The following is a 57,671-nucleotide window of genomic DNA, read 5'->3' as shown; positions in this document are numbered from 1 at the left end:
CTGCAAGCCAGATATGCAAAAGCCCCGAGTGTTGGCTCGGGGCTTTCTCTTTTCAGCACCAGTGTCAGATCAGCTGGTGCAACACGCTGGTAGCGGCAATCTGGGCGATCAGCAGGCCACACAGGGAGGTAGAGACCACCACAGGCGCGGTATCACGCTGCAAGTAGAGTGGGCTGAACCAGAGCAGCAGAGAGGCCACCAGCAGCGCTGCCTGGGTCACCACCGCCGGGATCAGGGCATCGAGATTGGCCTCACCCCCTTGCCAGCCCACCAGCACTGCCAGCCAGACAAGGCTGGCCATCGCCCCCACCAGACCGGCCAGCGGCAACAGGGTATTGAATGCCTTGAGACGATGACGGGCCCGCAGCAGCATCAGGTGGGCAAAGGCCGCTCCCAGCATCGCCATCTGCAGCAGACCGCTCACCCAGCCCTGCAGTTGCAGCAGCCCGAAGCCATAGAGAGCGAGCGGCAACGCCGGTAGCCAGAGCAGTGTCGAGGGGACTGAACGCTTGCCCTCCAGCCGTGACTGGGCCAGCGACAAGCCAACCCCGAGCACCAGTGCAGCCCCACCACTCCAGATGAGCCAGCTGGCCGCCTTGGCCTCTACCGCCAGCATCAGGGAGAGCGCGGTAATGACCCAGATGGAGAAGAGCTGCTGACTGATGCGCGAGCGCTGGCCAGGGCAGATATCACCGCGCCACAGCACGATGCCGAGGGCGATCAGGGCGCCAAGCGCCATCAATCCGGTGAGAGGAAAGAGCCAAAAAGGGAGTTGGACGAACACGACGCCTCCAGCAGTAAAGATTCGAGGTGCGCCACCGGGGCGCCAGAGAGGGGCGAGTATACCCAAACCGGCGGCTATCCCCAATCGCGACAAACAATCGTGGGCAAACAATCCGGGGCAATTTGCCGCCAGCAGGGCCCACCTTGAAGGGCGCCCTGCTGGCAGCCATGCCCATAGTGACGGGATGCGGTGGTGGCGTTAGCCCTGACCGCGGGCCAGCGCCACCACCCGGGCAAACATCTGGCGGATCACCGGCGGAATATGCTCGGCGCCGAGCCGCTCCGCCTCTTCCACCACCGCCAGCGCCATTCCCGGCTTGCTGCGGTGATGAATAGCCTTATTGATAATGTGACTGGCGCTCCACATGGCGCGCCCGCCCACCCCAGCCTCGCGGCGAAACACAGCTTCAAAACCGTTGTGATAGAGGTAGTGCTCGATGTCGGCGGCAGGGAGCTGGGTCAGTCGGTCCCGCTCCCGCTCTCCCTTGAGCTGGCCCCGGGCCGAGGTGGCATACTTGAGCCCCGCCTCGTCGCCATCGGTCAGCAGGTGCCACTCGATGCCAAAGTCCCGCGCTACCTTGATGAGCGGCGACTGACCGCACTGGGCAAACTCGATGATCCGCACCCCCTCGGCCCGCAGACTGTAACCGCAGATCTGCGCCAACTCGGAGAGCAGCCAGATCTCGGTCTCCCCCTCCACCAGCAGCCAACAACGGGCAAACAGCGACATGGGGCGGTTGATCCGCACATGGAAGGCGATCTTGCGCAGATCGTCGCTGCTGTAACGCTCGCCCCCCAGCTGGTGACAGAGGATATCCTGCTGACGGCGCACCAGCCGCCGCACCTGATTGAGCGGCAGGGAAGAGAGCAAGTCCCCCGAGTTGGTGGTGAGCAGCTTCTGGCCCGGCAGTTGTTCCAGCAGCCCCCACGCCAGCGCCAGCATGGTTGGGTGCAGCCGGCTCTCCGGGTCCTCCAGGATCATGATGGGACGGGCCCCCTCCTCCAGCTCGCGGTTGCCCCGCGCTTGCAGCAGGGTAGCCGCCATCCCCGCCATCGCCAGCTGCAGCGCGCGGTTATCGGCGCGGCGCAGCAGGGTATGCAGGTTGCCAGGATTGCGCAATGTCATGGGGCGATTGATGATGTCGCGCTGACTGCGCGGCTTGTTCTTGATGGGGGCCAGGGCGTTGAAGTAGTGATCCATCAGCTGGCGCACCGCCTGCAACGCCTCTTTGAGCTCCGGTTCGCCGATCCGCTGGGGTTCGTCGATCAGCTTGTCCGCCAGCTCGCTCAGGCGATGCTCGGAGAGATCTCCCCACTGCAATGTCTCCACCCCGTTGCGAGCGGTACGGGCGTCCCGCAACCGGAACACCGGGTTCATGGTGATGAGCATGCAGACCAGCTCGTGGGTGTTGGCGATGGGCAGGCTCTTGCCTACCCCGTCGAGAAAGTCGTGAATGGTGAGCACAGAGCCATCCGCCTGCAGCTCGGCGCTGGCGCGATAGTGAATGCGGTGGAATTTGTCCTTGTGCAGCACCCAGGAGGGGCAAAGACGGGCCAGCCGACGGGAGTGCTGACACATCTGGGGTCTGTGCTCACTGAAGGTGAGCACCAGTTGCAGGTGGCGCGCCGGGGCCAATTCGGGATCTTCCGGTTGGTGAAAATCCTCGGCGGTGAACTGATAGGGCTCGGCATCCTGCCCCAACAGACACCAGAGGGCGCGCAGCAGGCTCGATTTACCCCAGGTATTCTCGCCGATCAATACTGTGGTCTGATCCAGCCCGAGCGACAGGCGATTTATACCGCGAAAACCTTTGACTTCAATACGTTCCAGAAACATCCAGCCATGTCCACATCATTGTGATGGGGCAATAGTGGCAAAGTTACCGGAAAAATCCTATCGCAGGCGGGGCTTTTTCAACGTGAACTGTGAGGCACTGCAGGTTCGGGAGGGGTAACAACAGCTGTGCGATCTTGCGGGGCATTCCAGTGGCTGAACCAGAGATGACGGGTACGGATTTGACGTTTGCGATAATTCAATGGGCATTCCTTTCAATGGATAAGTGGTAGAGAGTACACCTCTTTTGTCCAAAGTCTCAGGGTTATCTGTGACGAGAAGATGACAATTGCGCCCGCCACTGCCCCGGCGTCAAACCAAACGCCTCGCGAAAACGATTGCCGAAATGGGCCTGGGAAGAGAAGCCACACTGACTGGCGATACTGGCCAGCGGCTCGGGGCCGGCCAACAGCTGCTTGGCCCGTTTGAGCCGCAGCCCCAGCAGATAGCGGTGGGGCGGGCAGCCGAGACTCTGGCCGAACATGCGGGCAAAGTGATACTCGCTCAGCCCCGCCTGCTGGGCCAGCTCTGCCAGCGTGACCGAATCGGCCAGATGGGCCTGCAGATACTCCTGCACCCGCTTGATCACCACCGGCGCCAGCCCGCCGCGCAGAGGCGGCAGACCGGGAGCCTCCTCGGTGTGGTGGCGATAGGCGTGGAGGATCAACATCCAGGCGCCGTGGGAAAGTGCCAGCCGATCGACCCCGTGCTGCCACTGAAGCTGCATCAGTTGGCGCTGCACCAGCGAAGCCGCCTGCGGATCGTCTATAAAGGTCTTGTCCACCAGTTGCAGGTTGCGCCCCTCCTTGTCACACACCTCCTCGGCGATACGGGTGAGGTGAGCCGGGGTGAAGTAGAGATGAAAGAAGCGAAACTCTTCGCGCACCAGCCACTCGGATCTATGGTGATCCGGCATGATGCACACCTTGCCGGTGCCGCCGTGGCCACCCGGCCCATCGAGTCGCTCGGTCTGCTCGCCTCCTTGCAGATAGACGCTCAGGGTGTGGTGGCCCGGCTTGTGATAGCGGGTCTGGTCATAGCAGTTGCGCCAACTGGCGACGCCAAGCCCGGGTTCGAGCCAGCAAGCGTCCTCCAGCCGGGCGCCGGTGCTGACCAGAGCATCAAATACCCCTGCTGTTTTCATTCGCCCCTGCCACCTGTTCCGGTTAAGTGTACGGGTTATCCCGCTGCCATCCATCTTACCGACCGCGCCCGCAGATGACAGCGCAGGGCGATGAAAAACCGCAAGATGGTGCAATCCAGCCATCAGGGCTCGCCCCATAGTGGTTCATCTCTCCCTGACTCACCGGAACTGTGATGAATCTGATGCTCTATCTTGCCACCGTGCTTATCTGGGGCAGCACCTGGATTGCCATCGCCTGGCAACTTGGCCCCATCCCCATCGAGGTGTCGGTGCTCTACCGCTTCCTGCTGGCAGCAGTTGCGCTGTTTGCACTGCTCGCCGCCAGCGGCCGCTTTCCACGCCTCCCCTGGCACGGCCAGCGTTACGCAGCACTGCTCGGTGCCCTGCTCTTTTCCACCAACTTTCTCTGCTTCTACCACGCCACCCGTTATATCCCGAGCGGCATGTCGGCAGTGATCTTCGCCAGTGCCAGCATCTTCAACGGCCTCAACCTCTGGCTGTTCGAGCGCAAGCGCCCCACCCTGCGCTGGTTGCAAGGCTCCTTGCTGGGGCTCTTTGGCACCCTGTTACTGTTCTGGCCGGTGCTAGCGGATGCGCAACTGGGTGCAAACGGCTGGAAGGGGCTGCTGCTCGCCTGCGGCGGCACCCTCTGCTTTTCGCTGGGCAATCTGGTCTCGGCCCGGGGCCAGCGCCATGGCTACCACGTACTGCAACTGGTGCCCTGGGGCATGGTTTACGGCGTGGTGCTGTTGCTGGGCTGGGTCACATTGCTCGGGCAGCAACTGGTGGTGCCGACCGATGGCCACTATCTGGCGGCCATGGTCTACCTCGCCCTGTTTGGCTCGGTGATCGCCTTTACCGCCTACCTGACCCTGGTTGGGCGCATCGGTGCCAGCAAGGCCTCCTACGCCACCGTGCTCTTTCCGTTGGTGGCGCTTACCCTCTCCACCTTCTATGAAGGCTTTGTCTGGCAGCCGGTCTCGGTAGCCGGAGTGGTGATCAGCCTCATCGGCAATCTGGTGATCTTCGCACCGCCCCTCAGCGAATGGCGCATTCGACCGGCCAAGGCAGCAAACGACCCTTGCTCCTGAGCCAGTCAGCCCCTAAGGTAGCGCTGATCAATCTGTGACGATCCTGATGGCGATACACAAGGGGGCGAGATGTTACTGGAAGGGCTGGAGACGCTGAGCCTGCTGGCGAGCGAAGGGACCATGGCCAAGGTGGCCAGTCGCCTCTATATCAGCCAGTCGGCGGTGAGCAAGCGGATTGCCCAGCTGGAGCTGCGCCTTGGCAAGAAGTTGATCGAGCCGGAGGGGCGCCAGATCCGCCTCACCCCGCAGGCAAAGGAGCTGCTTGAGCGAGTGGCCCCGAGTCTGGCCGAAATGAAGGGGGTGCTGGCCGATAGTCAGGATCTGGCGGATCAGAGCCCCCTCCCCATCGCCTGCTCTGAAACCCTGCTGGCGGGTTATCTCGCCCACTTTATGCGCGACTATCTGGAGCGCGATCCCCATCTTGCCCTCTCTACCCACCACACTCCGGTCATTCTGGCTCGGGTGCGCAGCGGTGATGCCCTGCTCGGCATCTGCGCCGGTCGGCTCCCACCCGGCCATGGCCTCGGCGCCGATCTGCTGCTTGAGGAGCCCTTCTATCTGGTGGGCGAAACGCAGCAGAGCCTGCCGCCAGCCAGCGCAGAAAGCAGGCGCAAGATCCTCACCATGGATCTGGAGAACCCCTCCAACCGTTACCTGCGCGAACCGCTGGCTTATTTGGGGCTGGAGCCCGCCATGGAGCTCGACTCCTATCTGGCGCTCATCGAACTCGCCAAGGCAGGCATTGGCCCTGTACTGCTCCCCGCTGGCCTGCTGGGGCTGGTGGGCGAACAGGGGGAAATGGCCCGCCCACTGCCCGGGCTAGGCCGTCCCCTGCATCTGGTCTACCGACCAAACAGCCTAAAGCGAGAGCGGATCGCTAGGCTGGTGAGCGCCCTGCACCAACACTTTCGCCACCGCAGCGACACGCCGCGCTAGCCGTGTAAAACACCTGATATGACAACGGGGCCCAAGGGCCCCGTTAACAATTGCGATGCGGCAAGCAAGGCGCACATCAGATCCAGGCAAACAGCTCCGGATACTGGCTCCACACCAGCTTGGCAGACATCAGCAAGGAGACGGTCACCAGCAGCGGCTTGATCAGCTTCACCCCTTTTTTCAGCACCATTCTGGAGCCAAAACGGGCGCCGATGAACTGCCCCAGCGCCATGCAAAAACCGACACTCCACACCACCTTGCCACCGAGCGCAAAGAACAGCAGGGAGGCGATATTCGAGGTGAAGTTGAGCAGCTTGGTGTGGGCGGTGGCGCGCGCCATGCCAAAGCCTGCCAGCGCCACGAAACCGATGGCAAAGAATGAACCGGTCCCCGGCCCGAAGAAGCCGTCATAGAAGCCGACCCCGCCCCCCACCAGCAACGCAAACAGCATGGGAGTCAGACGGCGGGAGCTCTCGGCATCGCTTACCCGCGGCGAGAAGTAGAAGTAGCAGGCAAAGGCCATCAGCAGGAAAGGGAGCAGGCGCTCGAGAATGGCGGCGTCTATGGTCTGTACCGCCAGCGTGCCGATGGCTGCACCGATAAAGGTGCAGATCACCGCAGGCCAGATCATCGCCCACTCCAGCAGCCCCTTGCGAGCATAGAACCAGGTGGCGGAGAAGGAGCCAAAACTGCTCTGCAGCTTGTTGGTACCGAGCACCAGCGCGGGCGGCATGCCGGTGGCAAGCAACGCTGGCACCGTCAGCAGGCCGCCGCCACCGGCGATGGCATCGATAAAGCCGGCGACAAGCGCCACACCGAACAGGGCAAACAGGGTAACCAGTTCCAATTCCATCCATAGACCTCACGAGAGTGGGTTGCCCGAAGGGGTCGAGCAACCGGAGAACACCAAAACGACGTTGTGCGGGGGCACAGGCTGTGCCGCTATCCTAGCGAGCCACTGACCATGAATCTAACGAAACAGTGGCAGCCAATTGATTCCTAATTTTCATTAATTTGAGCGGCCATGCCCCTGGTCCCCCCCTCAGAAGGCCAGTTAGCAAGCCGTTGAAGCGACGTTCGCTTCCTTGATCGCCGCCAGCGCCTCACACAGATGATCCTCATCGGCACCGGGGAAACGGCTGACCCGACCGGCCATGTAGCGGCTGCTGAACAGATTGAACCAGTGCTGCAATGCCTGCCCCGCCTTGAGCTCCCCCGCCACTTCCAGCACGCAGGCCGCACCTCGGCGGTACAGAGGTGCTCATCGCAGTTGGCCACCCGCATACCGTAGGTGGAGAGCGTATCGGGTTTGATGGCCAGCACCGGAAAACCGTCGAGATAGGGGCTCTTGTTGAACATCTTGCGCGCCTCCGGCCAGGTGCCGTCAAGCAGGATAAAGAGCGGTTTTTTACCCGGTGCCAGCGTCACCTCGCCGGTCAGGCGGGCAGGCTCCTTCTCGCAAGCGGGAAAGACTACATAGGGCTGCCAGGCGGGATCGGCCAGCAGGGCCAGCAGCTCGGGATGGGGCTGGGTACGCGACCAGAGAAACGCCCAGGTGGTATCCGGCAACACATCGGCGATGAGGCGACCGGTGTTGGAGGGTTTCATCGGCTCGCTGTCATACATCAGGAGGCAGAAACCGGCCTCCGCTTTGAGCTCGGGGCGCCACTCGCAGGCACACCAATCCTCGCGCAGCTGACAGGCTGGACAGCGGGCCAAGGTGCCGCCACGGGCAAGAAACGGTCGGGTAGAGATACTCTTGCGCCAGGCCCGCAGGCGGTTGACGGCGTGATCAGGAACAGGCTTCATCTAGGTTCACAACTGGAGTCAAAACAGGAACGGCAGCGGTGCCAACATGTCATGGCGCCACAGGGCGCGATAACAGGGGGTCTGCCGCAAAAGCGCAAGATTGTACCGAGTTACGCGCTGGCGGAACAGCAATCCCTGCCCCTTTCGCCAGACGCAGTGCCAACTCCTCTTGTCTTACGACTCCTGACAGCTGCGCAGCAGCTCCAGCAACAGGCTGCCATCGCGCAGTGCCTTGTGCACCTGCACCGAAGTGGGCTTGGTGGGATCTTCGTAGAAGTGGGTGGATTCAATCTGCAGCCGCACCAGATATTCGGCGGGCAACTGGCTGGCCAGCGACTGGTGCAGCATGGGGAACAGCAGCCGATCGGCACGGGTGATTTCCCCCCCAGCAGCAGCTTGCCCGGATTGAGCAGGCAGATGAGATTGGAGAGCACCTTGGAGAGGCGACCCGCCGCCTGATGGAGAATATCCTGACAGAGGCCGTTGCCCGCCAGCGCCAGCTCGCACAGCTCGCGGATGGTGACGCTCTCGGGCAAGTCGTGCTCCTGCATCCGCTCGCGCAGATCCCGGTATTGCGCCTCCAGCGCCTGATTGGTCACCAGGGTGCAGGCGCAGCCAAAACCGCCGCAGTAGCAGCGCTGGCCATAGGGCTCGAGCTGCAGGTGGCTGAGATCCCCGAGCAGCGCATTCTCGCTCTCGATGAGCTGACCATTGACCACCATGCCGACCCCGATGTCGTTGTGGACAAACACCAGCACCGCATCAGCGCAATTCTTGGCGGCTCCCCACTCGCGCTCTGCCTGGATCCAGGTGCGCACGTCACCGCTCACCAGCACAGGTACCGAGAACTCCTGTTGCAGAGTCGGGCCAAGGGGCCAGTTGCGCAGATCGTAGAAAGGGAAGTGCTTGACCATGCCGGAGTGGCGCTCTACCTGACCCGGCAGACAGAGGGCGATGCAGGCCAGACTGAGGGACTTTCTCGGCAAAAACACCTTGATGGCGTGCACCAGACTGCCCAGCAGATCGGCGCGCTCCTCCTCGGTAAAGAGGTGGCGCTGGCGGGCCAGCGAACGGCCGGAAAAGTCAAACAGCGCCATATCCACGTAGCCACGGCCAAGACGCATGGAGAGAAACTGGAAGCGGCGCTCGTTAATGCGCAGCAAGGTCTGACGACGGCCGCGCCCCACCGAACTTTCACCACAGGTGACCACCAGACCCCCATCGAGCAGTTCCCGGGTGATCTTGGTGATACTGGCAGGCGAGAGGCCGGTCAGGCGGGAGAGATCGGTGCGCGACAGCTCCTTGTGCTCTTCCAGGCTGGCATAGACCAGGCCGTAGTTGAGCTGCCGGATCAAATCGATACTACCTTTCACGATCTCATTCATAGGGTATGGGGCAAAGGCTGAAAAAAAGAGGCTGGCAATTTTCACACATTATTGGTCAATCCCCAAATAAAGTGCGGCCTGAACCGGAGGTCAGGCCGCATCTTGTGGTTGCCGTCACGGACCATTGCAAGATCAATAGCGGAATTGCGAGACCAGTTTGCGCAATTTGTCGCCGGTACTGGCCAGATCGCGAGTGGTGCTGTTGGATTCCACCGCCGCGCTGGTCAGCTCGCTGACAATCTGCTGAATGGCCACCAGGTTCTTGTTGATCTCCTCGGAGACTGCGTGCTGCTCCTCGGCGGCGGTGGCGATCTGGATGTTCATGTCGTTGATGGTACTGACCGCCATCACCATGCTGTCGAGGGAGCTGGCGATATGGCTCGCCTCCTGCACCGTCTCCTGGCTGCGATCCTCGCTCGCCTGCATCACCTCCACCGCCTGCTTCACCCCGCCCTGCAGACGTTGCAGCATCTCGTTGATCTCCTTGGTGCTCTGCTGGGTACGACCGGCCAGCGAACGCACTTCGTCCGCCACCACCGCAAAGCCCCGCCCCTGCTCACCGGCGCGGGCCGCCTCAATGGCTGCGTTCAGCGCCAGCAGGTTGGTCTGCTCGGCAATGCCGCGAATGACCTCCACCACCGAGCCAATCTTGGCGGTCTCTTGCGCCAGCTGTTCGATAACGCCGGAGGCGGTATGCACCTCCCCCACCAGCCGGTTGATACTGTTGATGGCCCCGCTCACCACACCTCGGGCGGCGTCCGATTCACGGGCCGCATCGCTGGTTGCCGTCGCGGCATTGGAGGCACTGGCCGCCACCTCCTGCGCGGTGGAGCTCATTTCGGTCACCGCGGTGACCACCTGATCGGTCTCGCGACTGTGACCCTGCATCTGATGGTCATAGTGCTCGCTCAGATGGTGCAACTTGTCGACCGCGCTAAAGAGGTGGTTGCTGGTCTCGCCCACCTGACTCACCACCGACTGGATCCGCTCGACAAAGCGGTTGAAAGCGCTGGCCAGATGGCCAATCTCGTCCTGACTCTGCACCTTGAGGCGCTGGGTCAGATCCCCGTCGCCGTTGGCGATATCGTTCAATGCCAGTACCGCATCCGCCAGCGGCTTGGTGACCCGGTTGCCCACAATAACGGTCGCCGCCAGGGTGATACCGAGGATCAGCAGGATCACCAGCACACTGCTCTGCAACGAGGCATGCATGTTGCTCTCGCGCTCTGCCCGCAAGGCCGCCAGCTCGTTGTCGATATCATCGATATAAAAACCGGTACCAATGGCCCACTGGTATTTGTCCAGCACCAGAGTAAAGGCCAGCTTGGGGGCATCGCGACCGATGGAGGGCTTGGCCGTCCAGTATTCGGTAAAACCATCCCCCTGACGGGCCGACTTGAGGATCTCCTGGATCAGCAACTTGCCCTTGGCATCCTTGTCGTTCCAGCGGTTTTTCCCCTCCAGCTCGGTACGCACCGGCAGCAGTATGGTGTTGCCCTCGAAGTCATAGACAAAGAAGTAGCCATCACTGCTGTAACGCAACGGCCTGAGCAACTCTTTGACCTTTTGACGATTTTCCGGTGAATCTGGCAGGGAATACACGGCATCGACGGCGGTTTTGGCCATCATGATGTAACTGCTGAGCAGCGCTTTACGCTCCTTGATGGCATTTTCCCTCGCCACCACCAGATCAGACTCCAGATCACTCTTGGAAACCATGTAGTTACTGAGATTGACCACCAGGGCCATCAGCAGCACGGGTACTGCACCCAGTAACAGGATCTTCTGCTTTAGCGTCATCTTTCACATCCTTGCAGCTGTTTTTATTGGAGTTCCTTGCTTACTCATCAGTATAGGTGCTGGCAGGGCGAGCCCAGCTTTCGTTACAATTCCCTTAAACAAATCGGCCAGAACGTGAAAATCATGAATCTTTGTCCTTGCGGCTCAACCATTTCTCTCGAATTGTGCTGTGGCTCACGTCACAGTGGCGCAGTGGCTGACACCCCGGAGCAGCTGATGCGCTCTCGCTACAGCGCTTTTGTGCTCGGTCTGGGGGAGTATCTGGTCCATAGCTGGCACCCGGCCCACCTTGGCGGTCTCACCGCCGAAGAGCTTTCACGCATCGACACCCGCTGGGATGGTCTCGAGATCATCGCCAGCCAGGGCGGCCCGGAGGATGAAACCGGGATGGTGGAGTTCAAAGCCTGGTTTCTGGAGGGGGATGAGCGTCACGGCCTCCATGAGCGTTCCCGCTTCGTGCGTTATCAGGGCCGCTGGGTCTACACCGATGGAGAGCAGGATCCGGCGCCCCTCAAGGCGGGGCGCAACGATCCCTGCCCCTGTGGCAGCGGCAAAAAGCACAAGAAGTGCTGCGGCTGACCCATAACACACCCATCAGACTCGTCAAACAGTGACAAGGGGCATCCGATGCCCCTTTTTTGTGTCTGCCATTTGCCACCAGCCCATTAACCGCTGCGATAACAAGCGTGACAAATGTCACATAATGCTCATTAACGCGCGAGCAAATGAGCGTTTGCGAGCGCAAATTTGGCCCATATCAAACATTTCCACTCAGAAGTAGGCCACACTGGCCTCATCTGGAAGAGATGAGACGGGCAACAATGAAAAGAATAACTACACAAGTCGTCATCATAGGCGGCGGTGCCACAGGGGCCGGCATCATGCGCGATTGCGCACTGCGCGGCATCGACTGCATCCTGCTCGAGCGCGATGATATCGCCGCCGGCACCGGCCGCAACCACGGCCTGCTCCACTCCGGTGCCCGCTACGCGGTGACGGATCAGGAGTCCGCCCGCGAATGCATCCAGGAAAACCGCATCCTCAAGCGGATTGCCAGCCACTGTGTCGAGGACACGGGCGGCCTCTTCCTCACCCTGCCGGAAGATGACATCAATTTCCAAACCACTTTTATGGATGCCTGCGCCCTGGCCGGTATCGAAACCCGCCAGCTCGATCCCCGCGAAGCGCTGCTGCTCGAGCCCAATGCCAACCCGGCGATGATCGGCGCCATCCATGTACCGGACGGTACGGTCGACCCGTTCCGCCTTGCTGCTGCCAACGTGCTGGACGCCAAAGAGCACGGCGCGCGCATCTTTACCCACTGCAAGGTGCTGGGACTCTTGCGCACGCAAGATCGGGTGCACGGGGTCAAGGCCATCAACACCCGCACCGGCGAAGCGTTCGAGGTGGAGTGTCAGGAGGTGATCAACGCCGCCGGCATCTGGGGCCAGCAAATTTGCGAATATGCTGATCTCGGCATCCGCATGTTCCCGGCCAAGGGCTCCCTGCTCATCATGGATTACCGGATCAACCAGCTGGTGCTCAACCGCGCTCGCAAGCCGGCGGATGCGGACATTCTGGTGCCGGGCGACACCATCTCCCTCATCGGCACCACCTCGAGTCGCATCGATTACAACAAGATTGACCAGCTCACCGTCGAACCCGAAGAGGTGGAAGTGCTGCTGCGCGAGGGGATCAAGCTCGCCCCCATCATGGCACGCACCCGTCTGCTGCGCGCCTACGCCGGGGTGCGACCGCTGGTGGCGGTGGACGGTGACGACACCGGCCGCAACATCAGCCGCGGTATCGTGCTGCTCGATCACGCCGAGCGGGACGGCCTCAAGGGGTTCAACACCATCACCGGCGGCAAGCTGATGACCTACCGCCTGATGGCGGAGTGGGCCACCGATCTGCTGGCCAAGAAGCTCGGTAACAGCAAACCCTGCCAGACCGCCGAGCTGAGCCTGCCCGGCTCGCGGGATCCGGAAAAGGTCTCCGCTCCCGGTCTCTCGGTGCCGGTCGAAGGGTCGGCCCAGTACCGCCACGGCGAGCGGGTCATCGCCTTCTTCCGTGATAATCCCAAAGCCAACGCCCTGATCTGCGAGTGCGAAATGGTCACCGCGGGCGAAATCGAATACGCCCTGCGCGAGCTGGATGTGGACAACCTCATCGATCTGCGCCGCCGCACCCGTCTGGGGATGGGGCCCTGTCAGGGCGAGCTGTGCGCCTACCGCGCCGCCGGTCTGATGCAGGAGTACGGCAAGGCCGATGGCCGTCAGGCCTGCGTCATGCTGCGCCAGTTCCTTGAGGAGCGTTACAAGGGAACCCGCCCCGTTCTGTGGGGCGATGCCCTGCGCGAGGCCGAGTTCACCTACTGGATCTACGAAGGGCTGTTTGGCCTGGGGGAATGGACGGCGCCACAACTGGTTGCCGATACCCCACGCGGCTCAACCAGCGCGACCACTCACAAGGAGAGCCGTCATGAAGTTTGACAATATCGTTATCGGCGGTGGCATGGCGGGGCTCTCGGCTGCCCTGCGGCTGGTGGAGGCAGGCCAGAAGACCCTGCTGATGGCATCCGGCCAGAGTGCCCTGCACTTCTCCTCCGGCTCGGTCGATCTGCTCGAAAGCGAGGGAGATCCCCGCGCCGCCCTGCCCGCCTTTATGGCTGCCCATCCGGATCACCCCTACAGCAAAGTAGGAATGCAAAATATCGAAGCGAGTCTGGCCGATCTGCAGCGCCACTGCGCCGAGCAGGGATTGCCGCTGGTGCGCCACGAAACCAATCACCAGCGCCTGACTCCCATCGGTACCCTCAAGCGCACCTGGCTCTCCCCCGATACCTGTGCTTGCGTCACCGATGCGCCGATCCCGGACGTGCTGCTGCTGGCCACCCTCGAGGGCTTTCGCGACTTTCATCCGGCACTGGCGGCCGCCAATCTGGCGACCCATCCGCGCTTTGCCCACTGCCGCATTCTGACCGGCGAAATCCGCCTGCCCCAGCTGGCGGAATTTAGCCGCAACCCCCACGAGTTTCGCTCAGCCGACATCGCGCGCCTGTGTGACAAGCATCATCTGGTGGCCGATCTGGCCCGCGAGATCAGCCGCATGGTGCAGGAGAGCGGTGTACCCGGCTGCCGCCATATCGTGCTGCCCGCCTGCCTTTCGCTGGGGCTGGTTGGCCCGCGTCTGGCGGAGCTGGAACAGCGCACCGGCTGCACCATCAAGGAAGTGGCCACCATGCCGCCGTCTCTGATAGGTATGCGGATGCAGGAGGCGCTCAAGCGCCGCTTTATGGCCCTTGGCGGCACCTTCCTCACCAGCGAGCGGGTGCTGGGCGCCCGTTACGAAGGTGACCGGGTGGTCGGCGTACATACCCAGAATGGCGATGATCAGCTGTTCGAGGCGGACAACTTCGTGCTTGCCTCCGGCAGCTTCTTCAGCCGCGGGCTGGAATCCCGTCTGCGTGGCATTCGCGAGCCCATCTTCGATGCCGATGTGCTGAGTCTGGAGGAGCGTGACGCTTGGGCCGGTCGCCGCCTGTTCGATCACCACCCTTTCATGGGCTTCGGGGTCAAGACCGACGACAAGCTCAGAGTGCTGCGTGGCGGCAAGCCGCTCACCAACCTCTATGGCGCGGGCAGTGTCTTGGCCCATTACGACCCAATTCGTGAAGGTTCCGGCTCCGGCGTTGCCGTTGCCACCGGCTGGCAGGCTGCCGGCCATATTCTGGGCGCGGCCCAATGATTACTACGTCCCATATCCCGTGTCTTCATCATCGCCGGGAGGAGAACTGACATGCTACTGGATCACGCCAACCAAACTTTCGATCAGTGCATCAAATGCACCGTCTGTACCGCCTACTGCCCGGTGGCCAAGGCCAACCCCGCCTACCCCGGCCCGAAACAGGCGGGCCCGGATGGGGAGCGGCTGCGCATCAAAAGCCCCGAGCTCTTTGACAGCGCCCTCAAGCACTGCACCAACTGCAAACGCTGCGAAGTAGCCTGCCCGAGCGGGGTGCGCATCGGCGACATCATTGCCAAGGCCAAGCATCAGTACAGCGGTTTCAAACCGGGGATCCGCGAGTTCGTGCTCTCCCACACCGATCTGATGGGCAGCATGTCTACCCTGATGGCGCCGGTGGTCAACTTCACCACCGGCCTCAAGCCGATGAAACTGGTGCTGGACAAGGCGCTGGGGGTCTCATCCCACCGCGACCTGCCCAAATACTCTCAGGGCACCTTCCGCGGCTGGTACAAGAAGCAAAAAGAAGCTCAGGCCCGTTATGAGCGCCAAATCGCCTACTTCCACGGCTGCTACGTCAACTACAACCATCCTCAGCTTGGCAAGGAGCTGGTGCAGGTGCTCAACGCCATGAACATCGGCGTGCAGTTGCTGGAGCGGGAGAAGTGCTGTGGCGTGCCGCTCATTGCCAACGGCTTCATGGACAAGGCCAAGCAGCAGGCGGCCTTCAACATCAAGCAGATGGAGAACTCCCTGCTGGGCAACGAGATGCCGCTGCTGGCCACCTCCTCCACCTGCGGCTTTACCCTGCGCGATGAATATCCCCACCTGCTGGAGCAGGACAACCACAAGGTACGGGATCGCATCTCGCTGGTGACCCGCTTCCTGTGGAACGAGTTCTACAAGGGCAACAAACCGGCGATGAAGCCGCTCAATCTGCACATCGCCTACCACACCCCCTGCCACATGGAAAAAATGGGGGGCGTCATCTACACCCTCGAATTGCTGCGCGCCATTCCCGGGGTCAAGGTGACGGTGCTGGAGTCCCAGTGCTGCGGTATCGCTGGCACCTACGGCTTCAAGTCGGAGAACTACCAGACCAGCCAGACCATCGGCGAGGGGCTGTTTGATCAAATCAACCGCCTCTCCCCCGATCTGGTGATCACCGACTGCGAAACCTGCAAATGGCAGATCGAGATGAGCACCAGCTTCCGCTGTGAACATCCGATCCACCTGCTGGCCCAGGCGTTGGCCTGAATCCCCGGCCCTTGCGGCCGCATAAAAACAATCCACGCAGAGATAAACAAAGAGCCGGCAATTGCCGGCTCTTCTTTTTTACGCTTCACGCCCGCTATCAGGGGTGCTGGATGATCAGGCTATGTTGATCTTCCAGCATGCTCTGCAGGATATCGTGGGACGAGGTGCTGGTGAGATTCCAACTGGTCAGGTCCACATCCTTCAGGGTGATCTGTTGGGTTATCTGGCCATCACCCGCGGGGGAAACCGAGAGATTCACATCGCTCAGGCCATTGCTCCCTGTGGTCACCGAGGCGGAGAGATGCTTGAGCAGATCATCGACACCATTGCCAGTGACCCCTTGCAGCATATCAGCCAGATCGATCTTGTCCCCTTGCTCCGGATGGAAGTCGGTGATGGTATCGATGGCGGGCTGCCCCTGACTCCCCTCATCCCCGTGCTGCCAGACGAAGAGATCGCTGCCAGCCCCGCCGGTGAGGATGTCGTTGCCATGCCCCCCCAATAGACGGTCATCGCCGGAGGAACCAAACAGCCAATCCCCCTGATCGGAACCGACCAGCTCATGACCACTCTGGCCGTGCACCGTGATGGTCTCAAGGGGCGTGCTGACGGTTGAACCGCCGACACTCGACTCGGCACTGATCCCCAGCACATGGTCACCGTCGCCAAAACCGCTGAAGTAGAGCGGAACCGAGTGATCGGCCGGGATCAGCCAGTCGCCATTGCCATCGGCATGACCAACGATCTGACCATGCTCGTCCTGCACCTGCGCCCCATCCAGACCGCTGATGCGGATGGAGAGCTCACCGGTTGCCGGATTGACCACGCTGGCATTGATGCCAAGGGGGATAACGGCCCCCTGCAAGGCATGGAACGCATGTTGATCCACCGTCAGACCCGGCATATCCGGCTCGGGAGTGACCGTGATGGTCACCTGATCGGTGTCGCTCAGCGGGCCACCCGCACCAGTGTTGCCCTGATCGGAGGTAGTGACGGTAAGGGTATCCTCTCCCCAGAAATCTTTGGCCGGTTCATAGTGCAAGTTGCTTGCCAGCAACTGGTTGAGATCAGCCAGCGACCCCACCAGGGTGATCTCGCTGGTACCCGCCCCCTGCACCATCACGGCACTGGTTGCACCCAGCAAGGTCAGTACACCATGTTCGACCCGCAGCACCATGGAGACAGGCGCACTGCCTGCATCCACATCCTTCACGCTGACACCGGAGAGCGACAGGGAGCCATCTTCCTTCACCGTCATGCTGCCAGGAAGCTGATTGACCGGGGCATCGTTGACCGGCTGCACCTCGATGGGCAGCACATCGGTATCGCTGAGTGCCCCGCCACTACCCGTGTTCCCCTGATCGTTGGTGACTATGGTCAGGGCGTCATTGCCGTAGAAATCACTGTTGCCCTGATAGGTGACCCCACCAGAGAGCAAGGCATTGAGATCGGTCAGCGTGCCGGTCAGCACCAGCGAACCGGTGCCGTTTCCGACCACCGTCACACCGCTGCCAGCAGGCGGCGTCAGGGTGCCATGTTCCACCGACAGGGTGATCTTGATGGGGCTGTTGCCCGCATCCACATCTTTCACCTGCAAACCGTGGATGACGAAGGGCTGATCTTCCTGCGCGACCTGAGGGGTCGTTGGCAATACGTTGATTGGCGCATCGTTGACCGGGCTTACATCCACATGGATGGTGCCATTGACCTCAGGGCCAAGGGCGCCGTTGTCGAGACTCTGGGCGGTGATCTTGAGATCCAGTGCACCGTTGGCATCATTGGTCACCAGCTCGACAGCGCCCAGCTTGCCGCCCTCGGTGGTGACCTGCCAGCGACCGCCACCCAGATCAACAACCGTCCCCGCCACGCCATTTGGCAAGCGGATCTCGGCGCCATCAGGCACCCCTTCGATGGTGACCCGCACCTGCTCGGGCTTGTTCTCATGCACATTACCCGCACTGCCGCCGGTTGGCTGGGTATCCCGGGTCTCCAGCCCCAGATCCAGCGTGATCACATCCCCTTCGGTACCGCTCGCCTGACCCTGAATGTCGGCGATGAGGGCATCCCCCACCGGATTGACGGTAACGGTAAAGCTGCCACTGGTTTCGAGCGGAATGGTGAGCCCCTTGTCGAGGGTAAAGGCGCTCAGCGACAGCTCCACGGTGCCGCTGAAATCAGCTGGCGGGATCAGGGTCAGCTTGGAGAAATCGGTCCCCACCGGGATCTGCCAGACGCCGCCACCATTGTTGACCGCCGGAGCCGACAGGGTGAAGCCATCCGGTACCCCCTTGATCTGCAGCGCGACGATCTGCTCCGAGCCATCGTTATCGATTAGGGTTGCGCCAAATCCGGCAAGGTTGACCGTGCCATCCTCGCTCCCCGTGACGCTGTGCACCGAGAGCTGGGCCGGATCGTTGACCGGTCTCACCTCAAAGCCGACCTGGCCGCTCCAGCTGCCGCTGTCAGTCACCTGCTGGCCGCCGACCAGCGCGGTATCGACGATATCGACCTTGATGTCGAGCGGTACCTGACCGCTGAAATGCTCTTTGGGCACAAACACCAAATCCTTAAGTGCCGCCATATCACTCACAACCAGAATGTTGACCGGCTTGCCGCTGCCATCGAGGAAGTAACCATATTTCGCATCCACCGTGATGGTGACCCGCTCAACGGTTTCGAGACCGCCGCCCGCGATGGAGGGGCTGATATCGGCCAGTTTCACCGAGAGATCGAGGTGGATCTCGCTATCTTCCAGATTGTCCGGCTGCCCGTCCTGGTTGGTGTCCTGAACGGTCATAGTCAGTTCCGGATGCTCGCCACGACCACCATTCACATCGACTACGGGGGCCACATCGACCCTAACCGTGCTGCTGTCAACCTTGATATCGCCACTGGCGGTATCGGTATTCACCACCTTCACCTCGATATTGAGCGAACCGGCAAAGTCCTGTGGCAAGCCAAGGGTCAACCCTTCCAGGCCCGCCAGTGACGGCGGCACCTTGATGACGTATTCACCGGTCGAGATGTTGTACTCGGCCCCGCTGATGGTCACGCCCGCAGGCAACCCCTTGAGGACAATGGTCACCTCGTCGCTGACCTGATCGGCGGCGCCGATATGGATCACGCCTTTGAGCTGCTGACCAAAATCAACCCGGATATCCTCCTTGCCCACCAGCACGGCGTTGTCGTCGATATCGACAGTCGCCGCCGGTGTCTTGGGCGTCACTGGCTTGTTCTCAAATTCGGCACTGGTTTCCAGGCTCACTTTGACATGGGCACTGGCATCGCCATCATCGCCCCGGTCGATCACCATGGCATCGATGCGGATCGGTTCGACCTTGCCGACAAACCCGTCCGGCGCATGCAGCTTGAAGCTGCCGAGGTTGCCCGCCGGCACGATCCAGCTGCCGTTACCGTTGTTGATACCGCCAACCACCACGAACTGATCGCCTGCACCACCATTCAACACCGGCAGGTTGATCACCAGATAGTCGATCTCCTCCACACTCGAGGGATCGAGGTCGGTAAAGACGAAGCGTCCAGTCAGGTCTATATCAGCACCGCTCTGCCCCACGAGAGCTCCACCGTTCTGGGTCAGCACGCCATCGGGCTCCACCACGGCCTGGATATCGACATGCAGATTGCCATCGATCACCTTCTCGGCCACCGCGCCCGAATCCACATCATGCTGGGTCACGGTGACGTGGCTCTGGATAGTGGTATCCCGATCGCTATCCTCCGGCGCCTTCACCAGCAGTTGCCCCCCGTTGAGCAGGCTGTCGAGCTGGGCGGCAGTCAGGGTGACCTTGCCACTGACCACGGTCAGCTGGCTCTCGACACCGCCGACTCGCAGCCAGATCTGGTAGCCATCCTCCACCCCGGAGAGACTCAGCGCCGTGACTTTCTCGGCGCCGTCAGTAAGGGTCGGATGCCAGTCCAGCACGGTGAACTGATCTTCCAGGCCATGACTGGTCTTGCTGTAGTTGGTCGCATCGATCTCCGGTTCCACCTTGATATGCAGCGGCACATCGAAGCTCTTGTGATCACCATCGTTCTCGGTCACCACCACCTTGGCGATCAGGTTCAAATCCGCCGTGCTGTTATGGGGCGGCTGAATAAGCAGGTTGCCAAAATCGGAGACATCGACCTGATAGGTCGGCTTGCCATGGGCGTCGAGTCCGGCAAAGGTGAGGGTCAGCTCCTTGCCATTGGCATCAAAGACCCGGGCACCTTCCGGCAGCCCTTGCAGCACCACGTTGAGGCTCTCGGAGGTGTCGTTCGGGGTATCGACCCACTCGCCCGAGGTGAGGCTAAAGTTGAGCGGTGCCCGTCCATCCTCACCCACTGTGGTGGCATAACCTGTCCCCTCTACCTCCCAGCCGGTATTGCCAAGCTCGAAATGGGGCTGATCCACCACCCCCACCAGATCCACATGAATGGTCTGGGAGCCGTCTCCTTTTCGTTCACCACGGTATGGGTCTGGCCGTTCGCATCGGTCAATATCGCCGTGTCTTTCACCACCCCCTTGATGGTCAGATCGAAATCGACGTTGCTGTTTTTCGGCGGTTGCAGCTTGAGTTCGCCAATCCGATCAAAAGGAACCTCATAGTAACCGGCTATGTTCTGTGCAACGGCGGAACCACCCAGCAACAAGGTTGCACCGTCAGGCAGGCCACTGATGCGGACAAACATCTGCTCGGAGCCATCGAGTTTGTCATCCAGATGAGCAAGGACAATCTTGCTGCCCAGATCGAGCAGGGTGTCTTCCTTGCCCTGAATGTCACGCACGGTGAGCTTGGCGTCATCGGCCACCGGATTGACGTTGATCACCAGATCAATTTTGTCTCCCTGCGCCGTATCCTGACCCTGAGCGATCGGGTTCTTCTCGGTGCTGATCGGCGTCACCGACAGCTTGATGTCACCACTGAAATCCTTGCCCGGAACCACAGTCACCTTGTTGATGTTGCCGGCCGAAACGGTGTAGATGCCACTGCTATTTGGCTTGAGCTCGACACCGTTGAGCATCAGGGTTCCCCTGCCCGCTTCCAGCTTGATCTGATAGGTCAACGTCTCGGAGCTGTCGGTGTCAGTCAGGCTCGCCTTGACGTCCAGCTTGATACCTGTGCTGTCTTCATTGGTGTCATAGTGGCGAGTGGTGTTGGCTGTGTCCCACATCGGCTTGTCGGCCACGCCGCGCACTGTCACAGCCAGATCCCCCGTTACGGCCGCAGGTGCCGCCCCTTCGGTGACACCGACCTGCAGTTGCACCTGGAAGTGCAGCGGTTGACCGCCATTGTTCCAGCTCGACCAGTTGCTTGAAGGCACAAAGGTCACCCCCTGAGTGGTGTAGTGAACATTATCACTGGTCACCATGGCCGCTGGCGGCACGATAAACCACTTGCCATCAGCCGTGGTGGTGAGGGCAACACCGTTGTAATAGAAGGTGCCATGGGCATTGGCAGGCGCCTGGATAAGTAACTGCTCCACATGCTCACCGCGATCGAAATCGCCAATATCGAGCTGCATGTTGATAGGGATACCCAGCCTCGGGTCTTGCGCCCCCTGATCTTCGTTACCAATGGCTGCGCTAACGGTAAAACGCACCGCTTCATCCTGCAGATTGAGGGTCAGGGTGCTGTCTGCTCGATCGCCATCGCCATCGACCAGATGGGCTGTCACCACCTGGCTGAGCTGACTTGCATCGTGATTGAAACCGGCCGCAGGATTGAAGGAGTAGGAGCCATCGGCAGAGATGGTCAGGGTTCCCATCACCTGCTTGCCATCGGGGCTCATCACATCTTGTATCAAAGAGCCATTGATGGCGTACGTCTGGCCATTGATGGTAATCGACTCGACGCGGGCACCATCCGCACCTTCATTGGCAGTAGGCAGCAGATCGCCGGTCACGGTACTGCTCCCCTCGCTCAGGGTATGTGCCAGCACAGTGCCGATAGGCATGTCATCCTGTACCGTCACGGTCACGCTGACATTGGGGCTACGATCGCCATCATGATCGGTGACAAACAACGGCACTTCGATGGTCAACTCATCCTTGCCCTGTGCACCGTGATCAAGCTGGCCTACCAGATGGACGCTGTAACTGCCGTTAACATCGAGGTGGACCCAGAAAACGGGTTTGCCCCCCTCGGCCGTAGCCAGATACCAGCCGGTGCTGTGTGCTGCCAGCGTAACCGCTTTGCCACCCGACATGAGGTGATTGGCCTGATTGAATGCAGCCACATCCAGTTCAAGAGAGGCAACCCGATCCGAACCGGCGGTGATGGTCACCTTGCCACTATCGGTTTCTCCACTCCCTGCAGGTGTGGTCCCCGGATGCTGACCGTTCACTGCATCGAGATCAGACTCCTCGACCCGAACCGGTTCAATGGCGGATATGATCGGGTTGATGCCATCAGTCACCGTGACAGTGGCGGTGCCCTGATTTTTGCTGCCGTCGCTGTCGGTGACTTCGACCGGCAGATTCAGTTCCAGCTTGTTGTCTGCCCCGTGATCCAGGTTGGTATGCACCGTTACCTGATAACCTATCTCTGCGCTGGTGTGAGCAGCGATGGTAGCAGGAACGGTGGGGATGGAAACCGTCATCACCACCAGACCACCACTGGTCACCGCCTGGAAGGTGTGACCATCGGTGCCAACCGCTTTCCAGGTCAGGGTTTCGCCGTTATGGGTGATGAGCTTGCCGCTGGCATCCATGACCTGACCGGAGAGGGTCAGTCGCACATCAATCACCGGATCCGAGTCAGCCTTGATGGTGATCTTGCCGCTCGTCTGCTGGTCATCAGTGGCAGAATTGGCGCCATCGAAGCGCCCTTCATTGAGGGTTACATCGGTCAGGGTCAGGGTTGGTTTCTCCCCTTCCCCAATCTGGATATTGAGGGTGCCGCTGGTGCTGTCGTTGTTGCCGCCCGCCTTGTCGTAGTCGTTGACGATCACCTTGATGGGCAGCTCGGTCACGGCGTTGCCGCCCTGATGAAGCCCCTGATAAAGGGTGACCTGATAGTCAAACCCGTTCTTGCCCGCCTGATCGAGGCTTCCAACCAGCTTGACCTCGAACACCTCGACCCGCTGGCCATCCACCATCACATAGCCCTTGAGCAGCTGGCTGCCCGGGATCAGCGGGTCACCATCCACCAGCTCGTACTGCACCGGTTTACCCAATGCGGTCAGCGCAGGCTGTTCGCTGCCATCGGCAAAGGCCACCTCGCCCACCCGATCCGACCCGGCTTGCACATCGAAGTGACCGGTTTGACTCAGGCTGTTGCTGCCGGTGAGGTCCCCCTCATCCAGAGACACGCCTTTGCCCGGAATAAAGCTAGGTGCCTTGCCATCCACGATTGTGAGCGGCAACGTGGTACCGATGCGATCGCCATCCTTGTCGGCCAGGGTGACAGCCAGCGGCAGGTTGAGGGATTCACTCCCCTTGTGATCCAGCTCACCGCTCAGGGTAACCTTGGCGGTGACGCTCCAGTTACCGTTGTTATCGACCAGGCTCAGCTCGGCGCGCAGCACCACCTGGCCACCGGCGGTTCCGACCAGCTGGCCGGTTGCGGGATCAACGGTGAAAGTAACCGGGTTGCCGTGGCTGCTGAGTCCGGTCAGGGTGCTCTGAATTGCGGCGATATCAAAGCCGAGGGAGTTGGGGTCAAGGGCATCGCTGCCGTGCGCGACCGAGAAACTCATGGTGCTGACCGTGGCAGCCTCCCCTTGCGCCATCTCGGTGATGGTGGCGCCGGTCACGGCGGAGATGGTCGGATTGGCACCATCACCCACCGCCACGGTAATGGTGGAGGATACCTTGTCACCATCGCTGTCGAGCAGGGTAAAGTCCGCCTTGAGCAGGCTGTCGGCACTGCCCTGATCCAGCGGTTGATGGAGGGTAAAGCTGTATTTGCCATCGTTGCCAAGGGTCAGCTCAAACACCAGCTTGCCATCTGGGGTACGTCCCTCGATACGATGATCGGCCACCGTGATGGTCACGGCCTGCTTGCCCGAAGTGAACCCTTGCAGCCCCGGCTGATTGGCATCGAAGGTGATGCTGGCCAGCGGATCGCTGCCCGCAGTGATAGTCAGATCACCGTCAAGGGTCTGGCCCTGCTGCCAGTTGCTATCTTCGGTGAGCGTGAGGGAGACAGGATTAACCTGCGGCAAGGCACCGTCGGTAATGGTGATATTGAGGGTGCCGAGATTGCTCTTGTCGCCGTCAAAATCTGAGCCCTGTACCTTCAGGCCAAGGTTGAGGCTGTTGGTCGCTTCCGGCTCGTCAAACACGCCGGTCAGGGAGACATTGTATTTGCCATCCAGCCCGATGGTAACGGTGAGGATCGTCTTGCCCTGCCAATCCTTGACGATCAGCCGGTTGTCCTGAACCTCGTAACTCGTCGCCTTGCCCTGGCTGGTGAGTCCCGCCAGCGCCGGTTGGCTGGCCTCAAAGTTGAGGGAGACCAGACGATCGCTCCCCACCCTCACCGGCAGCTGACCATCGATGCTTTGGTTGTCCCCTTCTTGCAGAGCGACCCCCTTGTCGATCCCCAATGCGGGATCACTGCCATCATTGACGGTCAGGGTCAGGTTGGCGCTGGTGCTGTCGCCATCGATCTCGTTGGCGCTCACCTGCAAATCGAGGGAAAGCATTTCGTTCCCCTGATGATCGAGCGGGCCGGTGAGGGTGACCACCACCCGCCCAGCCAGATCGCTGCCCTGCTGCTCAGCCTTCAATTCGGCGCGCAGCACCTCCACCCGTTGGCCACTGCCATCCAGGTAGTAACCCACCAAGTGGCGATCACCGGCAAATTCAAAGGTCAGCGGATGACCATCGCTGGCAAAACCCGAGCCGTTGAGGGTAGTCAGGGTACTGTTCTGATTACTGAACACCAGCGAATCCACCAACAAAGGATCGACACCGTGTTTGACTACAAAGCGGCTCTCACCCACTACGGCAGCACCGTTGATAAAGGCATCTTCGGTCAGGGTAATGGGCGGGAGATCAACGTCAAAGTTGGGCGGATTGCTATCCACCAGATTGATCACCAGCGGCGCCTTCACCAGATCGCCGTCGCTGTCTCGATACTCGAGGTTGAACGGCAGGCGCAACACGTCCTGACCGTGATCCAGGCTTTGACTCCAGACGATGCGGTAACTGCCATCACTGTTGAGGGTCAGGGTGAAGACAGTCGCCCCACCGGCACTGGCGGTCAGAGTCTGACCGTTGATGATGTAGCCAAGAGGCGCGCCATGGCTGACGAGCCCCAGCCCTTCCAAGGCACTCTGATCAGCGGCGAACTGGACTTGCAGATTGCCATCCTGGCCAGCACCGGTATTTAGACTGCCGGTCGCGGTGATCGGGCCACCGGCCAATCCGGCTTCGGAGAGCGTCAGGGTTTCGCTCTGACCGATCAGCGGCGCCCCATCGCTGGCGCTGTTGCCCGCCAGATCGGTGACACTGGCACGCACTTCAAAGGATTGATTGATACCGGAGAGATCAAGACCTGATACCTGCCAGCGGCCATCGGCCCCGACCTGTGCCGAGGTGGTCAACAGCGGCTGGCCATTGCTGTCAACAAGTGTGATGGTGACACTCTGACCCGCTTCCACATTGCTGGTGGAGCCGCTCAGGGTGGCGCTGCTGTTGCCAAACAGGGCTGTGGTATCGAGATCATCGATATCGATGAAGGCCTGAGTATCGACATTGATAACGAGGGTATCGCTGGCGCGGTTGCCGGCAATATCCACAGAATTGACCTGAAACTGGTACTGGCCATCGGCCAGGGTCTGCGGCAGCTGATATTGCCAGTTACCGGCGGCATCCACCGTCAGGACGGTGAGCACGCTGCCGCCAAGGCTCAGGGTTACGGTGGCGCCGGGCTCCCCCTTCCCTTGCAGCAGCGGGGTATTGTCGCGGGTCAGATCATCGATCTGGCTGGCGCCGGTGTCGCTCTCATCGGCGAGATCGAGGGTAATGGTGGTGATGGTATCAAGCAGAGTCTGTCCGGTGTCGCTGGCATTGTTGCCCGCCTGATCCTGGGTATTGGCTACAATCTGCAACGGGCCATCCACCAGCTTGCCGGTCACATCGCCAAAATTGGCTTCCCACACCAGGCCGGGCAGCACCACGGTCGTCACCGTCAGTGAATTTCCCGCCTGATCGATAAGGGTCACAGTGACTGGCTGGCCTACCTCCACATCATCCACCACACCACGAATGATGACGCCTGCCGCTTCATCGGCGTTGATAATGTTGTCGCTGGTTTGGGGCTCGGTGATGGTGATGGCAGCAAAGAAATCGCGCTCTTCGGAAAACAGCAGCTCATCGCCAACAGGTTGCACCGCATGATCGGTATCAAAACCGGCCTCGGCCAGGGTGGCATCGTTGGTACGATCGACCACCACAAATCCACCCGAGCTGGAACCGGCTACACCACCGATATTACCGGCGGCGGCTGCGTTACCGGCGGCGGTCTCCTGGAACAATTCGGTCGGGTCAATACCCTGACGGATCGCCTCTTGCAATGAGGCCAGTTCCGGATCGGTCGGTTGTCCATCAGCAGCAGGCTTCGTGGGCTCAGGTTTGGCGGCCATATCTTGCTCACCAGCAGGATCACTGCCCGGCTCGGCTAGTTGAAAGTGGCCACCTTGGGCAGCTTGCAGGCGATCCCCCGGCTGCAATGCCATCCCCACCTTTGCTCGTATGACAGATCCATCTGCACTGATGACAAACACGGAGCCCTCGAGTTGGGAGATCACCGTGGACTTTTCAATTTGCAACTCAGCCATACAACCTCCAGCTAAACCTTAACCACCAACATCAGTACCTACAGGGTACTTGTCTGTTCAATAATCATACCGCACCAGACTAAGTGGGTCTTTTCGCTATTTTCGACAATGATTGCCATAAAATGGCCATAACTTACAAGATTGTGCATCTAACAGGCCCTTTTTAATAAAAAGAGATTTGGATGAACCCAATTCCATCACCTTTATTAACAGGTCTATCAGACTCCATGTGACCATTTCTGTCGTTTGACGATAAATCCACTGCAGCTTCAATAAATTGATCATAATCCGAAGGTCAAAGCTCACAGCACAACACCGAGAATTTGAATATTCAGTCAATTATCAGCATAAGTCATTGCCAGAATGTGTTAACAATACGGCAGCAATCAGGATCAGCAGCAAAAAGTGCCAGTACGTAACTGTACCGTTCAAACTCCTGCCATCGAATGCTTGGCAGTTAACAAGAAGTTGAGTTTCCATAAAATTTAATCCAGATCTCATTTCAGCGATCAATCCTGTGCACCAATTGATCTGGCACAACTCTCCCTCCGATAAATCATCATTAAATTTACCTATTTGTTAGGGTAACCCTCGAGCAATCATATATTGCGCGGTTTTATTCACCCGCAAGCGAATGTCTGCCCACCCCGCCCGACGGGGGGAAGATCCACACCAAGATGGAACGGGTCAGACGAGATCAAAACATTTATCTGGGAGTGATAAACGTGGGTTCACAACACAGGCATATCAAACTGGGCCTCGCCACCCTGCTGCTGACTACCAGCCTTGGCACCAGCGGCTGGGCACTGGCTGATGACGCAACCACCAATGGCAAGATAGAGGCGCGCAGCGAGCTGTTCGCCAAGGATCACGCCGATCAGTTCACCAGCTGGCAAGCCACCAGCGAGAGCAAGGAGCGCACCGACGCGCTGGCGGAAGATCCCAATATGGTGGTGCTGTGGGGCGGTTACCCTTTCGCCAAGGATTACAACAAGCCGCGGGGCCACTTCTATGCGCTGACCGACGTGCGGGAAACCCTGCGTACCGGCGCCCCCAAGACAGCCGAAGATGGCCCGCTGCCGATGGCCTGCTGGAGCTGCAAAGGCCCGGATGTGGCCCGCGTCATCGACGAGCAGGGTGAGGATGGCTACTTCAAGGGGATGTGGGCCAAGGGCGGGCCGGAAGTAGTCAACACCATCGGCTGCGCCGACTGCCACGACACTGCCTCGAAGGAGTTCAAGGAGGGCAAACCTGCCCTGCACCTCTCCCGTCCCTATGCCGAGCGGGCCATGACCGCCATCGGCAAGCCGTTCAAGGAGCAGGGGCGCTTTGATCAGCAGTCCCAGGTGTGCGGCCAGTGCCACGTGGAGTATTACTTCAGCGGCCCCACCAAGGCGGTCAAATTCCCCTGGGACAAGGGCACCACTGTGGAGCAGATGGAGGCCTATTACGATGAAATCGGCTTTGCCGACTGGACCCATGCCCTCTCCAAAACCCCCATGCTCAAAGCCCAGCACCCCGAGTACGAAACCTGGCGCGCCGGCATTCACGGCCAGAACAACGTCGCCTGTGTCGATTGCCACATGCCCAAGGTGCAGAACGAGCAGGGCAAGGTCTACACGGATCACAAAGTGGGTAACCCATTCGATCGCTTCGAGCAGACCTGCCGCAACTGCCACACCCAGAGCAAGGAGATGCTGCAAGGGATTGTCAAACAGCGCAAAGAGGCGGTGATCGAAACCAAGCTGAAGGTCGAGAAGCAGCTGGTACACGCCCACTTTGAAGCCAAGGCGGCCTGGGATGCCGGCGCCACCGAGGCAGAGATGAAGGATATTCTGCAGGACATCCGTCACGCCCAGTGGCGCTGGGACTACGCCATCGCCTCCCACGGGGTGCAGATACACGCCCCCGAAGTGGCCCTCAAGGTACTTGGCAGCGCGCTGGATAAAGCCGCTGACGCCCGCACCAAGCTGGCACGCCTGTTGGCCAGCAAGGGGATCAGCCACGAAATCGCCATCCCCGACATCTCCACCAAGGAGAAAGCGCAAGCCGCCCTTGGCATGGATATGAAGCAGTTCAACAGCGACAAGGCCCAGTTCCTCAAGACCACGGTCCCCGCCTGGGATGCCGAGGCCAAAGCGGCCGGACGGCTGGCACAGTAACGGCGCCTGCGGGCCAGGCCAGACCAGGCCCGCAGCGGATGGAGGCTTCCTATGGGTGATTTAACGATGGATTTTTTACGACTGATGCTGATGGCAGCCATGCTGCTCACCAGCCTGCAGGGTCAGGCGGCCGAGCCGGCAGCTGCCCCTGTTCCAGCTACACATGAGGTGGAATTTTTACGCAATCCCGACAAGGCCTGTACCGACTGTCACAAGGAGCAGAGCGAGGGGATGCACGGCAAGCATGGTCAGGCGACCAATCCCAACAACCTGGCACCTGTCACCTGCACCAACTGCCACGGCCAGCCCTCCCCCCAGCACCGGGAAGGGGTCAAGGATGTGATGCGCTTCAGCCACAGCCTGAAGGATAAAGAGAGCATCAAGCTTTATCCCATCAGCGAGCAGAATGGAGTCTGCATGAGCTGCCACGAGCCCAAACCACTGCGCGAGGCGCTCTGGGCCCACGACGTGCACGCCACCAAGCTCACCTGCACCAGCTGTCACCAGTTGCATCCGGCCAAGGAGCCCATGGTGGGGATCCCGGAAAAATCCCGCATCAAGCTCTGCGTCGACTGCCACAGCAAGCAGCATGAGGCCAGCAAGGCCCAGCAGGAGCAGTCCAAACCGGCTACCGGCAAGGAGGCCTCATGAGCTGCTCTCGCCGTAATTTTATGGCGGGCGTGGGTGCGGGGGCCCTTATCATGATGACGGGGCCGACTCGTTCCCTTGCTACCCCCCTCGCCCGCAGCCAGACCATCGATGGGATCCGCTATGGCATGATCCACGATGAGACGGCCTGCATCGGCTGCACCGCCTGCATGGATGCCTGCCGGGAGGTCAACAAGGTGCCGGAAGGGGTCTCGCGCCTCGAGATCATCCGCTCAGGCCCGGTCGGTGAATTTCCCGACGCCGAGTACCGCTTCTTTCGCAAGTCCTGCCAGCACTGCGACAACGCCCCCTGCGTGCATGTCTGCCCCACCGGCGCCTCCCATATCCGCAAGGAGGATGGCATCGTCGATGTCGACGCGGATCTCTGCGTCGGCTGCATGTATTGCCTCGCCGCCTGCCCCTATCAGGTGCGCTTTATCAACCCGGTCACCCGAGTGGCAGACAAGTGCGACTTTTGCCGCAAGACCAACCTGGCGGCGGGCAAGGAGCCAGCCTGCGTGGAGTCCTGCCCCACCAAGGCGCTGGTGTTCGGTAATCTGGATGATCCGGACAGCCCCATCGCCAAACGGCTGGTGAAAGAGACCACCTATCGCTACAAGCAGGCACTCGGCACCTCGCCCAAGATGTACCGCGTGCCCAAAGGGAGATAACGTCATGACCATACAAGCGGCATTTCACTTCCCCTCGCTGGTGTGGGGATTTGCCCCATCGCCATCTACTGCTGTGACAGAGGGAGGAATGGATCATGTTGCATGACGCATTTCACTTCCCTTCACTTGTCTGGGACTGGCCCATCGCTATCTATCTGTTCCTGCTCGGCATCTCCGCCGGGGCCACCACCCTCTCGGTGCTGCTGCGCCGCAAGGGGGCAGGCAGCGAGAGCGGCATCATCAAGGCAACCGCCATTCTAGCGCCAGCGAGCGTGATATTGGGGCTGCTGATCCTTATCTTCCATCTGGCCCGCCCCTGGACCTTCTGGAAGCTGATGTTCCACTACCAGTTCGACTCAGTGATGTCGATGGGGGTCATGCTGTTTCAGCTCTATATGGCGGTGCTGTTCGCCTGGCTGGCGGTGGTGTTTCGCACCGAGATCGAGACAATGCGCAGCCGGTTGCTGAAAGAGAAGTTCGCTTTTGTGGATGGGCTGCTTGGCTGGCTTGCCCGCATCGAGCGGCTGCTGGCCCCGCTGTTGCTGCTGCTCGCCGTGCTGCTGGGGGCCTACACAGGCTTTCTGCTCTCTGCGCTCAAGACCTATCCGCTCTTGAACAACCCGGTGCTGCCGGTGCTGTTTCTGGTCTCGGGCATCAGCTCCGGCATCGCCTCCACCATCTTGCTGGCGGTGACGCTCTTCAAGGAGAACCATCACAGCCAAGGGGTGAGCTTTGTTCACCGCTTCGAGCGGCCGGTGCTGGTGATGGAGGTGTTGCTGCTGGTCTGCTTCTTTACCGGCCTCTACTTCGGTGGCGGCCAGAAAGAGGTGGCCATGTGGGCGGCCATCGGCAGCGGCTTCTGGGCTCAGGTGTTCTGGGTCGGCGTGGTGGGCATCGGCATGCTGCTGCCCCAGCTGCTGGCTCTTCTGACCCCGGCGCCCCTGCGGGAGCGAAGCGGCCATCTGGTGCTGGTCTGCAGCCTGACCCTAGTGGGGATCCTGCTGCTGCGCTACTTCGTGCTCTACGCCGGCCAGATGACGGTAGTTTAAAAACCGGTTCACGCTCCTATTGCAAGGCCGTGATCAAGGCTCATGTGCTGCTCGGAATCCTCATGTATTCACATACACTCCGGTTCCTGCGCTGCTCTTTACCTTGCTGACGACCTCTCACGACGGATCGTGAACCGGTTATTGAAACTGGGGATAAGCGCCAGCCACCCCTGGGTGACTGGCGCTGGCTTGTTGCTGGCCCAATGAATTTCTGGTGATGCCACACCCGTTGCTTGGCAATGTTCTCCGCCAAAGGGAGACGATGCTACGTGTGTGCCATGACATGAATGACATCAAAGATTGAACCGGAGGTTGTGTGCTGGCGGAGCTCGGCTATCTCTCACTGCTACTGGCGGCGGCACTCTCCTTGCTGCAGGGCACACTGCCCTGGCTGGGATTACGGCTCGCCTCCCCGACCCTGCTGCGCAGCGCCACGCCGCTGGCGCTAATCAATGCCATCCTGCTGTTGACCGCCCTGCTGCTGCTCGCCAGCTGCTTTGGCCAGGATGATTTCACCGTCAGCTATGTGGCCCAACACGCCAACAGCGCCCTGCCGCTGGGCTTCAAGCTGGCGGCGGTGTGGGGCGGCCATGAAGGCTCCATGCTCTTTTTTGTTTTTGCGTTGGGGCTGTGGGGCGCTCTGGTGGCCCTTTGCTCCAGGCGGGTCGATCCGCTGATCACAGCCCGGGTATTGGCCATCATGGGGCTGATCGTCGGGCTCTTCGGCCTCTATACCCTGATCTTCTCCAGCCCGTTTGACCGCCAATTCCCGGGGCCGCTGGAGGGGCGCGATCTCAACCCCATGCTGCAGGATATCGGTCTTATCATCCACCCGCCCCTGCTCTACCTCGGTTACGTCGGCTTTGCGGTCAACTTCGCCTTCGCCATGGCAGCGCTCCATTCGGGCAGACTGGATGGCGCCGTGGCTCACTGGAGTCGCCCCTGGGCGCTCGGCTCCTGGGTCTTTCTCACCGCTGGCATCGTGCTGGGCTCCTGGTGGGCCTACTACGAGCTCGGCTGGGGCGGCTGGTGGTTCTGGGATCCGGTAGAAAACGCCTCCCTCTTGCCCTGGCTGCTCGGCACTGCCCTGCTGCACGCCCTGATTGTCTGCGAGAAGCGCGGCGCCTATGGTCACGCCGTGCTGTTGCTCTCCATCTTCACCTTCGCCTTGAGCCTGCTTGGCACCTTCGTGGTGCGCTCCGGGGTACTCACCTCGGTGCACGCCTTTGCGGTGGACCCCAGCCGTGGCCTCACCCTCTTGTTGCTGCTCGGCTTGCTATTGACCAGCGCCCTCACCCTGTTTGCCCTGCGGGCGGACATTCGCGCCCCCTATGCCCGCTTTGGCTTGCTGTCAAAGGAGGGGCTGCTCGGCGCCGCCATCCTGCTGCTCTGCGTGGCCTGCGCCAGCGTGCTACTCGGCACCTTCTACCCCATGGTGTTCCAGTCGCTTCATCTGGGTTCGCTCTCGGTGGGTGCCCCCTATTTCAATACCATCTTCGTGCCGCTGGCCCTCTGCCTGATGGCGCTGATGACCCAACTGCCGCGCCTGCGCTGGCAGGCGCTTGCGCCACATTCCCGACTCAACGCGCTGTTACCGCCGCTGTTTGGCCTGCTTGGCGGCGGGCTCATTAGCCTTGCCTATCTGGAACAGGGAGCGTTTTCCGGTAGCTGGATTGGCATCCTCGCCAATATGGTGAGCCTCTGGCTGATGGCCAGCCTGCTGCTCCCGCTCTTGCAACTGACGTCGCTGCGTGAACTCACCCTCAATCGGTTCGGCAGCCTGCTGGCCCACCTCGGGGTGGCGGTGTGCGCCCTCGGCATCGCGCAAATGAGCCACCACAGTCAGGAAGGAGGCACAGTGCTAAGTGCCAACCAGCCCTACCAGCTCGGTGCGTTCGAATTTCGCTATGAGGGACGCGAGCCGATCATCGGCCCCAACTACACAGCCGAGCGCATCACGCTCAGCGTGCATAAAGAAGATAAAGAGATCGCCAGGCTCACCCCAGAGCGACGTCACTACAGCGTGCGCACCATGAACATGAACGAGCCGGGCATCGCGTGGGGAATGCTCGGCGATCTCTACGTGGTGCTGGGTGAGAAGATGGGGCCAGATGCCTATGGCATGCGGCTGCACTACAAGCCGCTGGTACGCTGGATCTGGTTCGGCGGCCTGTTGATGATGACGGGCGGCGCCCTGCGCCTGCTCGCCCGTCGCCCCTTGCTTGCCTCCCGCCCCGTTGTGGTTAGCGCCTCCCATCCCCGGCTCGAACAGGAGGCGTTATGAGATCCCGCCTGCGCCTCTTTCTTCCACTGCTCCTTACCCTGAGCCTCGGCATCCTGCTCTGGCTCGGCCTTGGCAACAATCCCTACAGCAAGGATGAGGCAACGCTCGGACGTACCCTGCCTGCGTGGCAGAGCGACAATCTGCTGGGTGGGAGTCAGATCCAGACCACAAGCCTCAAGGGCGAGCCCTTTGTCCTTAACGTCTGGGCCAGCTGGTGCGTCAACTGCCGCGCCGAGCATCCGTTGCTCAGCGAGCTCGCGGGCACAGTGCCCCTCTATGGTCTCAACTACCGGGACAAGGGGAATGCGGCCCGCGCCTGGCTTATCCAGGCGGGCAACCCCTATCGCGCCGTACTGGCCGACCCCGACGGCAAACTGGCGCTGGAGCTCGGCGTCTACGGCACGCCAGAGACCTATCTGTTTGATGCCGATGGTGCCCTGCTCGCCCGCCATACCGGCGAGCTTACCAAAGGGATCTGGCAACGTCAGTTTGCCCCCCTGCTCGACCAGGCGCGAGCTGACGCGCAAATGAAGACCGCGACAACGGCACACGCAATTGCGCCATCTATTGCAACATCAGCTCGGGAGACACAGCCATGATGCGCCGTTCTCTTGCCTGCGCCCTGCTGGCCCTCGGCATGCTGCTGAGTGCAACTGCATATTCCAGCGGGGTCGATACCTATCAGTTTCGCCACCCCGAGCTGCAAAATCGGGCGCAAGAGCTGGCCCGCGCCCTGCGCTGCCCCCAGTGCCAGAACCAGAATCTGGTGGAGTCCAACTCCCCCATCGCGCGGGATCTGCGGCTAGAGGTCTACCGCTGGGTGGACGAGGGGCAGTCTGATGAGCAGGTGATCGCCCGCATGACGGAGCGCTTCGGCGATTTCGTCCGCTACGATCCCCCCTTAAAGGCCAGCACGGCGCTGCTGTGGGGCGGTCCCCTGCTGCTGTTGGGGCTGGCGCTGTTGACCCTGTTTCGCCGCCTGACACGCACAAAGGCGCACCCCATCCCTGTCGTTAAGGCCATCGTTGAGGCCCCCCCTCAACCCGCCGCCGATCCGCGCAGCGAACTGAATCTGTTGATCATGCACGGGGAGCAAGCAGGCCTCTCCCCCGACCAACCACTCTACAGGGAGCTGAGCGCCACCCGCCTGGCCAGCGCTATCCCGGCGGCTGAGCTGGCCCTGCGCGCGCAACTGGCCAACCAGCATAACAATCGCGGTCGCAATAACCGGCACGGGCGGGCCTTGTTGCTGCTTGGTATCATGGCATTCGTAGCCGTGGCCGCTGTCTATCTCAGCACCGGCCGTTATCAGGCATGGCAGGATTATGCATCCCGTCCCGATCCGCTGGCGGGGTTGAGCCCGCGGGATCTGCAGGACAAGGAGCTGGGGAGTCTGCATCAGAAGCTTCAACGCAACCCCGCCGATCTCGACAGCTGGGCGGCGCTCGGCCAGCTCTATCTCTATCGGGGCGAATATGACAACTCCCTGCTCGCCTACCAGCGCCTCGCGCTGCTGGAGGGGGGCGCCAGTGCAGCGACCCAGGCCGCGCAGGCCACCGTGCTCTACTATCAGGCGGGCCAGCAGCTGACTCCCGAGGCAACCCGCCTGCTGGAGAGCGCCCTCAAGCAGGACCCGGGGGAAGTGAGCGCCCTGATGCTGCTCGCCTCCGATCACTTCCTGCATGGCCGCTACAGCCAGGCCATTGCCCTGTGGCAGCAACTGCTCGATGGCGAGCGCCCTCGTATCAACCGGGCTGCACTGATCGAGGCGATCCAGACGGCAAGCATAATGGGCGGGTAACCCCTTGATTGAAAGAGGGTAATCGTGGTGATATGGCGCCGCCCACGCAAGTGGTTCAGCACTCTCTTTCAATAGACAAGGATGTCTGGATGCAACTCACCCTGTTAAACGACTCGGGCAAATTCGATGGGCTCGATGACACCATTAGGCACGTTTTTGCCGAGACGGCGCACAAATTGAATGCCTTGTTCGATCTCTCCCAACTGGATGTCACCTTCAGCCCTTTTGCCGAGGGGGATGCTCCCGATTCGGGTATCGGTGGCTGGGCCATCAACATGTATCGGATAGAACTCCAGCTTGATCTGGAACGGCCTGATATCAAAGAGGTGATCATCACCGAATTGCCTGCCGTGCTGGCCCACGAAGTCCACCATATCGTGCAAAAGAAGAATAAGGTGGAAGCAGAAACACTGGCCGAAAACCTGATTTTTGAAGGACTGGCCTGCTACTTTGAGCAGAGGTTCAATGGTGGCACCCTCCCCTCGCTGTTCAAGGAGTCTCATCACCATGACTGGCAATCGCTCCTGGCAGAGATGACGCCCCATCTATCCAGCAAGCAGTTCAACTATTTAGACTTTTTCTACTGCCGTGATAACCGGCCATTTCCCAAATATGCCGGTTACTGGGTGGGGTTCAATCTGGTGACCAACTATCTGGCCAAAAATGGACTGAATGAAATAGAGGTCATGGGCCTACCCGCCGAGGCGTATTTCAATTAACACGCCTTCACACTGTTCGTGGCTATCACAGAGCCCAAACCCGGAGAGAAGATCATGATCCCCATTCGCTGCAAGGCCGTCTCTGGCGTTGCCCTTACCACTGTCGATGGCGAAACCAAATTGCTGGTGATGAAACGGGTCAAGGGGGGCTTCTGGTGTCATGTGGCAGGCACGGTGGAGGCGGGTGAAACCGGCTGGCAGACCATTATTCGGGAGTTTGGCGAAGAGACGGGGATCCGGGTCACCGAACTCTACAACGGCCAGTATCTGGAACAGTTTTACGAGGCGAGCTTGAATACGGTGGAGGTGGTGCCGGTCTTTGTGATCTATTGCCCGCCCAATCAGGCTGTGGCCCTCAACGATGAGCACACAGACTATCGCTGGTGTTCCCTGGCCGAAGCCAAGGCGCTGGTGAGTTTCCCCGGCCAGAAGGCGCTCTACGACCATATCTGGCACCATTTTGTCGACAACGCCCCCTCTCCCCTGATGCGGGTCGATATCCGCTGACCGCACACGGCTTCCCCCTGTAAATGCAACACGCCCCCGGATGGGGGCGTGTTGCATCTAAAGCCAGCCAAGCGCTTTTGTTAGACCAAGCAGATGGCCTACGGCCGCTCGCCAGCGGCCAGACGGCGGTTGATATCGGCGATAACCGGGGCGATGTCGGCAAGGGTATCAATCACATAGTGCGCCCCCGCCGCCCGCAGTTTGGCCTCGGCCGGTGCGCGCCGGGCGGCGATCTCCGCCTCGCTCATGGCGGCAAACTCTTCCCAGGTGGCACCAAATTCGTTGCCGGAAACCGACAATCCCACCGTCCACATGCCCGCGTTCAGCCCTTCACTGATGCCGGGTACGGCGTCATCCACCTTGATGCAGCGATGCACCGCGCTCACTCCCAGCTCAATTACGTTGGCCAGCGCCATCCAGGGGCCGGGGCGACCACCTGCCTTGAGATCGTCAGTGGCGACCCAGTGATCCGGCCGATAGCCGTGATCGGCCGCAGCAGGCACCAGCGCCTCCATCACTGGACGGGGATAACCGGAGCAGGAGCCGATACGCAGCCCCTGACCCCGCAGAGCGTCCAGCAGCGGCAGCACACCGGGGATGGGGGCGGCAAAGCGGGTCACGGCGGCAATCTGCAGCGGCATAAAGGTGTGATAAATGTGGTCCACCTCGGCGTGGCTCATGGGGTGGCCGAAGCGATCCTGCCAGCGCGCATCCACCGAAGGCAGACGGCCCAACGCAGAGATATGATCCCACTTGCCAAGGCCCATGGGCTGGCGTGCTTCGTCCAGGGTCACAGCAAAGTCATAGGCGCGGGCGAAGGCCTCGACGAAGATGGAGGTGGGGGCGAAGGAGCCGAAATCAACGACGGTGCCGGCCCAGTCGAGGATCAGCGCCTCTACGTCGGTGGTCGGGTCTACAGCAATCTGCAAGTCAGTCATGGTGGTGTTCCTGTTTCGGTGAAAGTGCGATCTCGCCCAATGCGCGATCGAGAATGGTGATGGCGCGCACCAGATCGGCGCGGGCGATATTGAGTGGGGGCGAGAGCTGGATGACGTTCCCTTGGGAGACCTTGAAGCTGAGCCCCAGCTCCAGACAGCGGTAGAGCAGGCGCTCGGCGGCCTGGCTGTTGCGGGTGCGACTCTGGTGATCGACCACCAGATCGAGCGCCCAAAGCATACCGATACCGCGCACCTGCCCGATCAGCGGGTGACGTTCGGCCAACTTGCCGAGCTCGGCCGCCATAAAACGGCCATCCTCCTGCGCTTTTGCCAGCAACCCCTCTTCGCGGATGGTACTGATGGTAGCGAGCGCCGCCGCGCAGCCGATAGGGCTCTTCTCGTGGGTGTAGTGACCGAGTGAAATAGCTGCGGCCTGATTGAACCGGTCGCGGGTGATGAGAGCTGCAAACGGCACCACCCCGCCCCCCAGCCCCTTGCCCAGACAGATGATGTCTGGCTCGATGCCGAACTCCTCGAAGCTGAACCAGTGGCCGGTGCGGCCCAGGGCATTGGGGATCTCGTCGACGATCAGCAACACCTTGTGGCGATCGCAGATCTCCCGCACCCGCTGCCAGTAGGCCTTCGAGGGCACCTGCACATCGGTGTTGCGGATAGGTTCGGCGATAAAGGCGCCGATCCCTCCCTCCTTCTCGATGACGTACTCCAGATAATCGGCGTAGTGCAGGTCATCCCCCTCCCCGCGATACCAGACGCCGCGATAACGGGTAGGCGGCGGGATGCGCTCCACTCCGGCCATCAGCGGGCCCATACCGGCGCGAAAACAGGCCTCGCCGCCGACCGAGATGGCATCGAGGGAGGCGCCGTGAAAGGCATCCCACAGGGACACCACCTTGCTGTTGCCGGTGATGAAACGGGCGAGCTTCAGGGCAATCCCCACCACCTCGCTGCCGCCGGGGGCAAACAGCACCCGGTTGAGATCGCCGGGGGCCAGCTCGGCCAGGGTGCGGGCGCAGTCGATGGCAACCTGATGGGTGTAGCGGCGGGGCGCGAACGGCAGATCGGCGAGTTGCTGCTGCACCGCGGCCACCACCCTGGGGTGACCGTGACCCAGCTGATGAACGCTGTTGCCGTGAAAATCGAGGTAACGCGCGCCCGATACACTGGTAAACCAGCTCCCCTGCGCCCCCTCAATCAGATCCAGACAGGGGGTGGAGAGTGCCTGATGGAGAAAGTAGCGGCTATCTTCCGCCAATCCGGCCTGTACATCTTCGCTCTGGCCCGCCCACCAGCGCGCCCGCCCCTCGCCGAGGTTGATATCCCCTTCGCTGTCGGCACGGCCGCTGCCGTGCAGCTTATGGTCATGCAAATCGCGGCCACGCAGATCACGACCCTGAGCCAGCATGCTGGTCATCGCGCGTCCCCTTGCCAGTAGCAGGCGCTGGCCATGGCGGCGAGCAGATCCCGCACCCGCTCAGGGGTCACATCGCCGATATTGCCGATACGGAAGCAATCGGCCTGGGAGACCTTGCCCGGATAGATGACAAAGCCCTGCGCCTTGAGCCGCTGGTAGAAATCGGCGAAGCGGTAGTCAGGGTGGGCCGGAGAGTAGAAGGCGGTGATGATGGGAGATTGCCACTGTTCTGGCAGCAGTGGCGCAAAGCCGAGGGCAGCCATCCCCGCCACCAGGGTGCGCTGATTCTCGCCGTAGCGCTGATGGCGGGCTTCAATGCCCCCCTCCTCGTCCAGCTCGCGCAGCGCCTGGGCAAAGGCAAGCACGGTATGGGTGGGCGAGGTAAAGCGCCACTTGCCCCCTTGCTGCTCCATGGTCTGCCACTGGGCATGCAGGTCGAGGGAGACCGAGCGAGCACGACCGGCGCAGGCCGCCAGCGCGGCGCGGCGAGCGATGACAAAGCCAAAACCCGGCACCCCCTGAATGCACTTGTTGGCCGAGCTGATGAGAAACTCGATGCCAAGGCGCCCCATGTCGATGGGAATACCGCCAAAGCTGCTCATAGCATCGACGATAAGGCGAATGCCACGACGCTGGCAGAGCTCAGCTACCTCATCGAGCGGATTGAGCATGCCGGTGGTGGTCTCGCAGTGCACCATGGCCAGATGGGTGATCTCGGGGTGGCGCGCCAGCATCGCCTCGATGGCGGCGGGCTCCGGGCGGGTGGTCTCGCCGCAGTCCAGCTCGTGGTGGCGCAGGCCAAGGCAGCGGGCCATCTCCCCCATGCGGGCACCGTAGGCGCCGTTGTTGATGATCAGCAGACACTCATCGACGCCGATCGCCGAGCCCAGCACGCTCTCCACCACATAGCTGCCACTCCCCTGCAGCAGCACGGCGCTGTAGTCACTTTGATATTCCGGGCCGGTGGCGAGGCGCACCAGCTCGCGGCGGATGGGCTCCACCACGCCCAGGTTGTAGTCCGCATCCCAGGTGCAGCTGTCTTGCAGCATGGCGGCACGCACAGTCGCGGTGGTCGAGAGGGGGCCCGGGGTCAGCAGCAGGTAATCGACGGCGGCGGGGGCCGCAGGAATATGGGTCATGACATCGCTCCTTTTGGTATATACCAGAATGAGCGCATTGTGGGTAACTGCCCCGCCAAGGTCAAAGGGGTGGCGCTACGTGCAACAAAAAATTCATTTTCAGCGCCGGGATCGCGATAATCTAGGAAGCCTGAACAGCAGGGGCGCTGCTGGTATCTACCAATGCATGTTGATGTTGCCGTGTAACGACCGGGCAGATGACCTGCCCTGTGCCCAGCCCATTGCCCAACTCATTGCACAACTTATTGCAAAACCAGGGATTTTCATGAGCAAACCCCAATATCTGCAGATCAAGGATGCCCTCGCCAACCAGATCCTGGCGGGGGGTCTGGCCCCCAACGACAAGCTCCCCTCCGAGCGGCTGCTGGGAGAACTCTATGGCACCACCCGGGTCACCATCCGCGAGGCACTGGTGCAGCTGGAGGCGAACGGCCTTATCTATCGGGAGGATCGCCGCGGCTGGTTCGTCACCCCGCCACGTTTTCGCTTGAACCCCAGACGCACCTCCAACTTTCACCAGATAGTGCGGGAGCAAGGGGGTGAGCCGCGCACCGAGCTGCTGGATAAAAGCCGTCAGGCGGTACCGCCCGCGTTGATGGCGCAGCTGCAGCTCAAGCCGTTTGACAGCCTGTTTCTGCTAAAACGTCTGCGCTACGCCAACGGGCGCGCCATCTGCTACTGCGAGAACCACTGCCTGCCAGAGCGGGTGCCCGGCCTGCTGGCACTGGATCTCAACGGCAGTCTGACCGAGATCTACCAGGCCCATTACGATCTCCACTACGCCCGCATGCAGGTGCGCTTCTTCCCCACCGCCCTGCCGGACGAAGTGGCCAAGGCGCTGGGGGCCACCGCCGGTCTGCCCGCCCTGCGCCTCGAGCGGCTCAACTTCGATCAGCACGGACGGGTGCTCGACTTCGATCTGGAGTACTGGCGCCACGACAGCCTGGAGATCGAAGTGGATACCCAGGATTAGTCACGGATAAATCAGGAACGGCAAAACGTCACGGGGCTGTCACGGTCACGTCATAAAGATCCCCTAGCCTCTCTCTCGACCAATCTGGTTTATACCAAACCAATTTAACTGGAGAAGAGGATGAAACAGGGAACCCATCTGCTGGCCGCCGCCGTGCTGGCTGCCATGACCGCCCCGGCACTGGCCGCGACCGATCTCACCGTCTACACCGCCTTCGAACCGGAGCAGCTCAGCGAGCTGAAAACCGCGTTCGAACGCCAGCATCCGGACATCAACATCAAGTGGGTGCGTGACTCCACCGGCGTGGTCACCGCCCGCTTGCTGGCAGAAAAAGCCCAGCCCAAAGCGGATGTGGTGTGGGGACTGGCCGCCACCAGCCTGATGCAGCTCGATCAGCAGCAGATGCTCAATGCCTATGCACCGAAAGGGCTGGATAAGCTCGACAGCCGCTTTCGCGACAGCAAGGCCGAGCCGCACTGGATCGGTCTGGACGCCTTCTTCAGCGCCATCTGCTTCAACAAGGTAGAGGCGGAAAAACAGGGGCTCCCGGCCCCCACCAGCTGGGCCGACCTCACCAAGCCCATCTACAAGGGCAAGGTGATCATGCCCAACCCCAGCTCCTCCGGCACCGGTTACCTGAGCGTTGCGGGCTGGCTGCAGACCATGGGTGAGCAGCAGGGCTGGCAATTCATGAACGGCCTGCACCAGAACATCGACCGTTACACCCACTCGGGCTCCGCCCCCTGCAAGCTGGCCGCCAGCGGTGAAACGGTGATCGGTATCTCCTTCGACTTCCCGGCTACCAGCCTCAAGGCCAAGGGTGCCCCCATCGAGGTGGTGTTCCCGAAAGAGGGGTCGGGCTGGGATATGGAAGCAGCCGCCATCATCAAGGGCACCCCCAAGCTGGAAGCCGCCAAACAGCTGCTCGACTTTGCCGCCACCGAACAGGCCAACGCCCTCTACAACAAGTCGTTCGCCGTGGTCGCCATTCCCGATGTGGCCCAACCGAGAGCGGGCTATCCGGCAGATATCAAAGGCCAGATGATCGACAACGACTTTAGCTGGGCCGCCCGCGAGCGCAACGCCATCCTGGCCCAGTGGAGCGCCAGCTTCGACGGCAAGACCGAAGCCAAACAGTAAGCGTGAAGGGCGGCGGTTTGTTCACGCCAGACACACCGCTGCCAATAAACTGTCAGTCGAAGGCCAACAGCTGTTGGCCTTCGCTTTTTGGTTTTAACTTCCCGAGTTTGCATTGCCTTCAATTAGCGATGCTTAGTCCATTCGCACAGTGCCCAGCCACTTGTTGGCGACCCGATCTCATTTGACTGTCATCAAGCTGTCATCCCCCGATCACCTGACCGTCACACTTCACCCGCAAACTGGTATATACCAAATCAGTAGCGAGTCGAACCATGACCCAGCCCTATCTGGACATTCAACATCTCAACAAGCAGTTCGGTGCTTTTCAGGCCCTCAAGGGGATCTCTCTGACCATTGAGCCGGGGGAGTTTATCTGCTTTCTCGGCCCCTCCGGCTGCGGCAAGACCACCCTGCTCAGAGCCATCGCCGGGCTGGATCTGCCGGACAGCGGCGAGATCTGGCAAGGGGGGCGCAATATCTCCCGCCTGCCGCCCCAGGAGCGCGATTTTGGCATCGTGTTTCAGTCCTATGCTCTCTTCCCCAACCTGACGGTGGCCCAGAACATCGCTTTCGGCCTTGAGAATCAGGGGCTGGCGCGGGATCTCATCAAGGAGCGGGTCGATCACTGGCTGGGGCTGGTGGATCTCACGGCCCAGTCCCACAAATACCCGAGCCAGATCTCCGGCGGCCAGCAGCAGCGAGTGGCGCTGGCCCGGGCACTGGCCCTCTCCCCCGGCCTGCTGCTGCTGGACGAACCGCTCAGCGCGCTGGATGCACTGGTGCGCACCCATCTTCGCAGCGAGATCCGCGCCCTGCAGCAGCGCCTTGGCATCACCACCATCATGGTGACCCACGATCAGGAAGAAGCGCTGACCATGGCTGATCGCATCGTGGTGATGGAGGGCGGCCGCATCGTACAGGTGGGCACCCCGCAGGAGATCTACCACCAGCCTGCCAGCCGTTTCGTGGCAAGCTTTGTCGGCACCATGAACTTCCTCGACACCCTGGTGCTGAGCCCCACTCAGGTGCGCCTCAACGAACAACCGCTGCAACTCGCCAATCAGGCCGCGGCCGGCAGCAAATTGCAGGTGGCGATCCGCCCCGAGGCGATCACCCTGAGTGCGCCGAGCGAGCCGTATCTTGGCCAACATGGCGTTGAAGCAACCATCGATCAGGTGGAGTTTCTCGGCGCTGCCCAGCGTCTTATCTGCACCGCCGACACCTATCTGGGCCCACAGCAAATTCTGGTGGAGCGCCCGACCCACGAGCTGCCCCGCCACGAACAGGGTGGCTGGCGCAGCGGCATGCGCTGCTCACTGCACTGGCCTGCCGGGGCGATGCAGCTGTTTGAAGGAGAACGCCCATGACTGCCCCCTTTGCGACCTCCTCCCTGCTGCCACCAGTGACAGCCCGACAAGACTCTCGCTGGCAGCGGCTCTGTCGCGGCTGGAGCCGGGATCAGCTACTGCAACTGATCCTGCTGGTGCTCGGCATCGCTCTGCTCACCGGCGGTCTGCTGCTGCCGCTGCTCACCATGTTGCAAAAAAGCCTGCAGGATGAGAACGGCCTCTGGATAGGCCTTGCCAACTTCAGCGCCTACTTCGACTCCCCCCATCTGGGACGCACCATCGGCAACACCCTCTGGCTCGGGGTGCTGATCACCGCGCTGGTGGTGACCATCGCCTTTGGCTACGCCTACGCCCTCACCCGCACCTGTATGCCGGGCAAGCCCCTGTTTCGCCTCATCGGTTTGATCCCGCTGTTGATGCCCTCCCTGCTGCCCGCCATCAGTCTGGTCTACTGGTTTGGCAATCAGGGGATCGCCAAGGGGCTACTTGGCGGCGAGAGCATCTACGGCCCCATCGGCATCGTCATCGGTCTGGGCTTCTGGTGCTTCCCCCACGCCCTGATGATCCTTATCACGGCGCTCGGTCAGAGCGACGCCCGCCTCTATGAAGCCTCCCGGGTGCTGGGCAGCAGCGGCTGGCGCACCTTTGTCACCGTCACCCTGCCTACCGCCCGTTATGGCCTGCTCAGCGCCGCCATCGCCGTCTTCACCCTCACCATCTGCGACTTCGGGGTGGCCAAGGTGATTGGCGGCCAGTACAGCGTGCTGGCCACCGACATCTACCGGCAGGTGATCGGGATGCAGAACTTCTCGCTGGGCGCCGTTGCCAGCGTCACCCTGCTGCTGCCGGCGCTCTTGAGCTTTGCCCTGGAGCACAGAGTGCGCAGCAAGATGCAGGAGCAGAGCAGCACCAAGGCGGTGCCCTATCAACCCAAGCCCCATCGGTTGCGGGATCTGCTGGCGCTTGGTTGGTGCACGCTCTGGGCCCTGCTGTTTCTGGCACTCGTGGGGATGGCCGTTTACGGCTCACTGGTACAATTCTGGCCCTACAACCTCGGGCTGACGCTGGATCACTACGCCTTTGACAGCAACAGCGTCTACGGCTGGCAGCCCTTTGCCAACACCTTGCAGCTGGGCCTCTATACCGCGCTTATCGGCACCGTGCTGGTGATGGTGCTGGCCTGGGCACAGGAGAAGGGGCGCCACTTTGCGCCGCTGCGCCAGCTGCTGCATCTGCTTGCCATGCTGTCACTGGCGGTGCCCGGCATGGTGCTGGGGCTCGGCTACATCTTCTTTTTCAACGGCAATCCGCTCTTTGGCGGCCTATACGGCACCCTGCCGCTGATGGTGCTCTCCTGCGTCATCCACTACTACACGGTGGGTCATATGACGGCGCTGACCAGCCTCAAGCAGTTGCCCAAGGAGCTGGAGCTGGTGGCCATCTCATTGCGCATTCCGCTCTGGAAGGCGTTCTGGCGAGTCACCCTGCCAGCCTCCCTGCCCGCACTGCTGGAGATCTTCATCTATCTGTTCGTCAACGCCATGACCACCACCTCGGCGGTGATCTTCCTCTATTCGAGCGACAGCGTGCTCGCCTCCATCGCCGTGCTCAATATGGAGGATTCCGGCGATACCGCCGCGGCCGCCGCCATGGCCACCCTGATCCTGCTGGCCGCCGCCACCGTCAAGCTGCTCCAGCTCTTTTTGAGCCGCGCCCTGCTGGATCGCACTCAGCGCTGGCGCCACCAATAACCTTATCGAGGAGTCATCATGTCCACTCTCCCCTTCTGGCTGGCCGAGGCGCTCGCCGCCGAACAGCCCGCGCCACCCATCCCACTGGTCGGCCACCACGAGGCCGATGTCTGCATCGTCGGTGGCGGCTTTACCGGGCTGTGGAGCGCCATCGCCCTTAAACAGGCCGAACCTGCCTTACGTATCATGGTGCTGGAGAAAGATCGCTGCGGCAGCGGCGCCTCCGGGCGCAACGGCGGCTGCCTGCTCACCTGGTCGGCCAAATACCTGACGTTAAAGCGCCTCTTTGGCGAAGAGCAGGCCGCCTGGCTGGTGCAAGGCTCCGAGCAGGCGGTGCACGAGATCGCCCGCTTCTGCGCGGCGCATCAGATAGAGGCGGAGCTGAGGGTCGAGGGCACCTGCTACACCGCCACCAGCGAGGCCCAGCGCGGCCTGATGGAGCCGGTATTGCGGGAGCTACAGCGAGCCGATCTTAACCAGTGGCAGGCGATTGCGGAGGGTGAACTGGCGAGCCAGAGCGGTTCCCACGTTCATCTGGAGGGGCTCTACAGCCCTCACGCGGGCTCGGTGCAACCGGCGCTCTTGGCGCGCGGTCTGCTGCGGGTGGCGCGGGAACTGGGGGTCGAGGTCTATGAGCACTCCCCCATGCAGCGCCTTGAGGCGGGCCAGCCGGCACGGGTGCAAACGCCGCAGGGTGAGGTGCGTGCCCGCAAGGTGGTACTGGCCCTCAACAGCGCCATGGTGCAGCACTTTCGCGAGTTTCGCCGCAGCATAGTGCTGGTCTCCTCCGATATGGTGATCACCGACCCCGCGCCGGATGCACTGGCCGCCCAGCAGCTTGCACACGGCCGCTCCGTGGTGGATAGCCGCACCTTTGTCCACTACTACCGCTCCACCCCGCAAGGGCGGCTGATGCTGGGCAAGGGGGGCAACACCTTCGCCTTTGCCAACCGCCATCTGGCCGAGTTTGATGCCCCCAGCCGTTATCTTGCCCCCCTCACCCGCACCCTGCGCCGCTTCTTTCCGGCGCTCAAAGAGGTGCCCATCGCCGCCAGCTGGTGCGGCGCCTCCGACCGCTCGGTAGATGGCCTCCCCTTCTTCGGCCACTGGCGAGGGCAGCCCAATATCGTCTATGGCCTCGGCTACTCCGGCAACGGAGTGGCGCAAAGCTGGATGGGTGGCCAGATCCTGGCGGCTTTGGTGCGCGATGAAGTGCGGGAAGAGGACAAGCCGTGGCGCGACTGCGCGCTGGTCAGCGGCCCGCGCGGCTATTTTCCGCCCGAACCCTTTCGCTGGCTGGGCGCCATGGCGGTGCGCAATGCCATCCGGCGCAAAGAGCGGGCGGAAGATGAGAACCGCCCGGTGGCCTGGTATGACAAACAGCTGGCCAAACTTGCCGATGCGGCGGGCAAGGCGGATAAATAGCCTTCCCAAGACCATATTTATTGAAACTGCCGCCCCTTGGGTCGGCAGTTTACAGGTGAAACCAGAGGGACATTATCAAGCAACATGACCAGCTGATTGACCCCTGCGTCAGCAGAATTGATGCATCAGCAGGACAGCTCCAGACAACGTTGACGCTGCGCAACAATCTTGGTTTGTTCAATTCTGGCGGCAGGCAATAACTATGACATACCCCCCCCATAATCCGAATTCGTGTCGCTTTTTAAAGTCAAGAGTTCAAAAAATCGCCACCAATCACCTTGTTAACAAATTTATTGATCTCCGACTGCTTTTTGTCTTCATTCAGTTTGCATAGTTCACTGCGTCAGTTACCATGCCTCAATTGAGGATAAACCGCCTTAGTTGATGTTGTTTTCTAAGGTTGCATTTTCAATAAAGATTATATTGGGTTGTGACTTTAAGAATTAGCTTTCGTTTGAGTGATTATTATATTTCATACTTACATGACATTTTGTATTAACTTTTTTGGTGTTATTTATGAGTCGCTGGATAGAAAATTTTGAAAAGCATCCCTTCCAAGATACTTGGTCTCAAATTGTATCGTTAAAAGATAGTATCAACTCAGATGATAAAACAGTCATCACCGATACAACTGAAATAGCAAGACTCAAGAAAGTTGTAGCATTTATAAATGAACTTTTATTAGCCTGCGACCCAGAATTAATACCAGAGCAAACATGGAGCAATTTTTCAAGCCAAGCTACTGCGTGTCTGCAAAGCATATCGAGCTTTAATAGCAGCCGAAATATTCAACATATCATTCAAGCCAACTCTAACTTGGATAATCTGCTAACTTATATACGCCCATACCAAGTAATAACAGGAAAGGCAGCTAGAGCGGCTAAAACAGCCTTTTCATCCTATACAAAAGAGATTTCTATAAGCCTAGACTCAATTAATAGAGAAATCACCACAAAATTTGACTCTATCCAATCTGACGCAGATTACCTGTTAGATGAAATTGAAAAAATAAAGAATAACGCAGCATCAGAACTGGAAAACTGCGAAATAATTAGTGAAAAAATCACAAACCTAGATGAAGATTATTTTAATAACTCCGTGAACAAAAGTTTAAAGACTAGGATGGAAGAGTTTGAGTCAGAAATAACTCAAGCCCATGAAAAAATACTGAATTTCTCTGAGATTCTCTTTGAGGGAACTTCAACCGATGACTCTGTAGAACAGAAAATAAACGTTGCTCTCGATAATATAGAGTCAGATGCGAAAGAAAGCGCATCCCAACTTGTAAAGCTCAGGTCAAAGATTGATGACTTCAGTAATTATTACAATCTAGTTTTTGGTGAACTTCAGGATGATGAAAATAGAAAAGGAGGATTGAAATCAGAAATTGACACTAGAAAAAAAGAACTAGAAAAATTCAAAGAAACTCAAGAGTTAAAATATAAAACTCTTGTTGAAGAGATAGAGAGTTTACTCCCTAGTGCAACTAGCGCTGGTTTAGCAAGCGCATATAGAGAAATGAAAGTCAGCTTTGATGGTCCGATTATTCAAAACACAATAATATTCTACGGTACAATTGCCTGTTTAATTTTTACTGCACTTGTATCAATGACTCAAGAGCTTGGTTGGTTTTATATAAAGTTTCATAACATCCCAGAATTAACAACATTGGCCTCTAATATTTTATATAAAGCACCGATAATTATACCTGTAATTTGGTTAGCGTTGTTCTCTTCAAAAAGAAGAAGTGAAGCATTACGTTTACAGCAAGAATATGCGCATAAGGAAGCCTTGGCAAAATCATTCCAAAATTTCAAGGCTCAAATTGAGGCGTTAGGGGAGGAAACCCCTGTACTCATGAATAAACTTCTTGAGGCAGCCATTGATGCTGTATCAAAAAATGCATCAGACACATTAGATAAGAAGCATGGGGACAAGACACCTGTTCATCAAACACTTGATGGAGCACTTGACTCATTAGGAAAGATAAAGGCTTTATTCGAATCTAAAAAACCTTAACCATAGTTAAAATTAGATTGTAGGTTCGAATCGCAAAAAGCTAATTCGTGCTTACGATAAAGAAGAACGTATCCATCATAATAAAAACGCCGCCCATTGGGCGGCATTTTTATTAGAGATAACGGGCTAACAGGAATTACCAGCCGGTTACTTCGCGCAGGGCCTTGCCGATATCGGCCAGGGAGCGGACGGTTTTCACGCCAGCATCTTCCAGCGCGGCAAACTTCTCGGCGGCGGTACCCTTGCCACCGGAGATGATGGCGCCAGCGTGGCCCATCCGCTTGCCGGGAGGGGCAGTAACACCGGCGATATAGGAGACCACCGGCTTGGTGACGTGGGCCTTGATATAGGCGGCTGCGTCTTCCTCGGCGTTGCCGCCGATCTCGCCGATCATCACGATCGCTTCGGTCTGCGGGTCGTTCTGGAACATCTCCAGAATGTCGATAAAGTTGGAGCCCGGGATGGGGTCGCCACCGATACCGACGCAGGTGGACTGGCCAAAGCCCTCGTCAGTGGTCTGCTTGACCGCTTCGTAGGTCAGGGTGCCGGAGCGGGAGACGATGCCCACCTTGCCCGGCTTGTGAATGTGGCCCGGCATGATGCCGATCTTGCACTCACCCGGAGTGATCACACCCGGGCAGTTAGGGCCGATCATCCGCACGCCGGTCTCTTGCAGCTTCACTTTGACGTCCAGCATATCCAGCGTCGGGATGCCTTCGGTGATGGTGACAATCAGCTTGATGCCCGCGTCGATCGCTTCCAGGATGGCATCCTTGCAGAACGGCGCCGGCACATAGATGACGGAGGCGGTGGCGCCGGTCGCTTCGACCGCGTCACGGACGGTGTTGAACACCGGCAGGCCCAGATGGGTGGTGCCGCCCTTGCCCGGGGAGACGCCGCCCACCAGCTGGGTACCGTAGGAGAGCGCCTGCTCGGAGTGGAAAGTACCCTGACCGCCGGTAAAGCCCTGGCAGATGACTCGGGTGTCCTTGTTGATCAGTACGCTCATCAGTTGGCCTCCGCTGCTTTGACGACTTGCTGCGCGGCATCGGTCAGACTCTTGGCCGCAATGATGTTGAGGCCGCTCTCGGCCAGCTTGATACCACCCAGCTCGGCGTTGTTGCCTTCCAGACGGACCACGACGGGCACCTTGACCCCCACTTCCTTGACCGCACCGATAATGCCTTCCGCGATCATGTCGCAGCGCACGATACCGCCAAAGATGTTGACCAGCACCGCTTTGACGTTGCTGTCGGAGAGGATGATCTTGAACGCCTCGGTTACGCGCTCCTTGGTGGCGCCGCCGCCGACGTCAAGGAAGTTGGCCGGCTTGCCGCCGTGCAGGTTGACGATGTCCATGGTGCCCATGGCCAGACCCGCGCCGTTGACCATGCAGCCGATGTTGCCATCGAGGGCCACATAGTTGAGCTCCCACTGGGCGGCGTGCGCTTCGCGGGGGTCATCCTGTGACGGGTCGTGCATCTCGCGCAGCTTGGGCTGACGATACAGTGCGTTGGCATCGATGTTGATCTTGCCATCCAGGCAGTGCAGGTTGCCCTGCGCGGTGATCACCAGCGGGTTGATCTCCAGCAGCGCGAAATCGCAATCCAGGAACATCTGGCCCAGACCCATGAAGATCTTGGTGAACTGTTTGATCTGATCGCCGACCAGACCCAGTTTGAAGGCCAGTTCGCGGGCCTGATAAGCCTGCGGACCCACCAGCGGATCGATAGCCGCCTTGTGGATCAGATGGGGGGTTTCGTGGGCGATCTTCTCGATATCCACGCCACCTTCAGTCGAGGCCATGAAGACCACGCGGCGCGAACCACGGTCAACCACGGCGCCCAGGTAGAGCTCTTTGGCGATGTCGGTACAGGATTCCACCAGGATCTTGGTGACCGGCTGGCCGTTGGCGTCGGTCTGGTAGGTCACCAGATTTTTGCCAAGCCAGTTTTGGGCAAAAGCACGGATCTCATCCTTGCTCTTGGCCACTTTCACGCCGCCCGCTTTACCGCGGCCACCGGCGTGTACCTGGCATTTGACGACCCAGGTATTGCCGCCAATCTTGTCGGCCGCTTCGGCCGCTTCTTGTGGGGTAGCACAGGCATAACCTTCGGAGACCGGCAGGCCATACTCGGCAAACAGCTGTTTTGCCTGATATTCATGCAGATTCATAGATGCTCTATCCGTATTGTAGGTATTTCCGTCCGGGGCTGGTGTTTCTCAATCCCCTGTGAATGGGGGCCTGGGCGGCCCCTCGTTATCTTTCAATCGCTCGGGTATTACTCAAACGTCCAGCAGCACATCCGGCTCGGGGCGCAAACCCCTTGCCCAGGTGCCACAGGCTTAGACGTCCAGCAACAGACGGGTCGGGTCTTCCAGCAGCTCCTTGACGGAGACCAGGAAGCCTACCGATTCGCGTCCGTCGATGAGACGGTGATCGTAGGAGAGCGCCAGATACATCATCGGCAGGATCTCGACCTTGCCGTCAACGGCCATCGGGCGATCCTGGATCTTGTGCATGCCCAGAATGGCGCTCTGGGGCGGGTTGATGATCGGGGTGGACATCAGAGAGCCGAACACGCCACCGTTGGTGATGGTGAAGTTGCCGCCAGTCAGTTCATCCACGGTCAGCTTGCCGTCACGGCCCTTGCCCGCCAGATCCTTGATGGCCTTCTCAATGTCCGCCAGGCTCATGTTGTCGCAGTCGCGCAGCACCGGCGTCACCAGACCACGGGGGGTAGAGACGGCGATACTGACGTCGAAGTAGTTGTGGTAAACCACGTCATCACCATCGAGCGCCGCGTTCACTTCCGGATAGCGCTTGAGGGACTCCACCACCGCCTTCACGTAGAAGGACATAAAGCCGAGCTTGATGCCGTGCTTCTTCTCGAAGATCTCGCCGTACTGCTTGCGCAGATCCATGATGGGCTTCATGTTGACCTCGTTGAAGGTGGTCAGCATGGCGGTGGTGTTTTTCGCTTCCAGCAGACGCTCGGCAATGCGCTTGCGCAGACGGGTCATCGGTACCCGCTTGTCGGTGCGACCACCCAGCGGGGCAACCTTGGCTGCCGGGGCTGCAGTTGCGACCGGTGCGGCTGCCGCAGGCTGGCTCTTGGCCTTGATGAAGGCTTCCACATCATCCTTGGTGATGCGACCACCCTTGCCGGTACCGGTCAGCTTGGTCACGTCAATGTCGTGCTCGCCAATCAGGCGGCGCACCGAGGGGCTCAAGCCATCGGCACCATCATCGGCCACCGCTTCAGCGGGTTTCTCTTTGGTCTCTTCACCGGCCACCGGAGCGGCGGTGAGGATGGCAATCAGTTGACGGGACAACACAGTCGCCCCTTCCCCTTGCAGAATATCCCCCAGCACACCGGCTTGCGGTGCCGGCACTTCCAGCACCACCTTGTCGGTCTCGATGTCGACCAGCACTTCGTCACGGGCGACCAGATCGCCCGGTTTTTTGTGCCAGGTGGCGATAGTGGCATCGGCCACTGATTCCGGCAGATCCGGTACCTTGATTTCGATAGTCATCCAATCAGTTCCTTTTTACTTCTATGCCAGAGGCTTTACAGGGTAAGGGCATCTTCCACCAAGGCTTTTTGCTGCTTGGCGTGGACAGACATGTAACCGACGGCCGGTGAGGCTGACGCGGGGCGACCGGCATAACGCAGGGTGGCTCCGGCTGGCAGCACGCCATCGTAGTGGTGACGGGTGCAGTACCAGGCGCCCTGGTTCTGCGGCTCTTCCTGACACCAGACAAAGTCGGTGACGTGGCTGTAATCGGCCAGAATGGCGCGCACTTCCTCTTCCGGGAAGGGGTAGAGCTGCTCAATTCGCACCAGTGCCACATCTTGCTGCTCGGCCTTGCGACGGGCATCGAGCAGGTCGTAGTAGACCTTGCCGGAGCAGAAGACCACGCGCTTGACCGCTTTCGGATCCAGCGCATCGATCTCGCCGATGGCGTTCTGGAAGGTACCTTCCGCCAGCTCTTCAAGCTTGCTCACCGCCAACGGGTGGCGCAGCAGGGATTTGGGCGTCATTACGATGAGCGGACGGCGCATCGGGCGCACCACCTGACGACGCAGCATATGGAACACCTGCGCTGGGGTTGAGGGCACGCACACCTGCATGTTGTGCTGGGGCACATCTGCAGATAACGCTCCAGACGGGCGGAGGAGTGCTCCGGGCCCTGCCCTTCGTAACCGTGCGGCAGCAGCATGGTCAGGCCGCACATCCGGCCCCACTTCTGCTCACCAGAGGAGAGGAACTGATCCACAACCACCTGAGCACAGTTGGCGAAATCGCCGAACTGGGCTTCCCAGATAGTGAGGCCAGCCGGCTCGGCGCTGGCGTAACCATATTCAAAGGCCAGTACCGCGTTCTCGGTCAGCACAGAGTCATACACCTCGAACGGGCCCTGCTCGTCGTGCAGGTTGCACAGCGGGGTGTAGGTGCTGGCATCGGTCTGGCTGTGCAGCACGGCGTGGCGGTGGAAGAAGGTGCCACGGCCGGAATCTTCACCGGTAAAGCGGATCCGGGACCCCTTGTCCACCAGAGTGGCGTAGGCCAGGGTTTCGGCAAAGCCCCAATCCACCAGCTTCTCACCGGCAGCCATCAGACGGCGGTCTTCGTAAATTTTCTCGACCTGACGCTGCAGCACGTGGGTCGCCGGATACTGGCTCACCCGCTCGCCGAGGCTCTTGAGGTGATCCATCGGCACGGCACTCTCATAGGCCATGTTCCAGTCGTGGCCCAGATAAGGGGTCCAGTCGACGGAGTGCAGCTCCATCGGCCGCCACTCTTTGCTTACGCGCTCGCCGCGATCCAGCGCTTCACGATACTCGTTGACCAGTTCGGTCGCCCGCTCCTGAGCGAGGCTCCCCTCGGCCACCAGCTGATCGGCGTAGATCTTGCGCGGGGTCGGGTGCTGCTTGATCTTCTGGTACATCAGCGGCTGAGTCGCGCTCGGCTCGTCCGCTTCGTTGTGACCGTGACGACGGTAGCAGACCAGTTCGATCACCACGTCGCGTTTGAAGGTATTGCGGTAATCCAGTGCAATCTGGGTCACCAGCACCACGGCTTCCGGATCATCCCCGTTGACGTGCAGCACCGGCGCCTGCACCGCCTTGGCGATGTCGGTGCAATATTCGGTGGAACGCAGGTCACGGATATAGGAGGTGGTGAAACCAACCTGGTTGTTGATGACGATGCGCACCGTCCCGCCGACGCCATAGGCACGGGTCTGGGACATGTTGAAGGTCTCGGCCACCACGCCCTGACCGGCCATGGCCGAGTCACCGTGAATGGTGATGGGCAACACGCTGGAGCCATCCTTGTCACCGCGACGATCCATCCGGGCACGGACCGAGCCGATGACCACAGGGTTGACGATCTCGAGGTGAGAGGGGTTGAACGCCAGCGCAAGGTGGACGTTGCCACCCGGGGTGGCGAAGTCGGAGGAGAAGCCCATATGGTACTTCACATCACCGGTGCCCCAGGATTCGCCATGCTTGCCGGCAAACTCGTCGAACAGGTCCTGCGCCCGTTTACCGAGCACGTTGATCAGCACGTTGAGACGACCGCGGTGGGCCATACCGATAACGGCCTCTTTGCAGCCCTGCTCACCGGCGCGACGGATCAGCTCCTTGAGCATGGGGATCATGGCGTCGCCACCTTCCAGCGAGAAGCGCTTGGCTCCCGGGAACTTGGCGCCCAGATATTTCTCCAGCCCTTCGGCGGCGGTCAGGCTCTCGAGGAAACGGGTCTTCTCTTCGAGGGTGTAGCTCCCCTTCCCTTCAATGGATTCGAGACGCTGTTGCAGCCAACGCTTCTCTTCCGTGGAGGTGAGGTGCATGTAGTCGGCGCCGATGGAGCCGCAATAGGTCTTCTTCAGCGAGGCGTAGAGGTCGGAGAGCACCATGGTCTCGCGACCGATGGCGTAGGAGCCCACATTGAAGGTGGCCTCCATATCTGCGCCCTGCAGGTTGTGGAACGCAGGATCCAGTTCGGCAACGGTTTCACGCTGCCACAGGCCCAGCGGGTCCAGATTGGCATTCTGGTGACCACGGAAACGGAAGGCGTTGATCAGCTGCAATACCCGCACCTGCTTGGCATCCACTTGCGGATCGGAGACGGGGGCACTGTAGCGAGAGGGATCCTTGGCCAGACGACGGAAATAATCGCGGACCTGGGAGTGGGGTTGTTCAACCGCATGGCCATTGACCTGGGGCAGCTCGCTAAACAGGCTGCGCCACTCGTCGGACACGGAGTCAGGATTTTCCAGGAAGGATTCGTACAAATCCTCGATATAGCTTGCATTCGCACCAGCCAGGTGAGATGACTCCAACCAGGCCTTCATCACGCCGTTATGCATTTCTATCCCTTGTACTTCTTGTTACTGCTGCGCAGCTTGTAGGGGTCAAATAGCCATCCTGCCACGGGTGGGATGGCTATCCAGAGGTCGAGCCAGCACCTGGCCGGCCCTGATACTAAACAGCCCGATTGAGCAACATCGACTTGATCTGGCCAATCGCCTTGGTCGGGTTCAAGCCTTTCGGACAGACGTTCACGCAGTTCATGATGCCATGGCAGCGGAACACGCTGAAGGCGTCGTCCAGATTCCCCAGTCGTTCGGTGGTCGCGGTGTCGCGGCTGTCAGCCAGCCAGCGGTAGGCGGCGAGCAGCCCGGCCGGACCGATGAACTTGTCGGGATTCCACCAGAAGGAGGGGCACGAAGTGGAGCAGCAGGCACAGAGAATGCACTCGTACAGGCCGTCAAGCTTGGCGCGCTCTTCGGGGGATTGCAGGTGCTCACGCACCGGCGGCAACTTGTCATCATTGATGAGGAAGGGTTTGACCTTCTCCCACTGGGTGTAGAACTGGGTCATGTCGATCACCAGATCACGGATCACCGGCAGGCCGGGCAAGGGGCGGATAACGACGTTATTGCCCTTCTTCAGCAGGTCGGAGAGCGGGGTGATACAGGCAAGACCGTTCTTGCCATTCATGTTGAGACCGTCTGATCCACAGACCCCTTCGCGGCAAGAGCGGCGGAAGGCGAGCGTGGGATCCAGCTCTTTCAACTGGATCAGTGCGTCGAGCACCATCATGTCGGAACCTTCAGGAATATCAAGACGATATTCCTTCATATGGGGGACGTTATCAACATCCGGATTGTATCTGTAGACAGAGAATGTGACGTTCATAGGGCTGGCTCCGCAATCAGTAAGTCCGGACCTTGGGCGGGAACGCCTCACGGGTCTTGGGTGACATGTTGACAGCGCGACGGGTCATGGACTCGGTGTCCGGATGATAGAGGCTGTGGCACAGCCAGTTCTCATCGTCGCGATCCGGGAAGTCGAAGCGGCAGTGAGCACCGCGACTCTCGGTACGGAAGTTGGCGGCAACCGCCGTGGCAAACGCCGTTTCCATCAGGTTGTCCAGCTCCAGGCACTCGATGCGCTGGGTGTTGAACTCTTTGGAGGTGTCATCCAGACGGGCTGACTTGAGGCGCTCGCGGATAACCTTGAGCTCGGCCAACCCTTCTGCCATCGCCGCACCTTCGCGGAATACGGAGAAGTTGTTCTGCATGCAGCGCTGCAGGTCTTTGCGGATCTGCACCGGATCTTCCCCGTCACGGCAATTTTCCCAGCGGTTGAAGCGGGCCAGTGCGGCATCCAGATCCGACTCGGAAGCATCGCGGCCGTGATCCATCTCGCCCAGAGTGTTGACCAGATGCATGCCGGCCGCGCGGCCGAACACCACCAGATCCAGCAGGGAGTTGCCACCCAGACGGTTGGCACCGTGTACGGAGACGCAGGCAATCTCGCCCACCGCAAACAGACCGACCACCGGCACGTCGTTGCCGTTCTTGTCCTGAGTCAGGCATTGGCCATTCACGTTGGTCGGTACGCCGCCCATCATGTAGTGGCAGGTCGGGATAATCGGGATCGGCTCTTTGACCGGATCCACGTGGGCGAAGGTGCGAGAGAGCTCGCAGATGCCCGGCAGACGGGATTCCAGCACCTCTTTGCCGAGGTGATCCAGCTTGAGCTTGATGTGCGGGCCCCAGGGACCGTCGCAGCCACGGCCTTCACGGATCTCGATCATGATGGAGCGGGCCACCACGTCGCGACCGGCCAAGTCCTTGGCGTTTGGCGCGTAACGCTCCATGAAGCGCTCGCCATCTTTATTGAGCAGATAGCCGCCTTCACCACGGCAGCCTTCAGTTACCAGCACCCCTGCCCCGGCGATGCCGGTCGGGTGGAACTGCCACATCTCCATGTCCTGCACGCCGACGCCGGCACGCAGCGCCATACCGACACCGTCACCTGTATTGATGTGGGCGTTGGTGGTGGACTGGTAGATACGACCGGCACCGCCAGTCGCCAGCACGGTGGCCTTGGCCTTGAAGTAGACCACTTCACCGCTCTCCATATCGATGGCGGTACAACCCACCACATGGCCATCCTGGTTTTTCACCAGATCCAGCGCATACCACTCGGAGAAGACGGTGGTCTTGTTCTTGACGTTCTGTTGGTAAAGGGTGTGCAGCAGGGCGTGACCGGTACGGTCGGCGGCCGCTGCGGTACGAGCAGCCTGCTCGCCACCGAAATTCTTGGACTGACCACCAAACGGACGCTGGTAGACAGACCCGTTGTCGAAACGGGAGAAGGGCAGCCCCATGTTCTCCAGTTCATAGATAGCCTCGGGGCCGGTTTTGCACATGTACTCGATGGCTTCCTGATCACCGATGTAATCGGAACCTTTTACCGTGTCATACATATGCCACTGCCAGTTGTCATCGTGGGCATTGCCCAGCGCAACCGTGATCCCGCCCTGAGCGGAGACAGTGTGAGAACGGGTTGGAAAAACCTTGGACAACAGAGCGCAGCTCTTGCCGGACTGGGCAATCTGCAGCGCGGCGCGCATACCGGCACCACCGGCACCAATCACCACCGCATCAAATTCACGAGTTGGAATAGTCACCTTACACACCCCACAGCACGACGAAACCCGTCATCAGATAGACAAACAGCACCACGACCAGGGCAAATTGCAGCGCCCCGCGCAGCCCTACCGGCT

35 protein-coding genes and 4 pseudogenes (1 of these 39 cut by a window edge) are annotated in these 57,671 nt (G+C 60.3%); 21 read left to right on the top strand and 18 right to left on the bottom strand.

Translation table 11 applies throughout. From position 1 onward, the window contains the following. Nucleotides 1-64: 64 nt before the first annotated feature. The 3 genes from ACTG2B_RS09290 to ACTG2B_RS09280 form a co-directional block, all read right to left on the bottom strand. Nucleotides 65-784, bottom strand: coding sequence for a hypothetical protein (locus ACTG2B_RS09290; protein WP_064338076.1), 720 nt, complete (start codon nt 782-784; stop codon nt 65-67). Between the two features lie 198 nt (nt 785-982). Continuing rightward, nucleotides 983-2,620, bottom strand: coding sequence for an ATP-dependent endonuclease (locus ACTG2B_RS09285; RefSeq protein ID WP_005333463.1), 1,638 nt, complete (start codon nt 2,618-2,620; stop codon nt 983-985). A gap of 262 nt (nt 2,621-2,882) precedes the next feature. Then, nucleotides 2,883-3,761 (bottom strand): helix-turn-helix domain-containing protein, encoded by an 879-nt coding sequence (locus ACTG2B_RS09280; protein WP_201956334.1) that lies wholly within the window; start codon nt 3,759-3,761, stop codon nt 2,883-2,885. A 173-nt stretch (nt 3,762-3,934) separates the two neighbouring features. On the opposite strand from ACTG2B_RS09280, the gene ACTG2B_RS09275 reads away from it, so the two are divergent. Beyond that, a complete protein-coding gene (locus ACTG2B_RS09275) occupies nt 3,935-4,852 on the top strand; it encodes a DMT family transporter (protein ID WP_047439496.1) in 918 nt (305 codons plus the stop codon). Between the two features lie 69 nt (nt 4,853-4,921). Continuing rightward, nucleotides 4,922-5,788 (top strand): LysR family transcriptional regulator, encoded by an 867-nt coding sequence (locus ACTG2B_RS09270; protein WP_439995577.1) that lies wholly within the window; start codon nt 4,922-4,924, stop codon nt 5,786-5,788. A 76-nt stretch (nt 5,789-5,864) separates the two neighbouring features. Here ACTG2B_RS09270 and ACTG2B_RS09265 read toward each other — a convergent pair whose 3' ends face one another. The 4 genes and pseudogenes from ACTG2B_RS09265 to ACTG2B_RS09250 form a co-directional block, all read right to left on the bottom strand. Then, the gene (locus tag ACTG2B_RS09265; RefSeq protein ID WP_439995576.1) at nt 5,865-6,641 is read right to left on the bottom strand and encodes a TSUP family transporter; all 777 of its coding nucleotides are present in this window, start codon (nt 6,639-6,641) and stop codon (nt 5,865-5,867) included. Nucleotides 6,642-6,842: 201 nt separating this feature from the next. Continuing rightward, nucleotides 6,843-7,597 (bottom strand): annotated as a pseudogene (locus ACTG2B_RS09260) (tRNA-uridine aminocarboxypropyltransferase). A 174-nt stretch (nt 7,598-7,771) separates the two neighbouring features. Beyond that, nucleotides 7,772-8,982, bottom strand: a pseudogene (locus ACTG2B_RS09255) (ROK family protein). A gap of 132 nt (nt 8,983-9,114) precedes the next feature. After that, entirely contained in the window at nt 9,115-10,782 is a 1,668-nt protein-coding gene (locus ACTG2B_RS09250) for a methyl-accepting chemotaxis protein (protein WP_439995575.1), read from the bottom strand. Nucleotides 10,783-10,905: 123 nt separating this feature from the next. On the opposite strand from ACTG2B_RS09250, the gene ACTG2B_RS09245 reads away from it, so the two are divergent. From ACTG2B_RS09245 to glpC, 4 genes are all read left to right on the top strand, one after another. Continuing rightward, complete coding sequence (locus ACTG2B_RS09245) at nt 10,906-11,361, top strand: YchJ family protein (protein ID WP_439995574.1); 456 nt, start codon at nt 10,906-10,908, stop codon at nt 11,359-11,361. A 242-nt stretch (nt 11,362-11,603) separates the two neighbouring features. Beyond that, nucleotides 11,604-13,274 (top strand): anaerobic glycerol-3-phosphate dehydrogenase subunit A, encoded by a 1,671-nt coding sequence (gene glpA, locus ACTG2B_RS09240; RefSeq protein ID WP_439995573.1) that lies wholly within the window; start codon nt 11,604-11,606, stop codon nt 13,272-13,274. Beyond that, nucleotides 13,264-14,529, top strand: coding sequence for a glycerol-3-phosphate dehydrogenase subunit GlpB (gene glpB / locus ACTG2B_RS09235; RefSeq protein WP_110303824.1), 1,266 nt, complete (start codon nt 13,264-13,266; stop codon nt 14,527-14,529). The genes glpA and glpB overlap by 11 nt, the downstream gene beginning before the upstream one ends. Nucleotides 14,530-14,580: 51 nt before the next feature. Further along, the gene (gene glpC, locus ACTG2B_RS09230; RefSeq protein WP_040069181.1) at nt 14,581-15,783 is read left to right on the top strand and encodes an anaerobic glycerol-3-phosphate dehydrogenase subunit GlpC; all 1,203 of its coding nucleotides are present in this window, start codon (nt 14,581-14,583) and stop codon (nt 15,781-15,783) included. A 97-nt stretch (nt 15,784-15,880) separates the two neighbouring features. On the opposite strand, the pseudogene ACTG2B_RS09225 reads toward glpC, so the two are convergent. Further along, nucleotides 15,881-26,574, bottom strand: a pseudogene (locus ACTG2B_RS09225) (retention module-containing protein). Between the two features lie 725 nt (nt 26,575-27,299). Between ACTG2B_RS09225 and nrfA the strand changes: the two are divergent. The 9 genes from nrfA (at nt 27,300) to ACTG2B_RS09180 (ending at nt 36,415) form a co-directional block, all read left to right on the top strand. Then, nucleotides 27,300-28,736 (top strand): ammonia-forming nitrite reductase cytochrome c552 subunit, encoded by a 1,437-nt coding sequence (nrfA, locus tag ACTG2B_RS09220; RefSeq protein ID WP_439995572.1) that lies wholly within the window; start codon nt 27,300-27,302, stop codon nt 28,734-28,736. A gap of 51 nt (nt 28,737-28,787) precedes the next feature. After that, nucleotides 28,788-29,387 carry a cytochrome c nitrite reductase pentaheme subunit gene (gene nrfB / locus ACTG2B_RS09215; protein WP_439995571.1) on the top strand — a complete coding sequence of 200 codons (600 nt, stop codon included), beginning with the start codon at nt 28,788-28,790 and terminating at the stop codon, nt 29,385-29,387. Further along, entirely contained in the window at nt 29,384-30,055 is a 672-nt protein-coding gene (gene nrfC, locus ACTG2B_RS09210; protein WP_439995570.1) for a cytochrome c nitrite reductase Fe-S protein, read from the top strand. The genes nrfB and nrfC overlap by 4 nt, the downstream gene beginning before the upstream one ends. Before the next feature lie 95 nt (nt 30,056-30,150). After that, on the top strand, nt 30,151-31,104 hold the full coding sequence (gene nrfD / locus ACTG2B_RS09205; RefSeq protein ID WP_439995569.1) for a cytochrome c nitrite reductase subunit NrfD: 954 nt from the start codon (nt 30,151-30,153) through the stop codon (nt 31,102-31,104). A 316-nt stretch (nt 31,105-31,420) separates the two neighbouring features. Beyond that, the gene (gene nrfE, locus ACTG2B_RS09200; protein WP_439995568.1) at nt 31,421-33,388 is read left to right on the top strand and encodes a heme lyase NrfEFG subunit NrfE; all 1,968 of its coding nucleotides are present in this window, start codon (nt 31,421-31,423) and stop codon (nt 33,386-33,388) included. Further along, entirely contained in the window at nt 33,385-33,987 is a 603-nt protein-coding gene (locus tag ACTG2B_RS09195; RefSeq protein ID WP_304519888.1) for a DsbE family thiol:disulfide interchange protein, read from the top strand. Before nrfE ends, ACTG2B_RS09195 begins: the two co-directional genes overlap by 4 nt. Beyond that, nucleotides 33,984-35,189 (top strand): heme lyase NrfEFG subunit NrfF, encoded by a 1,206-nt coding sequence (nrfF, locus tag ACTG2B_RS09190; protein ID WP_439995567.1) that lies wholly within the window; start codon nt 33,984-33,986, stop codon nt 35,187-35,189. The genes ACTG2B_RS09195 and nrfF overlap by 4 nt, the downstream gene beginning before the upstream one ends. A gap of 89 nt (nt 35,190-35,278) precedes the next feature. Continuing rightward, on the top strand, nt 35,279-35,908 hold the full coding sequence (locus ACTG2B_RS09185) for a DUF2268 domain-containing putative Zn-dependent protease (RefSeq protein WP_139746700.1): 630 nt from the start codon (nt 35,279-35,281) through the stop codon (nt 35,906-35,908). Between the two features lie 54 nt (nt 35,909-35,962). After that, nucleotides 35,963-36,415, top strand: a complete 453-nt coding sequence (locus ACTG2B_RS09180) for an NUDIX hydrolase (protein WP_439995566.1) — start codon at nt 35,963-35,965, stop codon at nt 36,413-36,415. A 98-nt stretch (nt 36,416-36,513) separates the two neighbouring features. On the opposite strand, the gene phnX is transcribed toward ACTG2B_RS09180, so the two are convergent. The 3 genes from phnX to phnW are packed head-to-tail and all read right to left on the bottom strand — an operon-like array spanning nt 36,514 to nt 39,924. Then, nucleotides 36,514-37,353 (bottom strand): phosphonoacetaldehyde hydrolase, encoded by an 840-nt coding sequence (gene phnX / locus ACTG2B_RS09175; protein WP_421293278.1) that lies wholly within the window; start codon nt 37,351-37,353, stop codon nt 36,514-36,516. Continuing rightward, the gene (locus tag ACTG2B_RS09170) at nt 37,346-38,785 is read right to left on the bottom strand and encodes an aspartate aminotransferase family protein (RefSeq protein ID WP_439995565.1); all 1,440 of its coding nucleotides are present in this window, start codon (nt 38,783-38,785) and stop codon (nt 37,346-37,348) included. The genes phnX and ACTG2B_RS09170 overlap by 8 nt, the downstream gene beginning before the upstream one ends. Further along, entirely contained in the window at nt 38,782-39,924 is a 1,143-nt protein-coding gene (gene phnW, locus ACTG2B_RS09165) for a 2-aminoethylphosphonate--pyruvate transaminase (RefSeq protein ID WP_439995564.1), read from the bottom strand. The genes ACTG2B_RS09170 and phnW overlap by 4 nt, the downstream gene beginning before the upstream one ends. Nucleotides 39,925-40,189: 265 nt before the next feature. On the opposite strand from phnW, the gene phnR reads away from it, so the two are divergent. The 6 genes from phnR to ACTG2B_RS09135 all read left to right on the top strand — a co-directional run bounded on the left by phnR (nt 40,190) and on the right by ACTG2B_RS09135 (nt 48,581). Then, nucleotides 40,190-40,897, top strand: coding sequence for a phosphonate utilization transcriptional regulator PhnR (phnR, locus tag ACTG2B_RS09160; RefSeq protein ID WP_257690345.1), 708 nt, complete (start codon nt 40,190-40,192; stop codon nt 40,895-40,897). A gap of 120 nt (nt 40,898-41,017) precedes the next feature. Beyond that, on the top strand, nt 41,018-42,037 hold the full coding sequence (locus ACTG2B_RS09155) for a putative 2-aminoethylphosphonate ABC transporter substrate-binding protein (RefSeq protein WP_439995563.1): 1,020 nt from the start codon (nt 41,018-41,020) through the stop codon (nt 42,035-42,037). A 272-nt stretch (nt 42,038-42,309) separates the two neighbouring features. Beyond that, nucleotides 42,310-43,404, top strand: coding sequence for a putative 2-aminoethylphosphonate ABC transporter ATP-binding protein (locus ACTG2B_RS09150; RefSeq protein WP_439995562.1), 1,095 nt, complete (start codon nt 42,310-42,312; stop codon nt 43,402-43,404). After that, a complete protein-coding gene (locus ACTG2B_RS09145; RefSeq protein ID WP_439995561.1) occupies nt 43,401-45,137 on the top strand; it encodes a putative 2-aminoethylphosphonate ABC transporter permease subunit in 1,737 nt (578 codons plus the stop codon). Before ACTG2B_RS09150 ends, ACTG2B_RS09145 begins: the two co-directional genes overlap by 4 nt. An 18-nt stretch (nt 45,138-45,155) precedes the next feature. Next, on the top strand, nt 45,156-46,562 hold the full coding sequence (locus ACTG2B_RS09140) for an FAD-dependent oxidoreductase (RefSeq protein WP_439995560.1): 1,407 nt from the start codon (nt 45,156-45,158) through the stop codon (nt 46,560-46,562). Between the two features lie 516 nt (nt 46,563-47,078). Further along, nucleotides 47,079-48,581, top strand: a complete 1,503-nt coding sequence (locus tag ACTG2B_RS09135) for a hypothetical protein (RefSeq protein ID WP_158109209.1) — start codon at nt 47,079-47,081, stop codon at nt 48,579-48,581. A gap of 136 nt (nt 48,582-48,717) precedes the next feature. On the opposite strand, the gene sucD is transcribed toward ACTG2B_RS09135, so the two are convergent. From sucD to sdhD, 7 genes and pseudogenes are all read right to left on the bottom strand, one after another. Next, nucleotides 48,718-49,590 carry a succinate--CoA ligase subunit alpha gene (gene sucD, locus ACTG2B_RS09130; RefSeq protein WP_005333542.1) on the bottom strand — a complete coding sequence of 291 codons (873 nt, stop codon included), beginning with the start codon at nt 49,588-49,590 and terminating at the stop codon, nt 48,718-48,720. Continuing rightward, the gene (gene sucC / locus ACTG2B_RS09125) at nt 49,590-50,756 is read right to left on the bottom strand and encodes an ADP-forming succinate--CoA ligase subunit beta (RefSeq protein WP_005361097.1); all 1,167 of its coding nucleotides are present in this window, start codon (nt 50,754-50,756) and stop codon (nt 49,590-49,592) included. The genes sucD and sucC overlap by 1 nt, the downstream gene beginning before the upstream one ends. A gap of 171 nt (nt 50,757-50,927) precedes the next feature. Then, nucleotides 50,928-52,118, bottom strand: a complete 1,191-nt coding sequence (odhB, locus tag ACTG2B_RS09120) for a 2-oxoglutarate dehydrogenase complex dihydrolipoyllysine-residue succinyltransferase (protein WP_005333546.1) — start codon at nt 52,116-52,118, stop codon at nt 50,928-50,930. Between the two features lie 35 nt (nt 52,119-52,153). Further along, nucleotides 52,154-54,960: pseudogene (sucA, locus tag ACTG2B_RS09115) on the bottom strand (2-oxoglutarate dehydrogenase E1 component). A 115-nt stretch (nt 54,961-55,075) separates the two neighbouring features. Beyond that, complete coding sequence (locus tag ACTG2B_RS09110; protein WP_005333549.1) at nt 55,076-55,792, bottom strand: succinate dehydrogenase iron-sulfur subunit; 717 nt, start codon at nt 55,790-55,792, stop codon at nt 55,076-55,078. A 16-nt stretch (nt 55,793-55,808) separates the two neighbouring features. Beyond that, complete coding sequence (sdhA, locus tag ACTG2B_RS09105) at nt 55,809-57,575, bottom strand: succinate dehydrogenase flavoprotein subunit (protein ID WP_040066317.1); 1,767 nt, start codon at nt 57,573-57,575, stop codon at nt 55,809-55,811. 1 nt (nt 57,576) lies between these two features. After that, nucleotides 57,577-57,671 carry the 3' end of a succinate dehydrogenase, hydrophobic membrane anchor protein gene (gene sdhD / locus ACTG2B_RS09100; RefSeq protein ID WP_439995559.1) on the bottom strand. It continues 250 nt past the right edge of the window, so only the last 95 of its 345 coding nucleotides appear in the window; the start codon falls outside the window, past its right edge; its stop codon occupies nt 57,577-57,579.

It is taken from the genome of Aeromonas sp. 30P (genome assembly GCF_051919805.1).
Taxonomy (GTDB): Bacteria; Pseudomonadota; Gammaproteobacteria; order Enterobacterales; family Aeromonadaceae; genus Aeromonas; species Aeromonas veronii.
This window is presented reverse-complemented; position numbering and strand designations above follow the sequence as displayed.

What these genes read in the sequence shown, in the direction of transcription:
- ACTG2B_RS09145 (WP_439995561.1), top strand. Translation starts at nt 43,401, where the DNA reads ATGACTGCCCCCTTTGCGACCTCCTCCCTGCTGCCACCAGTGACAGCC.
- nrfC (WP_439995570.1), top strand. Translation starts at nt 29,384, where the DNA reads ATGAGCTGCTCTCGCCGTAATTTTATGGCGGGCGTGGGTGCGGGGGCC.
- odhB (WP_005333546.1), bottom strand. Translation starts at nt 52,118, where the DNA reads ATGACTATCGAAATCAAGGTACCGGATCTGCCGGAATCAGTGGCCGAT.
- sucC (WP_005361097.1), bottom strand. Translation starts at nt 50,756, where the DNA reads ATGAATCTGCATGAATATCAGGCAAAACAGCTGTTTGCCGAGTATGGC.
- ACTG2B_RS09150 (WP_439995562.1), top strand. Translation starts at nt 42,310, where the DNA reads ATGACCCAGCCCTATCTGGACATTCAACATCTCAACAAGCAGTTCGGT.
- ACTG2B_RS09140 (WP_439995560.1), top strand. Translation starts at nt 45,156, where the DNA reads ATGTCCACTCTCCCCTTCTGGCTGGCCGAGGCGCTCGCCGCCGAACAG.
- glpB (WP_110303824.1), top strand. Translation starts at nt 13,264, where the DNA reads ATGAAGTTTGACAATATCGTTATCGGCGGTGGCATGGCGGGGCTCTCG.
- glpA (WP_439995573.1), top strand. Translation starts at nt 11,604, where the DNA reads ATGAAAAGAATAACTACACAAGTCGTCATCATAGGCGGCGGTGCCACA.
- ACTG2B_RS09180 (WP_439995566.1), top strand. Translation starts at nt 35,963, where the DNA reads ATGATCCCCATTCGCTGCAAGGCCGTCTCTGGCGTTGCCCTTACCACT.
- phnX (WP_421293278.1), bottom strand. Translation starts at nt 37,353, where the DNA reads ATGACTGACTTGCAGATTGCTGTAGACCCGACCACCGACGTAGAGGCG.
- ACTG2B_RS09275 (WP_047439496.1), top strand. Translation starts at nt 3,935, where the DNA reads ATGAATCTGATGCTCTATCTTGCCACCGTGCTTATCTGGGGCAGCACC.
- glpC (WP_040069181.1), top strand. Translation starts at nt 14,581, where the DNA reads ATGCTACTGGATCACGCCAACCAAACTTTCGATCAGTGCATCAAATGC.
- ACTG2B_RS09170 (WP_439995565.1), bottom strand. Translation starts at nt 38,785, where the DNA reads ATGACCAGCATGCTGGCTCAGGGTCGTGATCTGCGTGGCCGCGATTTG.
- ACTG2B_RS09110 (WP_005333549.1), bottom strand. Translation starts at nt 55,792, where the DNA reads ATGAACGTCACATTCTCTGTCTACAGATACAATCCGGATGTTGATAAC.
- ACTG2B_RS09155 (WP_439995563.1), top strand. Translation starts at nt 41,018, where the DNA reads ATGAAACAGGGAACCCATCTGCTGGCCGCCGCCGTGCTGGCTGCCATG.
- ACTG2B_RS09270 (WP_439995577.1), top strand. Translation starts at nt 4,922, where the DNA reads ATGTTACTGGAAGGGCTGGAGACGCTGAGCCTGCTGGCGAGCGAAGGG.
- ACTG2B_RS09135 (WP_158109209.1), top strand. Translation starts at nt 47,079, where the DNA reads ATGAGTCGCTGGATAGAAAATTTTGAAAAGCATCCCTTCCAAGATACT.
- phnR (WP_257690345.1), top strand. Translation starts at nt 40,190, where the DNA reads ATGAGCAAACCCCAATATCTGCAGATCAAGGATGCCCTCGCCAACCAG.
- ACTG2B_RS09285 (WP_005333463.1), bottom strand. Translation starts at nt 2,620, where the DNA reads ATGTTTCTGGAACGTATTGAAGTCAAAGGTTTTCGCGGTATAAATCGC.
- ACTG2B_RS09250 (WP_439995575.1), bottom strand. Translation starts at nt 10,782, where the DNA reads ATGACGCTAAAGCAGAAGATCCTGTTACTGGGTGCAGTACCCGTGCTG.
- nrfF (WP_439995567.1), top strand. Translation starts at nt 33,984, where the DNA reads ATGATGCGCCGTTCTCTTGCCTGCGCCCTGCTGGCCCTCGGCATGCTG.
- ACTG2B_RS09280 (WP_201956334.1), bottom strand. Translation starts at nt 3,761, where the DNA reads ATGAAAACAGCAGGGGTATTTGATGCTCTGGTCAGCACCGGCGCCCGG.
- sucD (WP_005333542.1), bottom strand. Translation starts at nt 49,590, where the DNA reads ATGAGCGTACTGATCAACAAGGACACCCGAGTCATCTGCCAGGGCTTT.
- ACTG2B_RS09265 (WP_439995576.1), bottom strand. Translation starts at nt 6,641, where the DNA reads ATGGAATTGGAACTGGTTACCCTGTTTGCCCTGTTCGGTGTGGCGCTT.
- ACTG2B_RS09245 (WP_439995574.1), top strand. Translation starts at nt 10,906, where the DNA reads ATGAATCTTTGTCCTTGCGGCTCAACCATTTCTCTCGAATTGTGCTGT.
- ACTG2B_RS09195 (WP_304519888.1), top strand. Translation starts at nt 33,385, where the DNA reads ATGAGATCCCGCCTGCGCCTCTTTCTTCCACTGCTCCTTACCCTGAGC.
- nrfD (WP_439995569.1), top strand. Translation starts at nt 30,151, where the DNA reads ATGTTGCATGACGCATTTCACTTCCCTTCACTTGTCTGGGACTGGCCC.
- ACTG2B_RS09185 (WP_139746700.1), top strand. Translation starts at nt 35,279, where the DNA reads ATGCAACTCACCCTGTTAAACGACTCGGGCAAATTCGATGGGCTCGAT.
- nrfB (WP_439995571.1), top strand. Translation starts at nt 28,788, where the DNA reads ATGGGTGATTTAACGATGGATTTTTTACGACTGATGCTGATGGCAGCC.
- phnW (WP_439995564.1), bottom strand. Translation starts at nt 39,924, where the DNA reads ATGACCCATATTCCTGCGGCCCCCGCCGCCGTCGATTACCTGCTGCTG.